This window comes from Arcobacter sp. AHV-9/2010 (assembly GCF_004116575.1).
In the GTDB taxonomy this organism is placed as follows: domain Bacteria; phylum Campylobacterota; class Campylobacteria; order Campylobacterales; family Arcobacteraceae; genus Aliarcobacter; species Aliarcobacter skirrowii.
In genome coordinates this window covers 461374-518145 of sequence record NZ_PDKH01000001.1, presented here as the reverse complement: position 1 = coordinate 518145, position 56772 = coordinate 461374, and the positions used below count along the sequence as shown (strand labels likewise).

Sequence of the window (56772 nt, the reverse complement as noted above, 5' to 3'; positions counted from 1 at the left end):
TTATACAGCTCCAAATACAGCTGTAAAATGTGGAGGTGCACCAAAAAAAGTTATGTATCTTATGAATTCAAGATTAAATGAAGCAAAAGCTAGAGCAAATGTTTCATTAGATTATTATGATGATAGTGGAAGATTATTTGGTGTTAAAGAGTACGCTGATGCTATTGAGAAACAGTTTATTGCAAGAGATATGAATTGGCATTTAAATCATAATTTAGTTGAAGTAAATGTAGCAAATAAAATAGCAATTTTTAATAAACATTGGGAAGAAAAAGGTGCTTATGACCCTGATTTAGAAGAGCATGAAGTTATTAAAAAGAGTGAAAAGATTGAAGTTTCTTATGATTTTTTACACATAACACCACCACAAAAAGCACCTGATGAGATAGGAAAATCGGCAATAGGATCTGCTAGAGGTTGGGTTCCAGTAGATAAAGAGACTTTGCAACATGTTAAGTATAAAAATATATTCTCATTAGGTGATATTGCTGCTGTTCCTATGGGGAAAACAGGTGGAACTGTAAGAAAACAGTATAAAGTTTTAGTAGATAACTTAATTTCAGCAATGGAAGGAAAAGAGTTAAGCTCTAAATTTGATGGATATACAGTTTGTCCATTAATTACAGATATTGGAAAAGTTATGCTAGCTGAGTTTAATTGGAGTGCAAAACCAGCACCATCGTTTCCATTGGATCCAACTCAAGAGAGATGGATATGGTGGTTACTAAAAGTTTATATGTTAAAACCAATGACAATGTATGGAATGTTAAGCGGAAGAGCTTAAAAAATAAAATTTAAAAAAGGAGTTAAAATGAGAAAATTATTGAGTGCTTTACTGTTTTTAAGTATGTTTGTATTTTTAAATGCAAATGAAGTTGGTGCTTTAAAGGAGCCTACAAGTGAAGTAAAAGAGTTGATACAAAAGTATAAACTTAAAGAGGTTGATTTTAATTATGTAAAAAAAGCTATTGGAGTTGGAAATAGAGGTTCTGTTGAAGCAGTTTTAATTGATGCAAGACCAGCTGCAAAATATCAAAGAGGAACAATTCCATCAAGTTTAAATATTCAAGATAGTAGTTTTGAAGAGGATTATAAACAGATATCAACTTTGGATAAAAGTAAAGAGTTAATTGTTTTTTGTGGTGGTTATAACTGTATAAAAAGTCCAGTTGTAGCAAATTTATTAAAAAATAAAGGGCATAAAAATGTTAAAGTTTATAGTGCTGGTGAGCCTGAGTGGTCTAAAAAGAGTTATTTAGAAGTTGGAACTATTGTTGCAAAAACATATTTTGAAAATAATAGTGCGCTTTTAGTAGATGCAAGACCATATACAATGTTTTTAAAAGAGACAATTCCTGGAAGCATCTCAATTCCTGATACATCTTTTGATAAGTTAGTTGGAAGATTTCCTATAGATAAGAGTGAAAAAATATTAGTATTTTGTTCAGGATTTATTTGTGAAAAATCTCATATTGTTGCATCAAAGCTTTATGATTTAGATTATAAAAATGTAGTTGTTTATGCAGGTGGAGTTCCACAATGGAAAAAAGAGTCTCTTCCAACAACTGCAAGTTCTTCTAAAAATATTGATAATAAACCTAAAAAAGAGAAAAAAGAGTTTAGTAAAAATGGAGCAAAACTTGGAAGCGATGAGGGTACTATTGATGGTGAGTGGTTAAAAGCACTTATTTTAGAGAATAAAGTTCCAAAAAATCTTCAAATAGTAAATGTTTTACCAGCTAAAGATTTTAAAAAGGGAAATATTAAAGGTTCAATAAATATTGAAGCTGAAAAACTGAGTGCAAAAGAGCTTTTAGCAAAATTACCAAAAGATAAAACTGTTGTATTTCATTGTACTGCGGGATCAAGATCTTTGGAAGCTTGGATGAAATTACAAAAAGCAGGTATTGATATGAGTGAAATCTTATATTTTGATGCAAATGTTATGTGTAGTGGAGATAGTTGTAAAATTGATGTAAATGAGCCTTTAGAATAAGGCTTGTTTATAAATCAGATATAAAAAAAGGGAGGGCTTTAAAACCCTCCCTTTTTTATTATTTATTGCAAATTTATTATTTAAGAGCTGCTTTAGCTTGAGAAACTAAAGTTGCAAATGCAGCAGAATCATTCATAGCAAGATTTGCTAAAATTTTTCTATCTAGTTCAATTCCAGCTAATCTAAGACCATTTATAAATCTTGAGTAGCTAATATCATTTAATCTACAAGCTGCATTGATTCTTATAATCCAAAGCTTTCTAATATCTCTTTTTTTCTGTCTTCTATCTCTATAAGCATAAACAAGGCTTCTTTCTAATTGCTCTTTAGCTTTTCTAAAGTGTTTACTTCTTCCGCTATAGAAACCTCTTGCTAATTTTAATACTTTTTTGTGTCTTCTTCTTCTTACAACACCAGTTTTTACTCTTGGCATATTTTTCCTTTCTTTACCATTATTTTTAATAAGGTGTCAGCATTTGCTGAACTTGTCCAATAAATTGGAGGGACAAAATTACTAAATAATTTTAGTAATTACGCTAAACATAAAGTTGAAAGAACACCATTTAAGTTTGTACTATGTACAGTTTGTGGTCCTCTCAAATTTCTTTTTCTTTTTTGAGTTTTTTTAGTTAAAATGTGGCTTCTAAAAGCAGAACCTCTTTTGATAGTTCCATTTTTCTTTACTTTGAATCTTTTAACAGCACCTTTAACGCTTTTCATCTTTGGCATAAAGAAATCCTTTCATATAAATTTGCATTTTCATAATGAAAAAGTTTTGCATTATACTTAAAAATATATTAATAAAAGTTTAAAAATAGGAGAGTATAAAAGAGATAGAATCTCTTTTATATTTAAATAGTTTAGTCTTTTTTAGGAGTCACTAGAAGATTTACATATCTTCCTTCTAGTTTTGGTTCTTTATCCATAACTGCAATATCTTCAACCATAGTCCAAATTTTATTTAAAACTTCAACTCCAGCATCAGGATTTGACATCTCTCTACCTTTTAGAAAAACTCTAAATTTAACATGATTTCCTTCTTCTAAAAACTCTCTAGCATGTTTTACTTTATAGCTAATATCATTTTCAGCGATTTTAACAGATAGTTTTATCTCTTTAACCACTATTACTTTTTGGTTTTTCTTAGCCTCTTTTTTCTTCTTCTCTTGTTGATATTTAAATTTGCTATAGTCCATAATTTTTGCAACAGGTGGAGTTGCATCTGGAGCTATTAAAACTAAATCTAGTCCAACTTCATCTGCAAGTGCAAGAGCTTGTGAAGTTGGAATAATTCCATAGTTTTCACCACTATCACTTGTACATCTAAGTTCTTTTGCTGTGATGTCCTCATTCATAATTACATCATCTTTTCTTCTATCTTTACTCAAATTTTACTTCCTTTTACTATTTTATTTAGATTGTTTATAAACTCATCTTTACTTATATTTGATTGTTCTCTTTTTCTTCTATCTCTTAAAGCTATCATACTGTTTGCAACTTCTTCATCTCCAAGTACCACAATCATAGGAACTCTTTGTTTTTCAGCCATTCTAATTCTTTTATTTAGACTCTCATTCATATCATATATGCTTGAATCAATACCATTTTCTAAAAGCTCTTTTTTTAACTCTTTTGCATAAGCCACATGAGGCTCTGCAATTGGTACAAAAATAACTTGCGTTGGAGCTATTGCAAATGGGAATTCACCAGCACAATGCTCTGTTAAAATTCCAATAAATCTTTCAAATGAACCCAAAATTGCTCTATGAATCATTACAGGTTGCTCTTTTTCACCTTTGTCGTTAATAAACTCAGCTTTAAATCTTGAAGGTAAATTCATATCAATTTGCACAGTACCACACTGCCATTTTCTACCAATTGCATCAAGAATTTTTATATCGATTTTTGGACCATAAAATGCTCCTCCACCTTCATCAATACCATAAGAGATATTTTTTTCATCCAAAGCATCCATAATAGCTTTAGTTGTTTTTTCCCAAAAAATATCATCACCGATTGCTTTTTCTGGTTTTGTAGATACTTCAATCTCATATTTAAAGTCAAATAGTTTTAAAAGTGAATCAACAAACTCTAAAACTTCAAATATTACATCTTTAACTTGATTTTGTGTACAAAAAATATGTGCATCATCTTGAGTAAACTCTCTTACTCTAAATAATCCGTGCATAGCTCCACTCATCTCATGTCTATGAACAACACCATATTCAAAAAATTTAAGAGGCAAATCTTTATATGAAACTAAATCATTTTTAAATATTTGAATATGACCAACGCAGTTCATAGGCTTAATTCCATACTCTTGCTCATCAATTGTTGTAAAGTACATATTCTCTTTATAGTTTGCATAGTGTCCTGATATTTTCCACATTTCAGATTTTAATATCTCAGGTCCACGAACAGGTTCATAACCTCTAACTCTGTGAGCTTTATATAAAAGGTGTTCTAATTTACTTCTAAGTCTTGCTCCATTTGGAAGCCAAAGTGGAAGTCCAGCTCCAACATCATCACTAAAAGTAAATAGTTCAAGCTCAGTTCCTAGTTTTCTATGATCTCTTTTTTTCGCCTCTTCAATCATAGTTACATAGTCATTTAGAGCTTTTTTATCAAAAAATGAGATACCATAAATTCTTGTAATCATCTCATTTTTTTCATCTCCACCAAGATATGCACCAGCAACTCGTGTTAGCTTAAAACTTCTAATCATTCTAGTATTTGGTAAGTGAGGACCTCTACATAAATCTTCAAAATCACCTTGCTTATAAATAGTTAGAGTTTCATCTTTTATATTTTTTAAAACAGCTTGTTTTAGTTCATCATGTTTGAATTTTTCATAAAATTCGTCTTTTGATGTCTCATATCTTGTAATAGGAAGTTTTCTATCAGCAAGCTCTTTCATCTTCTTTTCAATTCTTGGTAAATCTTCATCTGAAATTTTACTATCAACTTTAAAATCATAGTAAAAACCTTCATTTACAACGGGACCAACAAAGAACTTTGCTTCTGGATATAACTCTTTAATAGCTTGTGCCATAAGGTGAGCAGTTGAGTGTCTTAAAATCTCTAAAGACTCTTTTGAGTCATCTGCTTTAATAATATCTCCTTGGATATTTAAAGCTTCAGCAGTCTGAAGGTCATATATTTGACCATCTTTTAATAAACCAATTTGTTCCAATGATTTCCTTCTTTCTGTTTTTTATTAAAATGCAATTATTTTATCTTAAAAAAACTTAATCTTATAATATATAGAGATATTTAATAAAAATAAGTTACAATTTCTTATGATTATAAACATTTCAAAGATAAAAACAGAAGCACTTTTACTATTTTGTAGAGATTTAATTGATTCATATAAAGATATGAAATTTGATTTTGGTATCAATAAAGAGTTAGAAAAACAATTTTTAAATATAAATGAAAATATCTATAAAGAGTTGAATTCTGTTTTAAAGCCAAGTAGTTATTATATACAAAATCAGAATAATTTTAGAATCAAAGCTATATTAAAAGCGTATAACTATCTCAATAAGCAAGTTTCAAATAGATTAAAACCAAATGAGAAGTTTAATCCTTCAATGCTCTATTTTTCACTTTTAGCTCTTTGGTTTAATGAGTTAAATAAAGAGAGTCGAAGTAAAGAGTATATATTTTTTATTCTCTATCCATATTCAAATATTTATGATAAGTTTTTAATAAATATCGATAATCTTGAGTATAGGAATATTAATATAAAGATGATTGAGTTAGCTGAAGATACTATTTTAAAATTTGATAATTTTGTAGTATAAAGGAGTTAATCCTTTATACTTAATTGAAATTTAGCAAGAAGGAACATTTCCTGAATCACTTGCAAACTCTATAGAGAAATCCATAATATTATTTATAAGATTTGGTTTCAGAGTTCCCATCTCATAGCTTGGGCATATTTTTTTAATCTCTTCTTCTGCTTTTCCATCAGCTTTTATCTGTTTCCACTCATCTTGAGTATGTTTTAATGCAAATTTTGCACCATCCATTCCACAAGGCTCCTTTAAAAACTTAATAAAGGCTTTTTGACCTCTTGCTGAATCTGCGAAAGATGCAGTTGCTGTTAAACTTAAAGCTAAAATTGAAGCTATGAATATATTTAATAGTTTCATACTATTCTCCTAAATAAAATTTAGCTACAATTATATCTACTAGATATAAAAATCTTCTGAAAAATAGATAAAATAGAAAAATGAATGGATATATAAATGAGATATTTTTTACTAAAACTTTTTGTAGAGTATTTAAGGCTAAATGCCCAAAATATAAAGAACATAAGAAGAGTTGAGAACAATACTATTATAATTGAATTTAATAATAAAAACATTATATATTTTGATTTATCAAAAAATAATAGTTTAATTTATAAAACAAAAGAGCCAATATCATCAAAAAAAGATTTTAATGCCCCTTTTGATGTTGTTTTGCAAAAAAGATTTAATAACTCAAAAATTGAAAAAATTGAACTTTATAACGATGATAAAATTATAAATATAGTTGTAAATTCAAGTAGTTCATATAAAAAACAGATCTCTATATTGCAATTGGAATTTACTGGAAAATATACAAATATTATAATTTTAGATGAAAATAGAGTTGTTTTGGAAGCTTTAAGGCATATTGATGAAGAGTCATCTTTTAGAGTTGTAAAAGTTGGAGTGAAACTACAAGAGATTCCAAAAAAAGAGTTTGTGGCAAAAAGTGAGAATATAGATGATATTGAAGAGTATTTATATACTATTTATGAGCAAAAAGAGCAAAACAGTTTACAAGTAGTAAAAAAACAGAAAATTGATTTAGTATTAAAAAATATAAAAAAATTACAAAATCTTCTGAAATCTCTACCAAAAAAAGAGGAGTTGGAGCTTGAATCAACAAATTTATACAATAAAGCAAACTTACTTTTAGCAAACCTTCACAATATTTCGCCATATCAAAAAAGCGTTATTTTAAAAGATTTTGAAGAAAATAGTATAGAGATAGATTTAAGTAGCATAAATAATCCTTCAAAATATACAAATGAGTTATTTAAAAAAGCAAAAAGATTAAGACAAAAAAGCCAAAATATTGTTATTGAAGAGAAAAATATAAAAGAGAAACTAGAGTTTTTAAAAAGATTGCATCAAAACTTAAATCTTGCAAAGAGTATTGATGAGTGTGAATTTTTATATCCAAAAAAAGAGAAAAATCAGACAAAAACTAAAAAAGAGAAAAATTATGAGAGTTTCTTTTTTGAAGGTTTTAAAATAATGCTTGGAAGTAATGAAAGAGAGAATATCTATCTTCTTGAAAACTCAAAAGCTAGTGATTTTTGGTTTCATCTAAAAGATAGACCATCTTGTCATGTGATTGTGCAAAATAGTAAAAAAGAGTTGCCACAAGTTGTTATTGAAAAAGCTGCAACACTTTGTGCAAAATTTAGTTTAGATAGTGGTGGTGTATTTGAAGTAGATTTTACTCAAAGAAGAAATGTAAAAATACAACACGGTGCCAATGTACTTTATAATCCTTACAATACAGTTGTTGTAAAAATTTGATTAAGAAGTTAAAGCTTATTTTTAGTATCATATTAGCATTTTAAATATAAGGTTAGTCTGCTATGTTAGAAATTATTGGAAATTTATCAACTAGGGTTAAAACTGGAATAGTTTTAACAATTTTTGTACTATTTATAGGAATTATAGACTCATATTTTCTATTTTGGTTATTTTTTGGAACTTTACTAATGATTGCAGTAAGTGAGGCTAAAAACTTATATAAACTTGAAGATAAGAGTATCTATATTTATGTTTTACTTCTTTGGATAGCAATATATTTTTATCCATCACCAATTGATTTAATATTTATTGTTGCTATTGGATATGCTTCTCAAATTGCTTATAAAAGAAAGCTTGATAAAAAGATGATTCTACCACTTCTTTATCCAACAGCCTCTTTTGTATTTTTAATGACACTTTATAGTGAATTTGGTGTAATGGTTCTATTTTGGCTTTTAGTTATAGTTGCATCAACTGATATTGGAGCATATTTTGTAGGAAAAACTTTTGGAAAAACTCCATTTTCTGAAACAAGTCCAAATAAGACTTTAGAGGGTGTTTTTGGTGGTATGGCTTTTGCAATTGTTTTAGGGACATTAACTTCTATAAGTGATATCTCATTTTTTGGAGCCGTTTTAGTTTCAGCTGTTGTATCTCTATCTTCGATATTTGGAGATCTGTTTGAGAGTTACTTAAAAAGAGCTGCTGAGGTAAAAGATAGTGGAAATATTTTCCCAGGTCATGGTGGAGTTTTAGATAGAGTTGATGGATATCTGTTTGGAGCAGTTGTTATGCTTGTTATGTTAAGGATAATTATTTGATTATTCTTGGAAGTACAGGATCTATAGGAGTAAATACATTAAGGGTTGCTAAAAGATTCAATTTGGATGTTGAGGTTTTAGTTGCTGGAAAAAATATTGATTTACTAAATACTCAAATAAAAGAGTTTAATCCCAAAAGAGTAGTTATCTCTTCAAAAGATGATTTACATAGAGTAAATCATCATAATGTATATTTTGGAGAAGAAGCAATTTTAGAAGCAATAGAAGAGGGTAGTTCAAATATTGTTGTAAATGCTTTAGTTGGATTTTTAGGATTAAAACCTAGCTTAAAAACAATCGAGTGTGGCAAAAAGTTAGCTTTGGCAAATAAAGAGTCCTTGGTTGTGGCTGGAAAATTTATTGATCAAAAAAAATTAAGTGCAATTGATAGTGAGCACTTTGGACTTTGGTATCTGCTTCAAGATAAAAAAATTGATTCAATGACTATAACTGCAAGTGGAGGTTCATTTAGAGATTATCCACTTGAAAAGTTAAAAAATGTAACAGTAAAAGAGGCACTTAACCATCCAAATTGGAAAATGGGAAATAAAATAACTATAGATAGTGCAACTATGACAAATAAGATGTTTGAACTAATAGAAGCAGCTTGGCTATTTAATACAAAAAAAATAGATGCAATAATTGAGCCAAAATCTTTAGTTCATGCATTTATAAATTTTAAAGATGGAAGCACAACAGCACATCTTGCAAATGCTTCTATGGAGTTACCAATTGCTTATGCAGTGTTAGGAAAAATAGATAGTGAAATATTAGAACCTGTAAATCTTTTGGAGATATCTAATTTAGAGTTTAAAAAGATAGAAGAGAGCAGATATCCAATTTGGGAAATTAAAAATGATGTTTTAAATAATCTTGATTTAGGAGTTATTTTAAATGCATCAAATGAAGTTGCTGTATCAAAATTTTTAAGTGGTAAAATTGGATTTTTGGATATTTCTAAAATTAGTTTGGATGCAGTTAATAGATTTTCAAATTTAAAAGCTTCAAATATAGATGATGTTTTTTTAATTGATAAAGAGGTTAGAAATTATTATGAGTCTTGATTTACTATTGCCATTTGGATTTTTAATAGGTTTAACAATTTATTTAATCTATTCAAGAGATAGATTTGAAAAAAATATTATAACTATTTACGAGAATAAATTAAAAGAGTGGAAAAAACACTCTTCTAGTGATGAAAAAAAAGTAGAAAAGAGTAAAGAGTTTGTAGCTCTTGTTTTTAAAAAAGATTATAAATTTTATATAGAGTATTTTGATAAGAGTATTGAAGATAGTTTAAAAAGAGCAAAATTTGAAATAAAAGAGTATGGAAGTAAAGATGAGTAAAAGAGTTTTAATTTTACATGGACTTAGTGGAAGTAATTTTCCTCATTGGCAAGCACATTTAGCAAGTGATTTAATAAAAGAGAACTATATAGTATCTTTTCCTGAGCTACCAAATAAAAATAGTCCAAATTTACAAGAGTGGAAAGATTTTGTAAAAAAAGAGATAAAGCACTTTGAGCCAGAGATTGTAGTTTGTCACTCTTTGGCAAATATTTTGTGGTTTCATATTTGTGATGAACTTGATATTAGTTTGGATAAATTAATGCTCGTTGCTCCTGTTAGAAATGAAGAGTTAAAAGAAGCAAAGAGTTTTTTCCCTTATCCTATATCAAAAAATTTAAGAGCAAAAGAGATTATAATGGCAGCATCTACAAATGATCCGTATATGAGTTTAGAAGAGGCTATAGAGTTACAAATTAGATTAAATGTTGGGATGAAGATTATGGAAGATGCAGGGCATATAAATCCTGATTCTGGTTTTGGAAAGCTTGATTGCGCATTAGATTGGATAAAAAGAGTTGAGCAGTGTGAGGAGAATCTATGATTTTAGCTATTGAATCATCTTGTGATGACAGCTCAATATCAATTACAAAGATAGATACATTAGAGTTGCTTTTTCACAAAAAGATTTCTCAAGAGTTACAACATAGTGTTTATGGAGGAGTTGTTCCTGAATTAGCAGCTAGGCTTCATATTGAAGCTTTGCCAAAAATACTTGAAGAGTGTAAAGAGTATTTTAAAGATTTAAAAGCAGTTGCAGTTACAAATGCACCAGGATTGAGTGTAACTTTAACAGAGGGTGTTGCTATGGCAAAGGCCATTAGCATAGCTTTAAATATACCAATTATTGCAGTTAATCATCTAAAAGGTCATATATACTCACTTTTTATAGAAAAAGATGCTATTTTTCCAATAACTGTACTTTTAGTTTCAGGTGGACATACGCAAATAGTTGAAGCAGATAGTTTAACACAGATGAGCATATTAGCAAGAACACTTGATGATAGTTTTGGAGAGAGTTTTGATAAGGTTTCAAAGATGTTAAATCTTGGATATCCAGGAGGACCAATAGTTCAAGAGTACTCTTTAAAAGGAGATATGAATAGATTTGATTTTCCAATTCCACTCTCTCAAAGTCCTAAAATAGAGTTTAGTTACTCGGGACTTAAAAATGCAGTTAGAATAGAAATAGAGAATTTAGAACGCACCACTTTAACACAACAAGACAAATATGATATAAGTGCGAGTTTTCAAAAAGCTGCAGTTGAACATATTATGCAGAAATTAAGAAAACTATTTAAGCAAAAGAGTATAAAAAATTTTGCTATTGTTGGTGGGGCTAGTGCAAATTTATTTTTAAGAAGCCAAATAGAGAAGCTTTGTGAAAAATATGATACAAATTTATATTTAAGTCCTTTAAAATATTGCTCTGATAATGCAGCAATGATTGGAAGAGTTGCAGTTGAGCAATTTAAACAACAAGATTTTATAGCTATAGATAATCTTGATGTTCAAACAAGAGTTAAGGAGTATTAAAATGGGTATTGTTGAAAAATTAACTTTTGGTTTAGGTGCAAAACTAGAGGGAAATGTTTTAGATACAAAAAAAGAGGATAAAAAAGTTTCAAAAAAGAGTTCAAAAACTATTTTACCAAAGATACAACATCAATTAGTTTTTGGATTTGAAAAAAGAAATGGAAAACCTGTAACAACTGTTGGAAAATTTCAAATTGAAGATGAGAGAATAAAAGAGATCTTAAAACTTTTAAAAAGTAAACTTGCTTGTGGTGGATCTATAAAAGGTGAAACTATTGAGATTCAAGGTGATTTAAAAGATAAAATAAGAGTAATTTTAGTTGATAATGGATGGAAATTTAAAAACTAAAGGTTAGATATGAAAAAAATATTTGATGAGGTTCAAAGTTTAGATAGAAGAGCTATTGAAAAATATTTTCTAAGCGAAGATGTTTTGATGGAGAATGCAGCCTTATCAATATTTAATTTTATTAAAAAAAATTTTAAAAAAAACAGTTCTGTTTTAATTGTTTGTGGAAGCGGAAATAATGGTGCTGATGGTTTAGCGTTGGCAAGATTACTACAAAATAGCTACAAAGTAAAAGTTCTACAACATATAAAAGTAAAATCACCTATGGCAATAATTCAAGAAAAAAGAGCAAAAGCCTTAGGTGTTGAATTTGTTACAAAATTAGAGAAGTGTGATATCTTAGTTGATGCAATCTTTGGAACAGGATTATATAAAGATATATCTTTTGAGGCAAAAGCTTTATTAGAAGAGATGAATAAATTAGATGCTTACAAAATAGCTTGTGATATTCCAAGTGGAATTAATAAAGATGGATTAATTAAAGAAATATGCTTTAAAGCTAATACAACTATTACAATGGGAGCATATAAAACTTCACTATTTGGTGATTTAGTAAAAGATTTTGTTGGAAAAATAAAAGTTGGTAATTTAGGAATTCATAGTGATTTTTTTCAAACTTCTAGCAATAAGTTCCTTCTTCAAAAAAGTGATTTAAAACTTCCAAATAGGGAGTCTAAAAATTCAAATAAGGGTAGCTTTGGACATTTAAACATAATTTGTGGCGAAAAAGAGGGTGCTTCTATAATCTCTTCAGAGGCTGCTTTTGTTTTTGGAGTTGGGCTTGTAACTGTGATTAGTAAAAATAAGATTTTAAGACCAAGTTTTTTAATGCAAAGCGAAGATTTTAGCAAAAACTGTACGACAGTAGCATTTGGAATGGGTTTGGGATTTATAGAAGATAGTTTAATAGATAAAATAGTTGCTTTAAAATTACCAAAACTTTTAGATGCAGATATTTTTTATAACAAAAGAGTGCTTGAATTTTTGGAGCAAGATTGTGTATTAACTCCTCATCCAAAAGAGTTTATATCTTTGTTAAAACTTACAAATTTGGCAGATATAACCATAAAAGAGCTTCAAGTAAGAAGATTCTTTTATGTTGAAAAATTTACTCAAAAATATCCAAATGTTACAATTTTATTAAAAGGTGCAAATGTTATTATTGCACAAAATAGTCAAATTTTTGTAAACATATTTGGAAGTTCAAAATTAAGCAAGGGTGGAAGTGGTGATGTTTTAAGTGGACTTATTGCTTCACTTTTAGCACAAGGTTATAGTAGTTTAGATGCAGCAATTAGTGGAAGCTTAGCACATACACTATCAGCAAAGCATTATAAAAAAAGAAGTTACTCTATGACTCCTAAAGATATAATAGAAGGAGTTAAAACATTATGAATATAACAATTATTAAAACAACTTGTAAAAATAAAAAAGAGGCTAAAAAAATATCAAAAAGTTTAATAAAAGATAAACTAGCTGCTTGTGTACAGATGCAAAAGATTAAATCACTTTATTTTTGGAATGATAAACTTTGTGAAGATAAAGAGATTCTTCTAAGTATAAAAACAAAAAAAAGTTTATTTTCACAAGTAAAAGATAAAATCTTAGAACTACATAGCTATAAAGTTCCACAAATAATTGAGCTTGAGATAACAAATATTAGTGAAAATTACAAAAAATTTATCGAAAAAAACACAATTTAGGAAAAAAAACAAAAAATATTCAAAAAGTACTTGACAAAAAGATTTTTATATAATATAATTCCGTCCACTTTTTGAATTAAATGTGTTTATCGGGGCGTAGCGCAGTCTGGTTAGCGCACCTGGTTTGGGACCAGGGGGCCGGAGGTTCGAATCCTCTCGCCCCGACCATTAGGACTTAAAGTTTATGGTAGGTATAGCTCAGTTGGTTAGAGCATCGGGTTGTGGTTCCGAGGGTCGTGGGTTCGAGCCCCATTATCTACCCCATTTTTCAATTAGTATTAAATGCTTCCATAGCTCAGCTGGATAGAGCAACGCCCTTCTAAGGCGTAGGCCGTACGTTCGAATCGTACTGGGAGTACCATTTTAGCGGATGTGGTGAAATTGGTATACACGCCAGACTTAGGATCTGGTGCCTCACGGTGTGAGAGTTCGAGTCTCTCCATCCGCACCATCTAAAATTATATTTTAGATTATTTATTGTTGCGGGAGTAGCTCAGTTGGCTAGAGCTTCTGCCTTCCAAGCAGACTGTCGCGAGTTCGAGTCTCGTCTCCCGCTCCACTTTTAAAATCATTAAAAATCAATCGAAACAAAAAAACTAAACTCCAAATTGTCATTTATAAAATCAAGATTTTCATATATTGCATAAGATGGCTTTGTTGTAGTTTCATATTCACTTTTTGGTAACCATTCATGATAAACCCATTGAATAAAAGGTAGTAAATCTTCATTTTTACATTTTAAATCAAATCTTGCATAAACACCCTCTGCAATATTAAATTTTGGAATTCTGTCGCTTTTAACATCACAATCATCTTCAAGGATTATACAAGCAATATATTGACACTCTTCAAGTGGAGTGATTGTAGGATTATCATGAAATAAAGATGCTTTTTTATATTTTTTAATATTGTTTGTTAAAAGCCAAGTTTCTAGCTTTTGCCAAGTTAACTCAATATTTTTATCATACCCTCTATTTCTAATATAATAACTCTCAATAGCTGGATTTTTAACAATAGTAGGTACTATTGAGTCAAAGTTAGTTTTAGATTTCAATGAAAATTTTGATTGGTTTATAATATTATTTGAATACTCTTTATAACCACCATTTTTCCACTCTTTTGGACTCATCCCAAATCTCTCTTTAAATATTTTAATAAAAGAAGATTGTGATGAATAGCCACACGAGTTTACAATACTAGAAATTGTTGAATATTTATTTGTTAATAGTAAATTTGAAGCTTTTTGAAGTCTAATTGATTTAATACTTTCATAAATATTTCTTCCAAAAATCTCTTTAAAAACTCTATGCATATGAAATTTGCTAATTCCCAAATCAATACTTAACTCTTCAATATCAATATTTGTGTCAATATGTGTATAGATATAATACATAATATCGTTTGCAATATTTGTTCTTTTTTCTAAAGTCTCTTTTTTCATAATGAAATGATAGCAAAATATATATAAATTTAGCACTATACAACAATTTATAAAGCACTTAAAAAGAAGAAGATTTTATTTATTTTTCATAGAATATCAAATCAAAAAAGGAAAAAGGAGAAATTTGCAAACTTTATTAGCAAACTTTTTTATAGTTATGGGAGTAGTATCTACTATTTTATTAATTGTTGGATTTTTACTAAAAGCAAGAGGTGTGACTTTTGTTGAGTTTTTTCCAAAAAATGAGCAAATTGTTCCTCAAAATATTGTTTATAACAATGTTATATCACAAAATGCGCAAATTGATTCAAAAAAAGTGGCTGCAATAATGGCAGCTATAAAACATCACACAAATAAATAGATAAATATAGGAGAAAAAATGGCAAATGGAAATTATACAGTAGTTGTAGATGGTCAAAGATTTAATGTATCGGTTTTTGAAGGAGATGTTCAAAATATTCAAGTAGCAGCTCCAGTTCAACAAGTTGTTCAAGCACCAGTTCAACAAGCACCTGCTCAAACAGCAGCACCAAAAGTAAATTACTCTGGAACTGAAGCAACAGCTCCTGTAAATGGAAATGTTTGGAAGATTCTTGTTAAAGAGGGTGATAGAGTTGAAAAAGATCAACAAATTATGATTCTAGAAGCTATGAAAATGGAGATTGATGTTGTTGCACCAGTATCTGGAACAGTTTCAAAAATTTTAACAGAAGCAAATAAGGCTGTAGAAGAGGGATCAGTTTTAGCAATTATTTCATAAATTTTTGCTATAACTTCTCTTGAAAATCAAGGAGAAAATATGAAAAAAATATTATTAGTAACAACAGTTCTTATTGCTAGCTTTTTTACAGCTTGTAGTACAGTTAAAGTAAAAAATGAGGATACATCATCTTTAATGAAATATGATGGAACAAATACAGATTACTCAAAGCTTGACAGTTATAAAAAAGCTACTCTTTGTAAAGAGTTTGTTATTGGAAAAGGTTATGTTGGAAGTAACTCTGTTGCGGAGGCTGCAAAAAGTGGTGGAATATCAAAAGTAAAACATGTTGATATTCATAGTGAGTATACAGAACAAAGTGGACTTTTTTCACCAACTAGAGATAACTTTAAGCAGTGTGTTACTGTTTATGGTGAATAATTTATATTAAGCTACTAAGCCATCTTTTTAAAAACTCTTTACGAGTTAAAAGGGTGGCACCTAAATCAAACTTATATTTCATATATGGATGTCCTAAGTTCCAAAATAGAAATTTATTCTTTTCTAAATAGTTTGCTGTAAGAGTTAATTGAAGTTTTCCATAGTTGTTGTACTTTTTATCTTTTGAGCAAAATCCACTTAAAGATGTATATGTATCTTCTATTTTATATCCAATTTCTGCTGATATTAAATTCTCATTTTTATCATAAACTTCAAAAGTTAAAATCTTAAAATCACCATTTTTGTAATTATAAAAGATATCTTTGATTAATTTTTCATATTTATCTATAAGCCAATTATCTTTGTGATATAAATTTAATTGTTCAAAAAAGAGTTCAATATTATGATTTACTCTAAAAATAAAATCATCTTTTTTTAGAAGAGATTTTACTTTTTTGCTAATATGAAGATTTTTAAAATCTAAAATGGCATATTCAAATTGAATTTCACATAATAGATAAAATATATTGTTTAATTTGATTGAGGTAGATATAAATCCAGCCCTAGCTTGTAAAATATAAAACTCTTTTGAAAAATCTAAACTTACATAGTAGTTATCTTCTTCATTTTCATATATTTGATTTAATATATCAATATTTTTTAGATGGTTTGAATTTATTTCATAGAGTAAGTTTTGAGGCATTTGTTTATGTTATTTTATAACTAGAGAATTTTTCTCTAGCTATATTAGAAACTTTCCCATTCATCATCACTAGATTTAGAAGGTTTTATCTCTTTTAGTTTGATATCTGTTTTAGGAAGCTCTTTTTTCTCTTTTTTTTCATCTATTTTTTTAATAGATTCATTTTTATTTTCAGATTTTTTAATCTTTACATTAGATTTTTTATACTCATTTTCAATCTCTTGTTTTCCAATAAACTCTTTGCTTTTTGAGTCAGATACAATTTTTTTAGCAACCGTATCAGCACTTGTTGCAATTGATTTAGTATGAGCAGCAATACTTGCATTCTTTTGAGTTTGTTGATCAAGACCTGTTATAGCATCATTTATTTGAGTAATACCAGCTTCTTGCTCTTTACTTGCCAATGCAATCTCATTTATTGTTTGAGTCTGTTTGTCAATATTTTCAAGTAATTCTGTATATCCTTCAATCATTTCAAAACTAATATTTTTACCTTCATTTGCTTTTAAAGTTGCATTTTCAACTATTAGCTTAATCTCTCTTGCTGCTTCTGCACTTCTACTTGCTAGGTTTCGCACCTCTTGAGCAACAACTGCAAACCCTTTTCCAGCCTCTCCAGCAGTTGCTGCTTCAACAGCTGCATTTAAAGATAGAATATTTGTTTGGAATGCAATATTGTCAATTACTGAAATTGCTTCATTAATCTTATTTACTTGGCTATTTATCTCATCCATTGCATTTGTTGTTTGATTTGCTAAAGCTTGACCTTTTTTAGCTGAGTTACTAACTTCATTTGAAAATTTAGACATAAGTTCAACATTGTTTGCATTGCTAATTACAGTTGAAGTAATCTCTTCAAGTGCAGCAGCAGTCTCTTCTAAAGAAGCAGCAGCTGCATTTGAACTATGATTTAAAACTTCAACATTGTTAAGAAGTTCATCTGAAGCCAGCTCAAGATTTAAACCTGTAGAGTAAGATTGTTTTAGTAAAGCAGAAACTTCATCTCCAAGTTCATTTAAAGCAACAGCAACCTTTGCATAAGGATTTGGGAATCTAGCAGTAAAATCATATTTTTTAAAGCTATCTATAACTTTAAGAAGCATATTTATATCTCTTGCAATTGTATGCTCTAAATAATGTTGAAGTTCTATAAGAAGTGTTTTTAAAGCTTTTAGGTTTGATGTATCGGGATCTTTTTCAATTTTTGCAAGCATATTTCCACTTGAAAGCTCTTTTACAAAAATTTCTGTTGCCGTAATAAACTCATCATCTTTTTTGATAGAGTTTTCAGTTTTTATAATATTGTGATTAATTACTTTTGCTATCTCACCAAATTCATCACTATTTTTTAAATCAATTAGTGTAGCACTTTTGCTCTCCTCATTTAAGAATGCAAAGAAACCTAAAATTCCATCTCTAACACTACTTAAAGATTTTATAATAAAGTTTATAGTCACAAATGTAAATGCTAAACTAATAGCCATAACAATAATTGCAAGAGCAACGATAATTGTTAAAGCTTTGCTTGAAGATGATACTGAATTTTTAACCATATTTGTTGCATAATTTATAGTTCTTGTTTTTTGTTCATCTAAAAGTTTTCCAAAATTAGAAGAGATTGGAACCATATTATCTACACTATCTTCATAGCTTAACATCAAAGATTCTATTTTGCTCTCATCTTGATTGTTGATTAATTTTATTAAATTATCATTAATTGGTTCATGAGACTTTTTCCAATTATTATATGAAGCCTCTAATGTAGCAAATGCTTTTTTACCAGCCTCAGTCTGTCTTGGAGTGCTTGCAAAAAATTTCCAATTTTTATCAATTTGTTCCCAAGTTAAATCTCTATTTGCTTTAATATCTTGAAGATTTTTTTTGTAGTTTTCATCAACATTAACTGAAAACACCTCTTGAGTCATCGCTCTTATTTTGTATCTTAAAGTATCTAAATCAGTAATTGCTAAAAGAATAGGTATTCTTTCATCTGAAATATTTATTAAATCATCTGATGAGCTTTTTGAGTTAAAATATGAAACCGTAGAAATAGTCAATAGTGATAAAATAAACACTAATGATAAAGATATTAATCTGCTTTTTATAGACATAAATTTCCCTTAAAATAAAGTTTGATATTGTAACTAAATCAAGATAAATTTTTTAATAAACCTAGCTATCAATAGATATTGGTATAGTTATAGAAAATTCTGCACCAAAATATTCAACACCATTTTGCAAGAAACTACTATTTTTTACAAATATTTTTCCATTTAGATGTTTTGTAACAATTTGTAGTGACATATAAAGACCAATTCCAGTTCCTTGGCTCTTGTGTTTTGTTGTAAAATATGGTTCAAAAACCCTGTTTAAAATCTTTTTATCTATTCCACCACCGCTATCAAAAATTGTAATAATGAGATTATTGTCTACAATCTTAGTTTTAAAATATATATATCTTGAGTCTATATTTTTATCTTTTAAAATATCAATTGAATTTGAAATTATATTTAAAATTACTTGCATCAATTCACTTTCATAGCTTAGTAATTGACTATCTTCAATATCTTCTACTATAGTTATATTGTGTTTATCTATGCTACTTTTTAGAAGTAAAATTGATTTTTTTATGGTATTTGATATTAAAAACTTATTAATCTCTTTTTCAGATGAGAAAAAATTTCTAAAATCATCTATTGTATTTGAAAGGTGTTGAGAAGCATTGTTTATAATATCTAATGATTGAAAAAACTCTTTATCCTCTAAAATTTTCATCTCTTGCTTTAGTTTTAAAGATGTTGCCATTGTTGAGATTACAGATAGTGGTTGTCTCCATTGATGAGCAATGTTTTCAAGCATTTCACCCATCGCTGCCATTTTTGCTTGATGATTTAAAAGATTCTCTTTTTGAATCAAATCTCTACTCTTTTTTTCAACAAGAATTTCAAGATTTTTATTTATTTCATGAAGAGATTTTGTTTTTTCATTAACCAATTTTTTTAGTTTTTTATTTAATTTTTTTAAAATATAGTTTCTATATAAAAATGCAAAAGATATTAAAAATATAGCAGCTAAGAGAAACCAAATAGCTGTATAGTCAAAATTAGTTTGAAATTGTACATTATTCCATCTATTTACAATATCTAATACAGAAGATTCATCTATTGTATCAATTGCTTTATTTAAGATTGGAACTAAAATTTCATAATCATCTCTTATCATAAATTTAAGTTCATAATCTAAACCACTATTTCCAGTTATTTTTAAATCTTTAAAATCATATTTAGCTATATTGAAGTTTAATACAGGTTTTATATCAATAAATGCAAAAACTTTATCTTTTGAAACTAGTTCTAAACCCTCTTTTACGCTAGCTACTGGAATTAAACTAAGGTTTGGATATTTCTCTTTTAGAAGATTATGAGCTGTAAAACTCTCTCCTACAGCAATTTTTTTATCAAATATCTCATATATGTTTTCTATAAAATTTTCATCTTTTTTTGTAACAATAGAGATTGGAAGTGTTAAATATTTATTTGAAAAAAGAGCATAATCTTTTCTTTGTGAAGTCTCTCCAGCACTAAAAATAATATCACTCTCTTTTTGTTTAATACTAAATAGTTGTTTATTGAAATTTGTAAAAAATATATTTTGGGTTTTAAGATTTAATTTCTCAACAATTAGTTTCCAATACTCATAAGATATTCCCATGGGTTCATCTGATTTCTCTTTAAAACTAAAAGGTTCCCAATTTGTAGTAATAGATATTTTAAAAGTTTTATCTTTTATAAAATCTTCTTCTTCTTTAGTAAGATTAATACTATTTGAAAATAGTATTGTAGAAAGTAAAATTGTATAAATTAAAAATTTCATATAAACTCTCTTTTTTAACAAGAATTTTAGATTATATCAACATTCTTGCTTAAATTTACAAATTTTTAAAAAAAGTTAGAGAAAATATCTTAAACATAGTTTAGATATAATCATTTAAAATTTCAAAAAAACATTAGAATATAGGATAATTATGTCAAAACAACTACTACAAAAACAAGCAGATACTATTAGATTTTTAGCTGCTGATATGGTACAAAGAGCAAATTCAGGACATCCTGGAGCTCCTATGGGAATGGCAGATATTGCAACAGTTTTAAGTAAACATTTAAATATAAATCCAGCCGATGAAAAATGGATAAATAGAGATAGATTAGTGTTTAGTGGTGGCCATGCAACTGGACTTGTATATTCACTACTTCATCTTTGGGGATTTAATGTATCTATAAATGATTTAAAAAATTTTAGACAATTAAATTCAAAAACTCCAGGGCATCCTGAATATGGACATACTCATGGAATTGAAATCACAACAGGACCACTTGGTCAAGGTATTGCAAATGCTGTTGGATTTGCTATGGCAGGAAAATATGCACAAAATTTATTAGGAAAAGATGCAATAAATCATAAAGTTTATTGTCTTTGTGGAGATGGAGATTTGCAAGAGGGAATCTCTTATGAAGCAACTGCAACTGCAGGTCACCTAAAACTTGATAATCTTGTAATAATTTATGACTCAAATAGTATAACAATTGAGGGTGATACAAGTATTGCTTGGAGTGAAAATGTTAAAAAAAGATTTCAAGCGATTGATTTTGAAGTTATAGAGATTGATGGACACAATTTTGATCAAATTGATAAAGCTTTAATTTCTGCAAAATCTGCAACACAACCTGTTTTAATTATTGCTAAAACAGTTATTGCAAAAGGTTCTGTTACTCTTGAAGGAAGTGCAAATTCTCACGGAGCACCTCTTGGAGTTGATGAGATAAAACAAGCAAAAATTAAAGCTGGATTTAATCCAGATGAGGAGTTCTTTGTAGCTGCTGATGTAAAAGGTGCTTTTGATAAATTAATAGTTGGAAGTACAGCTCAAAATGAGTGGAGTGAATCTTTAAGTAAAGAGATTAAACAAAAAATTGAAGAGTTAAAGAATCCAGATTTTTCAAAAATTGTTTATCCTACTTTTGAAGCAGATTCAAGTGTTGCTACAAGAGATTCAAATCATAAGATTTTAAATGCAATTGCAAGTGCAATTCCAGGATTTTTAGGTGGAAGTGCTGATCTAGCACCATCAAATAAAACTGAGTTAAAAGGAATGGGTGATTTTCCAAATGGAAAAAACATTCACTTTGGAATAAAAGAGCACGCTATGGCAGCTATTACAAATGCTATGAACTTATATGGATTGTTTAGAGTTTATAGTGCAACATTTTTTGTATTTAGTGATTATTTAAAACCTAGTGCAAGAATAGCAGCATTAGCCTCTATTCCACAGCACTTTATTTGGACACATGATAGTATTGGAGTTGGAGAAGATGGACCAACTCATCAACCAATTGAGCATTTAGGGCAATTTAGAGCACTACCAAATTTCTATACATTCAGACCAGCTGATGCAACTGAAAATGTAGAGTCTTGGAAAGTAGCACTTAAAATGAAAGCTCCAACAGCCTTTGTATGTTCAAGACAAGGCTTAAAAGTGTTAAAAGATGAAAAAGCCTATGGAGATGTATCTAATGGTGGGTATTTATTAAAACAAAGAGAAAATGCAAATATTACAATAATGGCAAGTGGAAGTGAAGTTATGCTTGCTCTTCAAACAGCTTGTGCCTTAGAGAAAGAGGGAATTATTGCAAATATAGTTTCTGTTCCTTGTTTTGATTTACTTTTAGAGCAAAGTGAAGATTATATAAATAAAATTATTGATCCAAAAACAAGAGTTTATGCTGTTGAAGCCTCAAGAGCTTTAGAGTATTATAAATATGCAGATGTTGTATTTGGAATGGATACATTTGGAGCAAGTGGACCAGCTGATCAACTTTTTGAAGAGTTCGGATTTACAATCGATAAATTAAAAGCAAAAATAGTAGCTGACTTTAAAAAATAAGTAAAATATAAAGATGAGAAGATAGATATTTCTATTTTCTCTTTTTTAAATATAACATATCAATATATCTTGATATATAATATTTAATATGATAATATTCTTTTTTTTAAATAAAGGATAAAAAATGAGCAAAAAAGTTTTAATTTTATGTACAGGAAACTCTTGTAGAAGTATTATTGCTGAAGCCTTAATAAATGCAAAGTTAGATGGAATTAGTGCTGATTCTTCAGGTGTAAAAGCAAGTGGAAGAGTAAATTTAAATGCTAAAAAGCTTTTAGAAGATAAAGGAATTTGGCAAAGTAAGTACCACTCAAAAACAATAGATAAAGTAATAGAGAATGAGTATGATTTAGTTGTAACAGTTTGTGACCATGCAAACGAAACTTGTCCGATGTTTCCAAAAGCTGTAAAAGTTATTCATGTAGGGTTTGAAGATCCAGATGGAAAAGGTTTTGAAGCATTTGAAGCTACATATAAACAAATAGAAGAGATACTTTTACCCAAAGTAGTTGAAGCTTTAAAATAGAAGATAAAATATGGATAATTTTTTACAAATAATAGGTGCTATAAATGATGAAACTAGAGTTAAGATATTAAATTTTATAAATATTCATGGTGAAGTTTGTGTTTGTGATATTGAAAACTCTTTTTCAATGATACAATCAAGGGTATCAAGACATCTTAAAATTTTAAAAGATGCAGGGTTTTTAAAAGTAGATAGAAAAGGTCGATGGGCTTATTATAGCATTAGAGCACCTTTGGATATTTTTAGAGAATCTATTTTAAAAGAGATAAGTTATTTACAACTTGATATTCCAATTTTAAAAAAAGAGTGTGATATATGCTAATTGCTAGTTTAATATTTATTATAACTTTAACTTTTGTAATTGTTCAGCCAAAAAATATTCAAATTGGAACGAGTGCTATTTTTGGAGCTTTTATAGCACTTATATTTGGAGTTGTAACTTTTAGTGATGTTTTAGATGTTACAAATATAGTTTGGGATGCAACTTTAGCATTTATTGGAATTATTATTTTATCTTTAGTTTTAGATGAGATTGGTTTTTTTGAGTGGGCAGCTTTGAAAATGGCAAAGTTTTCAAATGGTAGTGGATTAAAAATGTTTATCTACTCTATTTTACTTGGAGCATTCGTTTCAGCACTTTTTGCAAATGATGGAGCAGCACTTATTTTAACTCCAATATTGCTCGCAAAAATGAGAATATTGCAACTGAATCTAAAGACAATTATTGCTTTTTTACTAGCAGGTGGATTTATAAGCGATAGTGCATCACTACCTTTTGTATTTTCAAATCTTACAAACATAGTAACTGCAAACTATTTTAGTATAGGATTTGCTCAATACTTTTTTGATATGATAATTCCATTTATTGTAAGTGTTATTGCCTCTATTATTTTTTTATGGCTAATTTTGAGAAAAGATATTCCAAAAACGGTTGATATAACTTTATTAAAAGAGCCAAAAAGTGTTATAAAAAATATGAAACTCTTCTATTTTTCATGGGTATTTTTAGCATTTCTTTTATGTGCCTATTTTTTAGGAGATATTTATGATTTACCTATTTCAATTTTTGCATTAGGTGGAGCAACTATATTTTTAATTATTGCAACTATTTCAAAATCTGTTGAACCTATAAAAATTATAAAAGAAGCGCCTTGGCAAGTTGTGTGGTTTAGTATAGGGCTTTATATAGTTGTTTATGGTCTAAAAAATGCAGGATTAACTGATTATTTAACTATTATTTTAAAAGATTTAAGCTTAAGAGGTGAGACAATTGCAGTTTTAGGAACAGGTTTTATAGCTGCATTTTTAAGTGCTATTATGAATAATATGCCAACAATTATGATTATGGATATAGCTTTAAATGATATACAAAATCAAGCTATGATTTATGCAAATATTGTTGGATGTAATCTTGGACCAAAAATGACACCATTTGGTAGCCTTGCTACGCTATTATGGTTGCATGTTTTAGCAAAAAAAGGTGTGAAAATATCATTTGCACAATACAGTAAATTTGGTTTGATTATCACACCACCTGTTTTATTTATAGTGCTTTTAGCAATTTAAAGGATAAATTATATGTTTGATTGGTTAGTTAATTTAAGTTTTATGTTTGTATTTGATACTTTAGGATTTGAAAAAGGAAGCCACCTAGGTGAAGCTTTACACTTTTTTATTTATGACACAATAAAAATATTTATACTCTTAATTACAATTATTTTTTTAGTTACATTTTTAAGAAGTTATTTTCCAGTTGAGAAGATAAGAGATTATTTAGTTGGAAAACATAAAATTTTTGGACATATTTTTGCAGCTTTTTTTGGAATGTTAACACCTTTTTGTTCTTGTAGTGCAATTCCACTATTTTTGGGTTTTTTACAAGCTAGAATTCCTTTGGGTGTTACTTTTTCATATCTAATTTCAGCACCACTTAGTGATGCTGTTGTAATTGCACTGTTGTTTTCACTTTTTGGTTGGAAAACTACTCTTTTTTATATAGGTTTTGCTCTGTTAATAGCAATTGTTGCAGGGTTAATAATAGGAGCTATGAATTTAGAAAAAGAGGTTTTAATAGAGGTAAAACCAATAAATAGTTGCTGTGGAAATTCAAATGAAGATAGAACTTTAATATCTTCAAGATTAAAAGAGTCGTGGGAATATACAAAAGATATATTTCTAAAAATATATCTGTATGTAATTGTTGGTATTGCAATTGGAGCATTTATTCATGGATATATTCCAACTGAATTTATAAGTAAATATGCAGGTGGAGATGTTTGGTATGCACCAATAGTTGCAGTTGTTATGGGAATTCCTATGTATTCAAATGCAGCTGGTATTTTACCACTTGTAGAGGTTTTAACACAAAAAGGGATGCTAATTGGAACGGCACTATCATTTATGATGGCAGTTGTGGCTTTAAGTCTTCCAGAAGCTTTGATTTTAAAAAGAGTTTTAAGCTTGAAGCTAATAGCAATCTTTTTTACAGTTGTTGGCTTTGCCATACTTTTAACAGGATTTTTCTTTAATGCAGTTTTATAATATTAAAAAAAAGGATAATAGATGAAAATAGAGATTTTAGGAACAGGTTGTACAAAATGTAAGGCTTTGGAAGTTGCAACAAAACAAGCAGTTTCAAAAATTGGTGGATTTCATGAAGTTAAAAAAGTAGAAGATATAGTTGAGATTATGAACTATGGTGTTATGAGTACTCCAGCACTTGTAGTTGATGGTGAAGTTAAATCAGTTGGAAAATTGCTAAGTGTTGATGAAATTGTAAAGATTTTATCAAAATAAATTATGTCAAATTTAATAGATATTTTTTACAGATTTCTAATATTAGGAGTTTTTAGTTTTGGTGGACCAATAGCTCATATAGCTTACTTTAAAAAAACTTTTGTAGATAAACTAAAATGGCTTGATGATGAGAGTTACACAAAAATTGTAGCTCTTAGCCAATTCTTACCAGGACCTAGCTCTTCACAAGTTGGATTTACAATAGGATTAAAAAGAGGTGGTATTTGGGGAGCAATTTTGGCTTTTATAGCTTTTACTCTTCCATCATTTATCTTTTTATATTTTATTTGGTATTTTGAAATATTTCAAAATGATAGTGCTTATATAAATTCTACTATTTATGGATTAAAACTTTTTGCAGTTGTAGTTGTACTTGATGCAACGATTAGTATGTTTAAAAGCTTTTGTAAAGATAAAATTACAATATCTATCTTCTTTTTTGCATCTATTTTACTTATCTTTTTTAGCTCATTTTTTAATCAAATCTTTGTTTTAGTTTTATGTGCAGTTTTTGGTTTTTTGTTTATTAAAAGTGAAGTTAAAACTAAGAAAAAAATTCTCTCTCCAAATCTTTTCATATTATTCATATTTTTAGCTCTTCTATTTTTAGCTTTTACATTTGAATTCAAAAATGAGCTAATAAATCTATTTTTTAATTTTTATAAAAGTGGTAGCTTAGTTTTTGGTGGTGGTCATGTTGTTTTACCACTATTGCAAGAGAGTTTAGGTGAAAAAGTTATAAATGATACATTTTTAATTGCATACTCTCTTGCTCAAACAGTAAGTGGTCCTATGTTTACAATAGCAACCTATTTAGGAGCTGATATTATAAAGCAAAGTCCACTTTTAGGAGCAATTATTGCAACTTTTGGAATATTTTTAGGTGGTTTTTTACTAATACTTACTTTTTATAAAAGTTATGAAAGCTTTTCACAAAATGAGAAGTTATCAAGAGTTATAAAAGCAATAAATTCTGGTGTTGTAGCTTTATTATTTGCAACATTAATAAACACAATTATTCCAAGTGCAATTTACTCTTTATTTGATATCTTAGTTGTAATTTGTGGATTTGTTTTGATTAGATATTTAAAAGTTAATATTTTTTATATTATCTTTGTTTTTGTAGCTATTTTTTTAATAAAAGATTTTTTACTTTAGAATCAATGAGTTTTAGTAACTCATTGAACCTGCATTTAACAAACCAATAGAGATTGATAAACCAGCCATTAATATTCCAACAGGAATAACACCTTGAGAGATTTTTTCTGTAAATGAGAATTTACCATCTACTCTTGTAACAATAAAGGCAAAAATAAGTTGAATAACAATAGCAACAACTCCCCAAATAGCAAAATCTATATATGATATAGAGTTTGATAAAGCACTATATAAAGGTATTGAAACACCAATAATTGCACCTGCAAAGCCTAAAGCCGCTGCAACATTTTTCTCTTCAAATATAAGTTTGTAATCATCATATGGAGTAACGATTGCATAAAGATAAAGAAATGCAACCATTAAAATAAGAGCTGTGAAGAAAAATCCTAGAAAACTTAGAAATAGACTTATTTCCATTAAAAATCCTTTTTTTATTTTATTTTATCGAAAATCTAATAAAGCTTAGCAAACTTTAATATAAGGATAGAGTATGTGCAAAAAATCTACTAGAAAAGAGAAAATAGTTTAATATTATCTATCTTTTTGATATATCTATATTAAATTCAACAATCATATTAGATGCTAATTTACTAAGTGCAACTTTCTCTTTTGTGTCTGTTATTTTAAAATTTATTGCAAGGATATTTTTATGAAATTTCTTTAAATATTCTAAAATTTTAATAGATTTGGGCGTATCATTTTCTATCTTTGCTCCAAGTGAAATTAGTTTTAAAGCTAAATCAATTTTACCCATAAATGCACAATAATTTAAAGCCGTAACTCCAAAGTTATCTCTTATATTTAAAATTTCACTATCTTTTTTATGTATTAAATCGATATATTTTTCTGCATCATTAAATATTGCTGTATGAATTAAAGTTTTACCACTTTTATCTAATACATTTACAGAAGCACCATTTTCAATAAGAAGTTTTACTAAATTATCTTTTTTATTTATCATACAAATTGACAAAGCTGTTAGACCATCACTATTTTTTTCATCAATATTTATACCAATTTTAATTAAAGTTATTATAATTTTTTCAACTGTATCTATACATTTTTGATTGTTTGAACAATTTTTCATAACTAATTTATGTAAAATTGTATTTTCTTGGCTATCTTTTTTATTAAAATCTATTTTTGATAATCTTAAAATTTTAAATAGAGGAAAATTAAAATTTAAAATTGAAGAGAAAAATAGCGGCTCATCTTTTGAGTCCAAATCATCTAAATTTAAATCATATTTTTCTATAAATATTTTTAAAAGAGTTTTATAATCATACTCTTCATCTAAATATTTTTTTATATTTTCATCTATATTTTTGTTATTTTCAAAATATAAAATAGAGTTGATTAAAATTTCAGCAACTCCTAGATTATATCTATTTTTATAGTTAATATTTGCACCATTTTCAATAAACAACTCTATTTGATTAATATTTTTATAAGCACCAAAAATTAGGAAAAATAGTGGAGTTAATCCTTTTTTATTCTGTTTATTTAGATTTTGCTTCTCTAAATTATTAAAAACAAAATTTATTAAATCTATATTTTCACTTCTTGCTATTTCAAAAATTAATGTCTCTGATTCACTATTTAAACTATCTTTATCTATATTTAGTTGAAACATTCTTTTTATTAAATTTACTTGAGATTCTATACTTTCATTATCTTTAATAGTTTGTAAAAACTCTATTGCATACATTAATATATTTTTACCGTCACTATTTTTTAAATTTAAGTCATACCCTTTTTCTTCTATTTTTTTTAAAATCTTATAGGCTTTTTCACCTTTTGTTGCAATATGAAAAATATAACTTATTCCATTACTATTTTGTCCAACAGGATTAGCACCATAATCTATTAATAAGCTTCCAATCTCTAAGTTTTCTAAAGCATTACAAAGATGTATTACACTATTTTGCTCTTTATTTTTATGATTTAAATCTATTTTTTCAAGTTTTAAAATCTCTTCAATTAATACTAAATTACCACTATTTACAGCATCAAATAAAACATTATTTCCATTTATATCACTATTTTTTAAAGATATTGTTTTTTTTAATAAAAATCTAGTTATTTTGCTATTAGCATTAAAAATAGACTCTTGAAGAGCAGTTCTTTTATTTTTATTAAGATGATCTATATTTGCATTTTTTTTCAAAAGTGATTCTATTATCTCTTTATCATCACTATAGATTGCATAAAATATTGCTGTTTCATCTAAACTATTTTTTAATTCAGTATTGATACCATTTTGAATTAACCATAAGGCGCTGTTTAAAAGATTTTTTTTAAGACAAACTATTAGTATTGGTTCATCATCAACAAATAGTTTGTTTAAGTTAATATCTGATTTTTTGTAAATCTTATCTAGATTCTCTTTATTTACATTTGGATTGAGTAGCTCTTTAATAAAATCTTCATCTGAATATCTATTAAAATTAGATAAAAATTCTAGCATATCATTCCTATTGTTTAAAATTAAGTCTAAATTATATAGTAATATAAGTAATTTTAAAGTTAATTTATATTTAAAAAAAGACAAACATATGGATTCTTTACCCTTCATTATTGACACACTTTAGGCATTTTTTGCAATGAGATTAATCATTTTTATGTTTGATAAACTAAGGGTTGATGATCCCAGCGACAGCTTGATGTTGAAGAGTGCGGAATGGAAGCATATCCAGAATTTAAACGAGCATTTTAATAATATTAGTTTAATAAAATTTCGTTAAAATAATTGAACTAAAAAAAGGATTAATATTGAAAAGAGTAGAAGCTATAATCAAACCATTTAAATTTGAGGATGTAAAAGAGGCCTTAGCAAAAGTTGGAGTTGCTGGTATGACTGTATCTGATGCAAAAGGCTATGGAAGACAGCAGGGTCACAGTGAGCTTTATAGAGGAGCTGAGTATGTTGTTGATTTTTTACCAAAAATCAAAATAGAGTTAATTGTTGCAGATGAAGATGTTGAGCGTATAACAACTGCTATAATTGATGCTGCAAAAACAGGTAAAATTGGAGATGGTAAAATATTTGTTTCACCAATTGAAAAAATTATAAGAGTTAGAACAGGTGAAGAAGATGAGGAAGCTATTTAATGAGTAAAGTATTTGTTTTAAATAAACCTTTGGATATGCATCTTCATCTAAGAGATAATGATATGTTGAAGTTAGTTGCCCCACTAACTTCAAATAGTTTTAGTGGTGCTTTAGTAATGCCAAATTTAGTTCCTCCAATTACTTCAAAAGAGGCTTTATTATCTTATAAAAATAGAATTTTAGAGTCTTGTAAAGATGATAATTTTACTCCATATATGACACTATTTTTTCAAAATAACTATAGTTTTGAATTTTTGGAAGATATTAAAGATGAGATAATTGGAATAAAACTATATCCAGCAGGAATTACTACAAACTCTGAAACAGGAGTTTCATCTATGGATATTGAAGTTTTAAGAGCTACTTTGGAAAATATGAGCCGCCTTGGCATTCCACTTTGTATTCATGGAGAGACAAATGGTTTTGTAATGGATAGAGAAAAAGAGTTTATGCCAATTTATGAGAGTTTGGCTATTGCTTTTCCAAATCTAAAAATAATAATGGAACATATTACAACAAAAGATGCAGTTGAGCTATTGGATAAATATCCAAATTTATATGCAACTGTAACTTTACATCATCTATTAATAACTTTAGATGATGTAGCAGGTGGAATGCTAGATCCGCATCTGTTTTGTAAACCAATAGCAAAAAGACCTGAAGATAGAACAGCACTTTTAAATGCAGCTTTAAAAGCACATCCAAAACTTATGTTTGGAAGTGATAGTGCTCCTCATCCAAAACATAAAAAAGAGTGTTGTGGCTGTGCAGCAGGTGTTTTCACATCGCCTATTGCTTTACAAGTTTTAGTTGAACTTTTTGAAAAACATAATGCTTTGGATAATTTAAATGATTTTGTATCAAATAATGCACAAAAAATTTATGGATTAGATTTAGAAGATAAAACTATAAAATTAGTTAAAAAAGATTTTATAGTTCCAGCTATTTATGAGTATAAACAGGAGAAAGTTGTTCCTATGTATGCTGGGAAAACTATATCTTGGAGTATTGAAGAGATTATAAAATAAGCTAAATTTTTTTAGCTTATTGTTGGATTCGAGCTTTTTCTTTCACTTAAAAGTTTTTTAATATTTTCAGCATTCTCTTTTGCTTTTTGTTCTCTCTCTTCCCTCATTAATCTTAATGTTTCAAGTGTCTCTTGTTTCTCTTTATCAAGATTTGATAATAGCTCTATTGCTTTTCTATTATTTGAAATACCACAACTTGCTAAAAATTTCTCTTTTTTATTTACATAAACTATACTCTCATTTGATTCGGCATTTTTATTAAATACTATAATATCGCCCTCTTTAAGATTTAAAATCTCTAAAGTGCTCATCTCTGTTTCTGCCATAATTGGCTCAATTTTCATCCTAGCACCTGAAATTAAAGTTTTAATATCCTGTTTTCTACTTAGTTTTGTATTTTTACCTTCACTAAATATCTTGTCAACAATTTTATTTAAAAGTGGTTCAATATAAGAGATTGGATAGCAAATAGATAAAAATCCTGAATCCTCATCAATAGTTATTTCAAAAACAACAAGTAAAACTATATCGTGATCTGAAACTATTTGAATTGCATTTGCATTTGTATCACTTGATTCAATTTTAAAATTTAAGCTAGAAACATCACTCCAAGTTTTATATAAAATTTTTATAAACATTCTATAAAAATGCTCTAAAATTTTTATCTCTATTTCTGTAAGTTCTCTATCAATACTATCCATAGTATTAACAGCACCACTTCCAAGCAAATCTGCAATTACTTTATGAGAAATTGTAGGGTTGCACTCAATTACAATTCTTCCATCAAGTGGTTTCATAGAAAGAGTACTTAAAGATGTAACTTGTGGAATAGATAAGATAAACTCTCCATAAGTCATCTGTTCAATTGACATTAGTTTAACATCAACCATTTTTCTAAGCATTGAGCTTAAATCATTTGTAAACTCTCTTAGCATTTTATCATGCATTGTTGTAAGAGCTTTTAACTGATCAAGAGTTACTCTATTTGGTTTTTTGAAATCATAAATAGTAAAACTTTTCTCTTTTGCTGCAAACTTATCAAGAGGATTTGTTCCATCAATATCATCACCTTGCTCAGCAATATCTAAAAGAGCATCTATCTCATCTTGACTTAAAAATTCTGCCATTATTTAACCTCTTAATTCAATATCAACATCAATAGCACCCATTTGCTTAAGCATTTGAAGAGTATCAATTATTTCACTCATTGGAAGTTTCATAACTTTCATCGAACGAACCAAATCGGAAACTGTAGGATCTTTTTTTGTATTTATCATAGAGTTATTTATATCAACCACAGGTTTATCTGCTATTTTTATACCATCTCCTACATCAACACCTTTGTTAATTGTAGGATTATTCCAATCTACATCATCTAAATTTGTTTTATCGATTCTAAGAGTAAAACTATCTCTTGATATAGTAATTGGAGTAATTGGAATATCACCTCCAGCAATAACAGCTTCTCTATTTATATCAATAATAAGTTTTTTCTTCACATTTGTCTCTAGCTCTATATTTTCAACTAAAGCTATAAACTCTACAATAGACATATCAGAAGGTTTTATAACATCTATTGTTCTTGTATCTATAGCTTTTGCTATATTGTTTTCAAATTTTTCATTTATTTTTTGCTCTATTAAGTGTGCAGTTTTTGCTGAATTTTTATAAAGACTTAGTTGAATTGATTTTTCATCTTGTAAATTAAAATCAATCTCTCCTTCAACTGTTGCACCCTCATAAATAAATCCAGTTGTTTTATTATTTGCATTTGCTACAACAGTTCCTTGAGCAACTGCATAAACATTTCCATCAACCCCTTTTAATTGAGTCATTAAAAGCTCACCATAATCAATAGATTTTGAATCACCAATAGTTGAAATTGTAACTTTTATTTTATCACCTTGTCTTGCAAATGGTGGTAAATCTGCTGTTACCATAACAGCAGCTATATTTTTTGAATTAATAGAGCCTTGTGGAATTTTTATATAAGAGTTTGTAAGTAGATTTTGAAGACTTTGCATTGTAAATTTAGATTTATCTCCAGTTCCTGGAAGTCCAACGATAAGACCATATCCTATTAGTTGGTTCTCTCTTATTCCTATAATATTTGAAACATCTTTTATTTTTTGACAAAAAAGTGATGAAATAAGTAAAATTGAAAAAAATAAAATTCTCAAATAAATCCTTTATAAAATTTAAGTTTACATTTTATCAAAAATTTAATAAAAAAAGGTATAATCAAAGCAAAATTTTAAATTATTAGGGCATAAGTTTGAATATTTTTATATATGGAAAAGATGATTTCAGAAAAGATATAAACAGAATTTTAGGTGAATCTAAAATAGATGAAAAACTACAAAATATATCTATTGCCGAAATTTTAAATTTAGAAGATTTGAAAGAGCAGATTGCCTCAAATCCAGATGATGTTTTTTTAATTGATGATGAAAAAATATTCAAAAAGTCTAAATTTGGATTTTTAAAAGCAAAAGATGCAATAGAAGAGGAGTTTTTACTTCAATGTGGAGTTAGTGAGTTATCTATTGACTCTTTTGAAGAGATTCCAAACTATATTGCAAGAAAATATGAGAGATTAAATCTTAAAAAAGAGCCTAGTGATAGTGAAATTATAAATGAAGATGATCTTGATAATTTAGTTTTAGAAAAAGATTTAAATGTAGATTCAAACCAAGCTTTTTTAGAAAATGATATTGTAGGTATTGAAAAAAAAGAAGATAATATAAAAAATGAACACACAGATAATTTTGAAGAAGATTTTGGTTTGAATAATGTAGAGCTAGATTATGATGACAAGGACTCTTTAACTGATAAAAGTGATGCTATTGAGAGTATAAAAAATGAAGAAGATGTTTTAAATTTAGATAGTTTTATCTCTGAAGATTTTGATATGAATGATTTTAAAATAGATGAAGATTTTGATTTAAATTCAATTGATGAGATGCTTTTAGATAGTGATGATAAAAAGAGTATTGATAGTGAAGATATAGATAAAAATGAAGAGTTGCCTGATGACAACAAAGAGGAGATTTATATAAGTACACCTGAAAACTCTTTAGATAATAGTTTTAATATTGAAGAAGATTCAAATTTTGATATTAAAGATTTAGATGAAGATAATAATCAAGAAGAGATATTTTTAGGAGATATTGAAAAACAATTAGAAGAGAGTTTAGAGTCGAATGAAGTTGATTTAAAAGAAGAGACTCAAGAAGATAATCAAATCAAAAAAGAGTATAATGTTGCACAAAATGATATTGCAAAAGAAGAAGATTTTAATCAAAGTATCCAAAAGGAAGATAAAAGTATGAATAATTTTTTAGATATAGATAGTATTAGTGAAGCTGATATGCTAGATGCTTTAGGACTTGATAATTCAAAAGTTGAGACTGATTCATCTTTGGATGTTGGAAGTAATGCAAATGATTCAAATCATAATTTTCAAGCAAGTAGTATAGATTTAAATGCTTCAAATATTGATGATGTGACTGCTTTGCTTTCAAAACTTTTGAAAAATAAGAGTGTAGAGTTATCAATTAAAATAAAAGAGTAGTATGGATTTATTAGCAATTTCACAAAATACTGTAAAAATTATATTACTAATAGGTCTTCCATCATTAATTGTAAGTATGATTATAGGGCTTATAATTTCTATATTTTCAGCCGTAACACAAGTAAATGATGCGTCACTCTCGTTTGTTCCTAAGATGATTATTGTATCAGCTTTTATTCTTTTTACTCTCCCTTGGATTGGTGAACAAATAGGTGGATTTGCATCTGATTTATGGAATCTAATTTTGGTTTTTGGGCAATAATTTGATAGAAAAACTTTATAATTTGAAAAAGAGCCAAATAGAGCAAAAACTTATAGAAAAAGCTAGTTTACAGCAAGAGATATATCAAATAGATGAGAGCGTTGAAAAATTTACACAAGATATAAATACAGCAACTGTTCAAAAGCTTGGATCAATATCAGACTTTATGATTTTATCTATGCATAAAAATTCTATTAGATATGAAATAACAAAACTTATAAAAAGAAAAAATGAACTTTTAAAAAAAGTAGAAGCACTCTTTTTGGAGATAATTGAACTTCAAAAAGAGAGTGAGCAGTATAAGTATATTTTAGAAGAAGAGAAAGAAGAGAGAAGAAAAGCTAAGATGCACGATGAGATGCTACAGAATGAAGAGTTTATACAAAGCTCATATATAAGGGGTTAATTTTGGTTTTGAGATTTTTAATATTAATAATATTTCCAATATTTTTATCTTCAAATGAAGATAGTAGTGCTTTAACAAAACAAAAATTAGAGATACTTCAATTAAAAGAGGATTTAACACAATTTTATAAAAAAAGAGAAGAAGAGGATTTAGCAAGAAAAAAAGAGATTGAAGATACTCTTAAAAAAATTAAAGATGAGAAAAATAGTATAAATTTAATAAAAGAGCAAAATGAAGAGTTATTAAAAGAGATTAGAGGTCAAATTGTTAGCAAAACAACAAAAATTTATGAACAGATGAAGCCAAAAGTAGCTGCTTTAGTATTTGATCAGATGATATTAGAAGGTAAAATTGAAGAAGTTTTTGATATAATCATTAGATTAAAAGAGTCAAATGTTTCTGTAATTATGAAGTCTTTGAGTGTAGAGAGTGCTTCAATTTTGACTTTTATGCTAGAAAATTTTAAAACAAATGAAATAAAAGGGGAGTAGTATGGCAGAAGAAAATGGTGAGATTAAAAAATCTTCAGATGGCAAAGGTTTAATAATAATTCTTATTGCGTTTGTAATTTTATTAATTGTAGCAGTGGCTGTAGCAACATTTTTTTTATTTAGTAATATTGGAACAAATTCAACTGTAAGCAGTCCTGAAAATCAAGAAAAAGTAGAAAATGTGAAGTCTTCTATTGGTTCTGATGCAAAATTCAAAGCAGATGTTACTGAATTAGTATTAAATTTAACAGACACTAGAGGAAGAGAGAAAATTTTAAAACTATCTTTTTCAATAAGAAGTTCAGAACCAACTATTCAACAAATAGTTGAGAATCATCTTCCTGAAATCACTGATATTGTTATCACACAAGTAAGCTCAAGAAGTAGTGATGAGTTACTAACTGTTGCTGGAAAAAACATATTAAAAGATGAGTTAGTTAGTGAATTAAATGGTGTTATGAATTATGCAAGAACTAGTAATGGTAATATTGTAAACAATATATTTTTTACAGAGTTTATAATAAGATAAAATATGATTTTAGCAATTAAAAAAAAGAGAAAAATTGAGCTACTTATTAAAAAAATAGTATTAATTTCTCTTTTATTTATTTTATTTGCTGTTGGTTTTGGTCTTTATAATAAATTACTTTTAAAAAATGAAGAGTTAAAAGCTCAAGAAGAGCAAGAGATTTTACTTCAATTAGAGAAAGAGAGATTAGAAAAGCAAAAAGCAGAAATTGAATTTATTATATTAGAAGAGAGTTCTAGAATAGTTGATTTAATAGGGCAAAAATATATTAATGATATTAAAGTTTATAAAAATAAAATAGTTTATATTTTAAAACCAAATACAAATATAGATGCCATAACAATAAGATATGGAAGTTTTGCTTTAGTAAAAAGAAGTTTTAAAGAGATTGTTGTTGTTATTGATTTAGAAAATATATTGAAAGGGAAAGTTAAATGATTAAATACTTTTTATATGCATTTATTCCTTTTATATTTATATCATGTAGTGCTGTTTCAAAACCAGAAATAGAGTTCACAAAACCAGAACTTCAAGTAGCAAGAGAGAATCCAAAACCTAAAAGAAATAAAGGTTCTCTTTATTCGGTTCAAGGAAGTTCACTATTTGCTGATAAAAAAGATTTACAAATTGGAGATATTATTCAAGTAAAGATAAGTGAAGGTCTTCAACAAAAAAGTGATAACAAAAGAGAGCTAACAAGTAATAGACAAAATGATTTTGGTGGAGGAATGTTTACAGCAGTGGGTGGTAATGCTCTTGGTGGAACTGTGGGAAGCGCAACTGATAAATTTAATGCAAATTTAGGTGTAAACTTTGGTACTCAAAGTAATGATAGCGATAAAGGAAAAGTTAAAACTGAAGTAAAAGAGAATTTTGATACAGATATTTCAGCAATCATAGAAGAGGTTTATCAAAATGGAAATTATTTTATAAGAGGGACAAAAGAGATTCTGCTTGATGGTCAAAAACAAGAGATAATAATAACAGGAGTTATAAGACCTTATGATATAACTCCTGAAAACTCTATAAGTTCTGCTCAGGTTGCAAATCTAAAACTTTTATACAAAAAAGATGGTGTAGAAGCAGATATGTTAACTACTCCTTGGGGAACAAGAATAATAAGAGCAATTTGGCCATTTTAATCTAATTTTAAGAAATGTAATGCGATAATGAGCTAATTTAAAGGAGTAAAAATGTTTTCAACATTATATGTTTCTCAATCTGGACTTAATGCTTCAAAATATGGTATTGAGAATGTTGGTAATAACCAAGCCAATGCAAATACTCCTGGTTATAAAAAAAGAGTTGCTGATTTAAGTGAAGTTAGAATTAATGGAGTTCACTTAACAGGACAGGGTGTTAGTTTTGATGGAATTAGTAGAACAACATCTCAATATATGTATGATAAATTTTTAAATGAAAATACAAAAGTAAGCTACTATGATAAATTATCAAATATGCTTGGTGGCGTAGAAAAAATCTTTACTGAAACAGATAATAGTGGATTTTCAATAAGTTTGAATAAATATTTTCAATCAGTTGAAAACTTAAGAACAAATCCTAATTCTGAGGTTTATAAAAACCATATGCAGACTCAAGGAGTTGCAATTGTTGAGGATTTAAAAAATTTATATTCAAGTGTTGAAAAACAAGCTGTAATTGAGAAGCAAGAGTTAAAAACAGATGTTAAAGAGGTAAATGCTATTTTAAAAGAGATAGCTGATATAAATAATAAAATATCAAAATATTCAGGCTCTGTAAATGATTTGTTAGATAAAAGAGATCATCTTGAATCAAAATTAGTAAAATTTGTTGATGCAGATATAAGTAGAGATTCTGGATTTTATGAGATAAAAATAGGTGGAGTTGTAGCACTTAGCAATGATGTATTTGAAAAAGAGATTAATGTAAGTGATATTCATGAAAAACAAATAGATAGATTTAATTATATAAAACAAAATAGTGATGGTTCGACTACTGTTTATGACTCTTTAAAATATAATTCTGATTTTACTCCTAAAGCACCTTATGGGACAGATGATGTTATAACTTATAAGTTAAATAATGAATTTTCAGTTAGTGTTAGAATTGGTGAAACTATTTTAGGAAATTGGGATGGTGATCCAAACGGTGTTCCAACAGCTGTGGTTGTTACAAATGATAATATAACTAGAGCATTTATGGTAAAGATAAATCAAGATGAAAATATGAATAAACTAGTAACAGCATACAATGGTGAATATGTAAAAGATGAAAATGGAAAAAGTGTTTCAATTTATCCAAATAGTGATAATTATCTAAGAATTGAATCAAATATTGATGGACTTGCAGGAGAGTTTGAAGGAAGATTTAGTGTAGAGAGAAAAGCAGGTGCTGACATAACTGCTAGAGAAGTAATTTACAATAATGATAAAACAAGTCAAAATGCTGTTAGCGATACAATTTTAACTATTTATGAAGATAAACTAGAGTTAAAAAGTGGAAGTATGAAAGCCCAAGTTGAGAATTTGGCAAGTTCAAATCCAAATAATAAATTCCAAAGTTACTTAGATAGACTTGATTCAATAGCACAAACCTTATCTGATACTTATTCAGCATATATAAGAGTTGGAAGTGAAGATTATATTTATGGTAAAGATGCTTCTGATGCTTATAATAATCCACCATTTCCACAAAATGGTGGAGATATTATAAACTTAAATCTATTTAGTGGAAGTAGTGTAAAAGATTTAAAATTTAACACTAATCAAGTTAATTATCTAAATCAACAAAATGTTGATTATCTTGCAACTTTACAGTGGAAAAGCGATATATCTTTTGGTGGAGGAGCTCAAGATCCAAATGATGATAACTCTACATCATTTGTTGAATTTTATAGAACATTAAAAGTTGGTTTATCAACAAGCAAAGAAGAAGCCGCTTACTCTTTTGAAGTTCAAGATTCAATAGCTCAAAATTTAGGAGAGGCTTACAATAAAGTTGTAAAGGTTGATAGTGATGAACAGATGCTTGATTTGATGAGATTTCAAGCCTCTTTTAGTGCAAATGCACAAGTAATTACTGCAGTTGATAGTATGATACAAACTCTTCTTGGTATGAAGAGATAACCCAATAAAAGGAGTTTAAAATGGCTGAAGGAATTTTAGGATTAGGACAAGGACAAGCAGGAGCATTAAATAGTGATATGCTTGAAAAATTAAAAGCTGTTGATAGAAAAGCAACAGTTGAGCCAATTGAAAAGAAATTAGAGAAATTTGATTTAGAGCGAGAAGCTATAACAAATATATCTACAAAAGTTGAAGAACTTCTATCTGCTATTAAATTGTTCTCTTTAAATCAAACAACTTCTGTTAATGCTTTTAATCAAAAAAGTGCAAGTGTAATGGGAGATGGTGTTATATTTGATGCTCCAGATTTAAATTTATTGAAAAATGGTTCTATGAGAGTTCAAGTTGATAAATTAGCACAAAAAGATGTTTGGCAATCAGGTTTGTTTGATGGAACAACAGTAACAAAAGATACTTTAGTTGACCAAGGAAATTTAACTATAAATGGGACAACTATTGATACAAATGGTAAATCTTATAAGGATATAGTAAAAGAGATTAATAAAATAGATGGAGTTCAAGCCTCTTTGGTTGAAAATTCAGCTGGAGAATTTAGAGTATCTATTAAAAGTAGTGAAACAGGTCTTGCAAACAAAATAGATTTTACAGGTTCAGATGCAAATGCTTTAAGCCATTTTGCTTATGATGATGTTGCAAACAATGTTTTAAAAGCTCAAGATATGGAACTTAGAGCAGATGGAGTTAATTATTCATCTAGTTCAAATACTATTACAATTGATGGACTTAAGATAACTGTAACTAAAGAGAGTGCTGATTCAACAATAAACATTGATAATGACACTTCATCTTTGGCTGCACAGATGAAAGATTTTGCAGATAAATACAATGATTTAAGAGCTGCAATTGAAAATGAGATTTATAGTAGTGAATCTAGTATTGATAATAAAGGTGCTTTAAGAGATATATTAGCAAATATTAAAAATGAACTATTTGGTTCAGGAGCTGGTTCAAGCTCAATTTTTAATTTTGGATTCTCACTTGATGAAAAAAATGGAAATCTACTTTTTAATCAAAAAGATTTCGAAAATTCAACAAAAAATGGAACAGCTGATTTAGAAGCACTTTTTGCAGGAACTCCTGATAAAAAAGGTATAGCAACATCTATTGATGAGGTAATTAGTATTAGTGGTGTTAAAAAGAGTTTGATTGATTATGAAATAAATATGATTTCAAGAGAAGAGAGTTTGAAAAAAGATAAAGAGAGTGCTGAAAAAACTCTTGATAGCAGATATGCAACAATGGCACAACAGTTTGCATCTTATGGAGTTATTATAAATCAAATGGAAGCATCGTTTTCAGGTTTAAAAATGATGATACAACAATCAGTTGCTTCAAAATAGAGGATAATTTAACATCCTCTATTTAAGCAAATATATAATATACTCAAAAAAAATTGTTAGCTGGAGTTAAAATTTATGGGGATTGAATTATATAATCAACAAAATGCTGTAACAGATGACCCTTATGCATTGGTTTTAAAGTTATATGAAGGAATAATAAAGTATTTATCATTTGCAAAAAGTGCTATAAATGATGGAGATATTGAGAAAAAATTTACATATATAAATAAATCTATTGCAATTTTTGATGAACTTAGAAATGTACTTGACTTTGATGGTGGAGAAGTTGCTTACTACTTAGATGGATTATATTTATACCAAATAGAGACGCTATTTAGTGCTGGAGTTGATGATAATATAAATAAAATCAATCAAGTTATAAAAGTTGTTCAAGGAATGATTGACGCATGGAAAGAAGAGACTGGTCTTTAAAACTTTTGAGTGAATTAAACTATATTAATTCACTTGATTCTTATGAAAAAGCTGATGCTATAGTATCTTGGTATCAAGATAATTTCAAAAATAATAAAATAGAAGATTTAGATTTAAAACTTGATGATTTAAAAAGATTTGAAGAGCTTTTTTTTGTAAATCTGAACTTTTTAAAAGAGCAAAAAGAGATAGCTAGGCAAGATTTAAATAATCTTAAAAAAATGAAGAGTTTTTTAAAAAATTAAATCATTTAAATCTATATTTTTAATAAAAATATACTCTCTAATATTTTTTGGTAACTTTTTAACTCTACATCTTTCTTTAAAATCTTTTGACATATCTGTTTTTATTTTTGGAGCTATAAAAATATAATTTTCTGTAATAGCAATATTTATTTTATGAGCTACTGTAAGTTCTTTTTGTTTTATAATCTCATCTCTTTGTGAAGATGATATTAAAACACCTCTTTTCTTTAAAGATTTATCAATAACTCTTAGATTTAAATTATTATCATTTTGGTTTTTGAAAATTTCTAATTCATAAATTTTTTTAATTGGATTAAAATCTATATTTAGTGATTTTAAATCATTGTGTAAAAATTCAAAACTATTTTTTACACCATCTTTAAACTCTTTTAAAAAAGAGTTTGAGAAACTGTTTCTAAAGTAGTTTCTTCTATATTTTTCATCTATATTTGATTCATCTACAAAATATTTTATATTCTCACTATGAAGATAAGATATAAGTTCATCTTTTGAAATATTAAGTAAAGGTCGATAGATTTTATAAAATTCTTTATCTTCAAATTTGCTCATTCCTAAAAGTTCAATTAATCCAGCACCACGACTTAATTGCATTAAAAACCACTCAAATTTATCATTTAATTGATGAGCTGTGATTAGAAATTCATAAGAGTTATCCCTTATAATATCTTCAAAAAAAGTGTATCTTACATCTCTTGCTTGTTTTTCAAAATTTGATAAATTTTTTAAAGATATGCTTTTTATATATATTTTTTTATTGAATTTTTTTGCTAATTCTTGAGCATAAGCTACTTCTTCTTTTGATTGCTCTCTTATATTGTAATCAACAATAGCAATATCAAAAGGTATATTTGAATTTAAAAGTAGAAAAAAAAGTGCAGTAGAATCAATTCCAGCTGAAAATGCTAAAAGATTTTTACTATTTTTAATTTCTAAAAAATCTAAATTCATACTTTTTTAATTATTTTAGCTAGTAATTTATCACCAGCTATATCAGTTATTAAAACTTCATAAATATCACCAAATACAATTTTTTCATCATTTTCATTATCATTGATATATATTTCACCATCAATTTCAGGAGCCCAAATAGTTTTTCTAGCACTTAGTAGATACTCATGCTCATCACTTTCGCCACTAATATATACCTCAAAAGTTTTACCAATATCATTTTCTAAAGATTTTAGAGTTGTATTAGAGATAATTTCTCCTAAAATAGAAGCTCTTTCATCTATTAACTCTTGCTCTATCTTATCAACTCTTGTTTGTGCAGATGTTCCCTCTTCATCTGAATAAGAGAATACATTTGATCTATCAAATCCAAAGTTTTCAACAAACTCACAAAGCTCTTCAAAATCTTCTTCACTCTCACCTGGATGCCCTGCAATAAATGTAGTTCTTACAAATGAGTTTGGTTTTGATTTCATATAGTTCATTAGTTCAATTAACTTTTCAGAACCTTTTCCTCTTTTCATAATCTTTAACATATTTTGTGATATATGTTGAAGAGGCATATCAAAATAGTTTACAAATACTTTAGAGTCTGCAATTTTATCTATTAAATTAAAAGTAGTTGTACTTGGATATAGATATAAGATTCTAGCTGTTTTAACACCATCTATTTTTTCAACTGCATCAATTAACTGCTCTAATCCATCATTAAATCCTAAATCTCTTAAGTATGAAGATGAGTCTTGTGATACAAAAGAGAAATCTTTAAAGCCTTTCTTAACTAGGTTTGTAAGCTCTTTTACAAGTGATTCTAAAGTTCTTGAGTGAAGTTTTCCTTTAAATGATGGAATTGCACAAAAAGAACATGCTTGGTTGCAACCTTCGCTTAGTTTTACATAGGCATGAAAATTAGAACCAGTAATAACCCTCTCATTTTCATCATTTGCAAGAAAAACTTCATTTGAAAAGCTACTTCTTTTTTCATGAACCAATTTATCAATTTTGTCATAATCTCCAACACCTGTGAAAATATCAATTTCAGGCAACTCTTTTTGAAGTTCTCCTTGATATCTTTGGCTTAAACATCCAGCCATAACCAAAACAGACTCTTTTTTTCTATCTTCGTGTAGGTTTAAAATTGTATTTAAGCTCTCCTCTTTTGCACTATCTATAAATCCACATGTATTTACTATAATTAAATCAGCATTTTGTGCATCATCTGTTATTTCATAATCTTTAAGCCTACCTAGCATTACTTCACTATCTACAAGATTTTTTGTACATCCAAGGCTTACCATATGAAGCTTTTTTGTAGGTTTTTTTTTACTAAATTTCATATATATTTATCCAATATTTTATAATTTTTTTGGATTTTAACATATAAGAGCATAAATTAATAAGTTGAAAATTTATAAAAGAGTAGAACTACTACTCTTTTTAGTTTATTATTGAATCTCACATCCAAATATTGTCAAGAAGTCTTATATTTTCAAATCTTACAACTACTAAAATAATTGTATTTGATTGTTCTATTGTCTCTATTTCATTAAATTTTCTATCAACAACTTTTACATACTCAACATCAAGACCATTTAAAACTTCATAAATTTTATCTTTTACTACTTTAGAATCTCGCTCCCCTTTTGCAATTAAATTTCCAGCCATATAGATTGATTTTGAAATTTTAAGAGCTTCTTCTTTTTGATTTAGAGTTAAATATACATTTCTAGAACTAAGAGCCAAACCACTATTTTCTCTAACAATATCGCAAGGAACTATATTTATAGGTAAAAATAGATTTTTTACCATCTGTTGAATTAGTGTTAATTGTTGAGCATCTTTTTTACCAAAATATGCATTTGTAGGAAGTGTAAGATTAAACAATTTTAAAACAACTTGTAAAACGCCATCAAAATGCCCAGGTCTTGTAAATCCTTCTAAGACATAACTATTAATAGGAGCTTTAATTAAAACTTCATCATCTTCATACATAGTATTTATATTTGGCATAAACAGATAATCAACTTTACACATTTGACAGATTTTGATATCAGCTTCCTCTTTTCTTGGATACTTATCTAAATCTTCACCTTTTAAAAATTGTGTAGGATTTACAAAAATAGATACTATAACTATATCGTTATTATCTCTTGCATTTTTTATTAAAGAGATATGTCCATCGTGTAAAGCACCCATTGTTGGTACAAATCCAATTTTTCCACTTAAATTTTTTCTAATATTTTTTAACTCTTCAACAGTTTTAACTATTTGCAATACTTTTTCCTTTTTATGATTTTTATTTTTCGTTGTAGTTTGGATTTAATTTTAATAAAACTAAATCAGCAAGCATATTTCCAATAAGTGTTAAAAATGCTCCAATTATAAGTATTCCCATTATTACAGGGTAATCGTGGCTTAAAGCACTTTGATAAAATAGCAATCCCATTCCATCTATTGAAAATATTGTCTCTAAAATTACACTTCCACCAATAACTCCTGGAAGTGAAAGTCCTAAAAGTGTAATAACAGGTGGATATAAGTTTGGTAAAATATAGTATCTTAATATTTTTTTATTATCTAAGCCTCTAGCGCGTGCAAAAAATATATAATCACTTTTTAAAATCTCAATTGTTAAAGCTCTAATATATAAAATCAGACTTCCAATTCCACCAAAAACTATTATAAAAATAGGTAGAACTAAATGCCAAGCAAAATCTAAATAGTAGTTAAAGCTTCCATCATTTCCTACACTATGAAGTCCAGCTATTGGAAAAAGTTCAAATTGTATAGAGAAAATTAAAACTAAAATAAGTGCTAAATAGAAAGAGGGCATAGAGAAGCTTAAGAGCGATAGCTGTTTTGTAAACCTATCAAAAATTGACTCTTTTTTCATAGCAGCTTTTATTCCAAGATATAAACTTATTATAAATACTAAAATCATAGAGATTATATTTATTGTTAAAGTAATTGGAATTCTGCTTAAAATCTCATCTTTTACAGTAGATCCACTTGAAAAAGATATTCCAAAATCTAGTTGTAAAATTGAGTAAACCCACGAAAAAAATTGAATATATAGTGGTTTATCAAGTCCATAAATTTTTTTCAACTCCTCAATTGCTTCAGGTGTTATATTTGGATTTAGCTCACCACTTGCAAAAAATGAGTTAGGAGCTAAATTTATTGCAATAAATGATATTAGGCTAATAATAAATAGCATAATAATAATGTATAATAATTTTTTTAAAAATAGATTCATAACATAGATTATACAAAAGATAGGATTAAATGATAGGTATTGATATAGTTAGTATTGATAGAATAAAAAAGATGTACGAAAAGTTTGGAGATAAGTTTTATGATAGATTTTTATGTGAAGATGAAAAAAAACTTGTAAAATCTCCTCAAACTGCAGCTGGATTTTGGGCTGCAAAAGAGGCTGCTAGTAAAGCTATTGGTACTGGAATTGGAGAGATTTGTTCATTTGATGATATTAAAATAAAAAAAGATGAAAATGGTGCTCCAAAGATAAAGTATAGTAAAGATTTAAGAAAAAAGTTTAAGATAAAAAAATCATCTTTAAGTATTACTCACGATGGTGGTTTTGCAATAGCAGTTGTAGTAAATAGTAAAAAATAATTGACTTAAATCAAAATATTATTTTATCAAAGATGATAAAATAATCTACTCTAAAAAAGAGTTTGTGTTGTGGAGTTCCCCGAAATCTCTCCTGATTAATCCACAACACAGTAAAAAACTATCTAATTAATTTATCCAAAAAATTTTAAAATTGTTTGTATAACTGTAGCATTTATTAAATCTACAAAAAATGCTCCACAAAGTGGAACTATTAAAAATGCTTTATGAGAAGAGCCATACATATTTGTAATTGCTTGCATATTTGCAACTGCTGTTGGAGTTGCTCCTAAACCAAAACCACAATGACCAGCTGCTAAAACACTTGCATCATAATTTTTACCCATAGTTCTAAATGTTACAAAATATGCATATAAAATCATAATCAAAACTTGTGAAACTAAAATCACAGTTAAAGCACCAGCTAGATTTGATAGTTGCCAAAGTTTAAGTGAAAGTAGAGCCATTGCTAAATATAAAGATAATGAAGCATTTCCAAAAACATCAATTGCCCTATCAAAAATCTCAATTTTTAAAATATTTTCTAAAACATTTCTTAAAATTACACCACCTGCAAGTGCCCAAACAAAAGTAGGTAGTTCAAATGCGCTTCCTTTTGCAAAGTTTGTCATAAAATCAGAAAATGCTAAACAAGCTGCAAATAGAGCTAAAGTTGATATTGCACTATTTGTAGTGATTAATCTTACTTCTTGAGGATACTCAAAAGGAACAAATTCATCAATTACTTTCTCATTCTTTGAGTCATCTTGTTTTCTAGATTTTTCATTAGCAAGTTTATATCTATTTATTAAAAATTTTGCCAATGGTCCACCAATTATTCCACCCATTACAAGACCAAAAGTAGCAGCTGCCATTCCTAAAGCCATGGCTCCTTCAATTGCATATTCTGTCTCTAAAATTTCGCCCCAAGCACCAGCAGTTCCATGCCCACCAGTTAGTGAAATAGAACCAGCAATAAGACCAATAAGTGGATCAATTCCTAATAGTGTAGCAAGAGATATTCCAACAAAGTTTTGAATAATAATAAAACCAGAAACTACAAAAAGAAAAACTAAAAGAGATTTTCCACCCTCTTTTAGTTTTACAAAATTTGCACTAAGTCCAATTGATATAAAAAATATAAGCATAAAACTTGTTTGAAGTTCACTACTAGTTGTTATACTATGACCCCAAAAATTATATATAAAAGTAGAAATTGTAGCTGCTACAAGTCCTCCAGCAACTGGTTCAGGGATATTATATCTTCTTAAAAATTCAATTTTATTTACCAAAAATTTACCAATAAGCAAAATTATAACAGCAGCAATTAGTGTATAGTAAGCATTAAATGTAAAATTCATAAGCTCTCCTTTTTTAATTATTTTATTTTACTTAAATTTATATATCTTTCTAAAATTATTTTTGCAGCAATTGAGTCGATTCTTCCATCTCTTACTTGTTTTACTTCACCCTTCATAAGCTCTTTTGCCTCTATTGAGCTAAGATTTTCTTCTTGGAATTCAAAAGGAATTTTAAGTTCTAGTAAATTTGTGAAGTGTTTTATTCTGTTTTGAGTATCTATATTTGAGCTTGGAAGTCCAATAATTAGTTTTTCAATTTGCCACTCTTTTAAAAAATTATTTACTTCAAGAGCAGCTTGATTTCTATTTTTTCTAATAATGGCATTTTGTGGAGTTACAATATCACTCATAAGTGAAATTGCAACACCAACTCTTTTTAGACCAACATCAATTGAAGCTAATCTCAATCTAAAATCTCACTTGCTACTTCAAATTTATTGTTTGCAGTCATTAGATGAATTTTTGGATGAATTTTATTAATCTCTTTAAATAGATTTTTACTCAAGCGCATTCCAACTTTATACTCCTCTTCTTCGCTAATACTGTGAGCTCGTTCTAGCTCATCAATCCAAAATTGAGGAACATGAATCCCTGGAACTTGTGCAGATAAAAATAGCGCAGTTCTTAGTTTTGTAATAGGAAAGAGTCCAAGTATTAGTTGTGATTTTTTCTTATCACCTTCTACATTCTCTTTTGCAATTTCAAAGCTTTCAAGTAGTTTTTTTACATTTTCAATATCAAAAACAGGTTGAGTTATAACTCCAACAGCACCGTTTTGAATCTTTAAATTCATCTTTTTTTCCAAACTCCCAAAGTTTTTAGCATAAGAGTTTACAACTGCAAATGGAAATATCTGTTTTGGTTCTATTTTAAAAGGCCTACCAGCAAAATCCATACCATAGTTAAAAGATTTAATCATCTTTAAAAGCATTAAAGAGTTTGCTTCAAAAACACCTTTACTATTTGGCTGATCACTCATTTTTGCAGGATCTCCTGTAAGAGCTAAAATTGCTCTAATATCAAAATCATTTGCTCCTAGCAAATCTGATTGTAAAGCTATTTTATTTCTATCTCTCATTGTCATTGTTGCAATTACTGGTTTTTTAAACTCTGTTTGAAGTTTTAATGCTGCAAAAAGTGAGTTATATTTTAATTTAGCTAGTGGATTATCTGTACAAGTAAATCCATCTACTTTTGAATCTATTTTAAATTTTTTGATTTTTTCTACAATATTGTGCATTGATGGTTCGTGTTGAGGTGTTGTTTCAAGTGTTAAGTATTTACCATCTTGAAGTTTAGAAATTAGTGTTTCAAACATAAAAAAGCTTTCCTTTTTAAACTATTTAGTTAAATTTGGCTAATATTATACCCTTTAATATTTAAAGTTTTAGGATATTTATGAAATTAGCAGTTTTTGATTTTGATTCAACACTTATGGATGGAGAAACTATAGATTTTCTAGCAGATGAGTTTGGAATTGGAAGTGAAGTAAAAAAGATAACTGAAGAGGCTATGAGTGGAAGATTGGATTTTTTTGAATCTTTAATTCAAAGAGTAGCACTTTTAAAGGGAATGGATTATAAAAAAGTAGTTGATATTTGTGCAAATCTTCCTTTAATGCCAGGTTCAAAAGAGATTGTAAAAGAGTTACAAAAAATGAATTATAAAGTTGTTTGCTTTAGTGGTGGATTTAGATTAGGAACATCACCTGCTAAAGATAAATTAGGACTTGATGCAGATTTTTCAAACATTTTACACCAAAAAGATGGAGTTTTAACAGGGCTTGTTGGTGGTGATATGATGTTTGGTTACTCAAAAGGAGATATGATACAAAGACTTCAAGGTCTTTTAAAAATATCAAAAGAGGATACATTGGTTTGTGGAGATGGTGCAAATGATTTAAGTATGTTTAAAGAGGCTGATAAAAAAGTTGCTTTTTGTGCAAAAGATATACTTAAAAAAGAGGCAAATATAATTGTTGATACAAAAGATTTAACAAAAATTTTAGATTATATAAAGGCTTAAGAGATGAAAGAGTTTGAAGAGATAAATTACTCAATTTGGTGTGATTTTATTGAGAGAGATTTTTTAGAAAATAGATTTCAAGAGATTATAAATGATGGAACAATAAAAGGTGCAACATCAAATCCAGCTATTTTTGAATCATCAATTAAAAGTTCAGGTGCATATAAACAACAACTTTTAATGCTTCAAGCAAATGAGAATAAAGCAATATATGAAGAGCTTGCTTTTACAGATATAAGAAGAGCTGCTGAACTTTTAGAGCCACTTTATAAAAAAAACAATAACAATGGATTTATATCAATAGAGGTTGATCCACTTTTGTGTGATGATGCTTCTGGAACTATTGAAGAGGGATTAAGAATTCACAAAGCTTTACACTCTGATAATGTTATGATAAAAATCCCAGCAACACAAGCTGGTTATATTGCAATGAGAGAGCTTACAAGTAGAGGAATTCATGTAAATGCTACTTTGGTTTTTTCACAAGAACAAGCAAAAATGTGTGCAATGGCACTTGATGAGGGAATAAAAGCTTCAAATAAAGATATAAAAGCTGTTATTTCTGTATTTGTTTCAAGATTTGATAGAGAAATTGATAGTGATTTAATCATAAAAGGTCTGCCACACTCTAAACTTGGAATTATAAATGCAACAAAGTGTTACCATATAGTTGAAAAGTTTGAAAATAAAAATATAAGAACTCTTTTTGCAAGTACTGGTGTAAAAGGTAATGAACTAAGCCCTAGCTATTATGTTGATAATTTAATATATCCAAATAGTGTAAATACAGCACCTCTTGCTACTATTGAAGCGTGGCTTGAAATTGGTAAAAAAGAGCCTTCGGTTTTAATCTCTGAAGCCGAGTGTGATGCATTTTTAGAATTGTTAGATAAAAATGGTTTCAATGCAGATAAAATATCTAACAAACTTTTAAATGATGGGCTTGAAGCTTTTAAAGTATCATTTAAAGAGCTTTTAGAAAAAGTTAAAAATTAATTTAATATTAAGATATATTGGATAAAATTTTTCCATTAATAATAAATAAAAAGGTAATAGATATGAAAAATTGGAGCCCAAGTAGCTGGAGAGAGTTTCCTATAAAGCAACAACCAACATATAATGATATAAAAACTTTAAAAGAGGTTGAACAAGAGATAGCTAGTTATCCTCCTTTGATTTTTGCTGGTGAAGCATTAAGTTTAAAAAAACAACTTGCAAAAGTTGTAAATGGTGAGGCATTTTTACTTCAAGGTGGAGATTGTGCTGAGAGTTTTAGCTCTTTTAATGCACAAAACATAAAAGATCTATTTAAAGTAATTATGCAAATGGCAGTTGTATTAACATTTTCAGGTGGTTGTCCTGTTGTAAAAGTTGGAAGAGTCGCTGGACAATTTGCAAAACCAAGAAGTGCTGATTTTGAAGAGATAAATGGTCTTAGTCTTCCATCATATAGAGGAGATATCATAAATGATATGGATTTTACTCTTGATGCAAGAGAGCCAAAAGCAAAAAAACTATTAAAAGCATATAATCAAAGTGCAGCTACAATGAACCTTTTACGAGCATTTTCAAGAGGTGGAATGGCTGATTTAAATCAGGTTCATTTATGGAATTTAGATTTTGTTAAAGATAACACTTTAGGTGCAAAATATGAAGAGATAGCAAATAAAATTAGTGAGAGTTTAGCATTTATGAAAGCTTGTGGAATTACAAGTGAAAACACTCCTCAGCTAAACCAAACAACACTGTTTACTTCTCATGAAGCACTTTTACTAAACTATGAAGAGGCACTTACAAGAAGAGATTCAATCACTGGTGATTGGTTTAACTGCTCTGCTCATATGCTTTGGATTGGAGATAGAACAAGAGAGCTTGATGGTGCACATATTGAGTATTTTAGAGGAATTAAAAATCCAATTGGTTGTAAAGTTGGTCCATCTATGAAAGAGGATGAGCTAATTAAACTAATTGATGCTTTAAATCCACAAAATGAAGCTGGAAGATTAAATTTAATTGTAAGAATGGGTAATGAAAAAATAGCTGAATATTTCCCAAAACTTTTAGCAAGAGTTGAAAAAGAGGGTAGAAAAGTTTTATGGTCAAGTGATCCAATGCATGGAAATACAATAAAAGCTGAAAATGGATATAAAACAAGAGATTTTGAAGCAATTTTGGGTGAAGTAAAACAGTTCTTCCAAATTCATAAAGCTCAAGGTTCATATGCAGGTGGAATTCATCTTGAAATGACAGGACAAAATGTAACAGAGTGTACAGGAAGTAGATCTTCAGCTATTAAAGAGAGTGATTTAGCAAGTAGATACCACACTCAATGTGATCCAAGACTAAATGCTGACCAAGCTTTAGAGTTATCATTTATGATAGCTGAAACTCTAAAAGAGGCTAGAAAATAAGAGCTAAGAAGATTTATAAAAAAATCTTCTTATACTCCTCTTCATTCCAAGCAACTATAAGTTTATCACCATACTCTATAACTGGTCTTTTAAAAAGCATAGGTTCATTTGCAAGATACTCTTTTTTACCTTGCTCATCAAGATTTAACTCTTTTAAATTCATAGTTTTGTATTTAGTACCTTTTGAGTTAAAAAGTATATTTATATCAACTTTTTGTGACCATTTTTTAACAGTTTCTAAATCTATTTTTGTAGTTTTAAAATCTACAAAATCAACTTCTATATTGTTGTCTTTGAAAAATTTCAAAGCATTTCGCACACTACCGCAAGTTTTTATTCCATAAACTTTTATCATTTTTTACTCTATAATTTTTGGAACTACAAAGTAGTTATCTTCACTTTTTGGTGCATTTTTTAAAATAGTATTAGATATCTCTTTACTTGAAACTGCAACATCTTCTCTAAAAGGTGTTCCGCCCTCAATTACACTTGAAATTGCCTCAACATTTGAAACATCAACTTCATTTAAGTTGTTTACAAACTCAAGCATTTGAGAGATATCACTTTTTAACTGCTCTTTTTTATCATCTTCTATCTTTACACTAGAGAGTTTTTCTAATCTTGTTATTAAATTATCATCTACAATAATATTTGACATATTTTTCCTTTATCTTAAAGTAAGTATTTTATCAAAAAAAAGTTTATTAGCCTCTTTTAGCATAAAAATCTTTTTTAAATTCCACCCAATTATCTTTTAAAATAGCCTCTCTTGCTTGTTTCATTAAATCTAAATAGTAATAGATATTGTGTATAGAAGCCAATCTAAAATAAGTTATTTCACCAGCTCTTAAAAGATGATTTAAATAAGCTCGTGTAAAATTCTTACAAGTATAACAAGAGCAACTCTCATCTATTGGTTTAATATCTTCTTTAAACTCTGCTTTTTTGATATTTAATCTTCCAAAACTTGTAAATAGTGTTCCATTTCTTGCATTTCTTGTAGGCATTACACAATCAAACATATCAACACCACGCTCGATATTTTCTATTAAATCCTCAGGTGTTCCAACTCCCATAAGATATCTGGGTTTTTCTTTTGGCATAAATTGAGTTGTCCACTCTACAGTTTCATACATAAGTTCATTTGGTTCACCAACGCTTAATCCACCAATTGCAAAACCATCATAATCACTTAGGGCACAAAGTTGTTGGGCACTTTGTTTTCTAAACTCTTTATCTGTTCCACCTTGAATAATTGCAAAAATATTCTGATGTGTTCCAATACCACGAGATTTTTGCTCCATGTGATATTCAATAGCTTCTTTTGCCCATTTTGTAGTTCTTTCAATTGATTTAGCAATTCTCTCTTTTGTATTTGGAAGTGCTACTAAATCATCTAAAATCATCATAATATCGCTATTTAAATCATATTGTGTATCTAAAACACTTTTTGGTGTAAAGTAGTGACGGCTACCATCTATGTGAGATTTAAACATAATTCCATTTTCATCTGGTTTTGAGTTTGAACTTAGTGAAAATGCTTGAAAACCTCCGCTATCTGTTAAAAAAGAGTTTGGAAATTTTGAAAAACCATGAAGTCCTCCAAATTTTTTGATTAGTTTGCTTCCAGGTCTTAAATATAAGTGATAAGTATTTCCTAAGATTATTTTTGCTCCAAGCTCTAGCATATCGTTTGCATCAAGAGCTTTTACAGTTCCTTGAGTACCAACTGGCATAAAAACAGGAGTTAAGATAGTGCTATGAGCTGTTTTAATTGTACAAGCTCTTGCACCTTTTGAAGTTGCATCTATTTTAAATTCCATAAATATTATAAACCTTTTTTGTAAATTAGGATTTTGTTTTAAATTAATAAAAAATAGATTCTATCCAAAATCTACTATTAAACTTTTTAAGATATAATTTTGCCCATGAAAAAAATATTAATTATACTTGATGGTATTGTTGCAAAGAAGCTTTTACAAAGAATTGTAGAGTCAAATACGGGCGATAATAGCTACGATGTCGTATATATGAATGATGTAATTTTACCAATTCATAAGCCTGCAAATTTTACATTTTATAAGTTTGACCCCACTTCTAGCTCTAAATTATCAATGGTTTTAGATAAAGATATTCATAGTGAAGTTTTGATGGCATTAAACTCAAAAGATGAGATGCTAAGTACTATAAAAATAATTAGAGAGTATAAAAAGAATCTTCAAATCACAATATTGGATTATTGGGGAATTAGTTTAAAAGATCCAATGGTTCATATATATAAAGGTATAGATGTACTTGCTAATGGAATGGTTGAAAGATTACCAAATATTCCTGTTCTTGCTCAAAATATTGGACTAAAGCAGGGTGAAATTATGGAGATTAAAATTCCATTTGGAAGCTCTTATGCTTATAAATCAATTGCTACTTTAGAGCAAAAAGATTGGAGAATTTTTGGTCTTTATAGAAATCAAAAATTGGTGGAATTAAAAAGAAGTTTAGTTTTAAAACCAAACGATATAATCCTTGTAATTGGAAAACCATCTGTATTGATGAATATTTACAATGTAATTGGAAAAACTCAAGGTCAATTTCCAATGCCTTTTGGAAATAATATATATTTATATCTTGATCTATATTTAGAAGATGAACTTAGTGTAAAACATATTTTAAGAGATACTAAATTTTTAAATGAGAAATTAAAAAACTCTTTATTAATTGTAAGAGTTACAAGACCAACTACACCAAAAATAATGACACTTATAAAAAATGAATTAAGAAATTTTCCTACAATAGTTTTGCATATAGATTATGCAAATAAAGGTTTTGAAGATTTATTTAAAGAGGATAGTAGAAAGTATAATATTGGACTTATTGCACCAAGCCCTTCTATGTTTAAAGACAAAAAAATGCTTAAAAAATTAGATTGTATAAAACTTCCAATGTACAAAAAAGGTGAAGAGAATTTAAGATCATCAAAAAATATTGGAGTTGTTTTAAATGATTATCTATCTTATGAACAGATTGCTCCAATTGTTTTTGATTTAGCTAGTCAATTAAAACTTAAAGCAAAAGTATTTAATCACGATCCAATTGGACAAAAAGATAATCAAGAGAATTTATTAAACCATTTTGAGAATATTGCAAAAGTATTTAATGAAAAGATTGAAATAGAAAGTGGCGATAAAAATCCAATTAGAGAGTTAAGAAAACAGAAAAATATTTTACAAGTACTTCCTTTAAAAGATATTATGTTTAAAAAGAGAAATTTCTTTAAAATTATCTATACAAATAGTGATTTAGTAGCATTTGATATGTATAAATTTAATCAAATTTTAATACCTATTTCAGAAGATTAAGAGGGGAAAATATGAGAGTTCATTTTATTGGAATTGGGGGAATTGGTCTTTCTGCCTTAGCTAGATTTTTAAATTTTGATGGGCATAGTGTTAGTGGAAGTGATGTTAAAAGTTCACCAATTATAAAAGAGCTAATAAATGAGGGTATTAAAATATCTTGTCCACAAGATGCTAAAAATATAACAAAAGATTTGGATTTGGTAATTTATTCAGCAGCTGTAACAGATGAGAACCCTGAACTTATAGAGGCAAGACTTAAGCAAATAAGAACTTTAAGTAGAAAAGAGGCACTACCAATTATTTTAGGGGATAAGAAAAACTATTGTGTTGCAGGAGCTCATGGAAAATCAACTACAACTGCAATTTTAGCAACAATACTTCAAAGTAGCACTTTAATTGGAGCAATTTCAAAAGAGTTTGGAAGTAACTTTAGATATGTAGATAAAACAGTTGTATTTGAAGCAGATGAGAGTGATGCATCTTTTTTACTTTCAAATCCATATTGTGCAATTGTTACAAATGCTGAGCCTGAGCATATGGAGTATTATTCTTATGATTATGATAAATTTTATGAATCATATGAAAAATTTATCTCTTTGGCAAAAAAAAGAGTTGTAAATGGTGAAGATAAAGATATTGCTAAATTAAAAATTGAGGATGCAACATATCTTTATCCATCAAAAGATATAAAAAATCTTTGCTACACTTTAAAAGATGGAGAACCTTGTACAAAATTTACTCTAAAAGATTATGGAGAATTTGAGGTTTGGGGATTTGGATTTCATATAGCTTCAAATGCCTCTTTGGCAATTTTGGCTGCTTTAAATGAGCTTGATATTGAGACAATTAGAAAAAATCTTTTAAACTATAAAGGTATTAAAAAGAGATTTGATATTGTTCAATCAAATGATAAATTTGTAGTTATTGATGATTATGCTCATCATCCAACAGAGATTGAAGCAACTATGAAATCAGTTGAGTTATATGACAACTTAACAAATTTTAACAATAGAATAGTTCTTTGGCAACCACATAAATATAGTAGAACTGCTGATAATCTAGAAGGTTTTAAAAAGTGTTTTAGAAGATGTGATGAGTTGATAATTTTACCTATTTGGAAAGTTGCTGGTGAGAAAAAACTTGATTTGAATTTAGAAAAAGAGTTTGCCTCTTATAATCCAATTTTTGCAGATAGAGTAGTATCTTACAAAGGAAAAATTGAGCTTATAAAAGATGATAAAATCATCAAAACTTATGAAGAGGGGATATTTTTAGGAGTTGGAGCTGGAGATATAACTTATCAATTACGATATTAATTTTAAAAGCTAGAACTCTAGCTTTTAAGGTTTTACTTTTAATAAATAATCAACAACATTTTCTATAAATGCATCACTTTTTCTATCTTTTCTGTATGCAATATATAGTTTTCTA

The 56772-nt window shown here is 28.0% G+C and carries 65 protein-coding genes and 5 tRNA genes (2 of these 70 cut by a window edge); 46 read left to right on the top strand and 24 right to left on the bottom strand.

Annotated features, from left to right (window positions below):
• Both CRU94_RS02775 and CRU94_RS02770 read left to right on the top strand, forming a co-directional pair.
• Nucleotides 1-784: the 3' portion of an NAD(P)/FAD-dependent oxidoreductase gene (locus CRU94_RS02775; protein ID WP_129105290.1), read on the top strand. The gene continues 686 nt to the left of window position 1, outside the view; 784 of the gene's 1470 nt are visible here — the last part of the coding sequence; its start codon lies beyond the left edge, outside the window; the stop codon is at nt 782-784.
• A gap of 27 nt (nt 785-811) precedes the next feature.
• Nucleotides 812-1996, top strand: coding sequence for a rhodanese-like domain-containing protein (locus tag CRU94_RS02770; RefSeq protein ID WP_129105289.1), 1185 nt, complete (start codon nt 812-814; stop codon nt 1994-1996).
• 76 nt (nt 1997-2072) lie between these two features.
• On the opposite strand, the gene rplT is transcribed toward CRU94_RS02770, so the two are convergent.
• The 4 genes from rplT to thrS form a co-directional block, all read right to left on the bottom strand.
• The gene (gene rplT, locus CRU94_RS02765; protein ID WP_129105288.1) at nt 2073-2429 is read right to left on the bottom strand and encodes a 50S ribosomal protein L20; all 357 of its coding nucleotides are present in this window, start codon (nt 2427-2429) and stop codon (nt 2073-2075) included.
• A 98-nt stretch (nt 2430-2527) separates the two neighbouring features.
• Nucleotides 2528-2725, bottom strand: a complete 198-nt coding sequence (gene rpmI, locus CRU94_RS02760; RefSeq protein WP_066157004.1) for a 50S ribosomal protein L35 — start codon at nt 2723-2725, stop codon at nt 2528-2530.
• A 131-nt stretch (nt 2726-2856) separates the two neighbouring features.
• Nucleotides 2857-3351: a translation initiation factor IF-3 gene (gene infC / locus CRU94_RS02755; protein WP_375153672.1), complete on the bottom strand. Its 495-nt coding sequence runs from the start codon at nt 3349-3351 to the stop codon at nt 2857-2859.
• Between the two features lie 29 nt (nt 3352-3380).
• Entirely contained in the window at nt 3381-5189 is a 1809-nt protein-coding gene (thrS, locus tag CRU94_RS02750) for a threonine--tRNA ligase (RefSeq protein WP_129105286.1), read from the bottom strand.
• 106 nt (nt 5190-5295) lie between these two features.
• Between thrS and CRU94_RS02745 the strand changes: the two genes are divergently transcribed.
• Entirely contained in the window at nt 5296-5802 is a 507-nt protein-coding gene (locus CRU94_RS02745) for a hypothetical protein (protein WP_129105285.1), read from the top strand.
• 30 nt (nt 5803-5832) lie between these two features.
• Here CRU94_RS02745 and CRU94_RS02740 read toward each other — a convergent pair whose 3' ends face one another.
• Nucleotides 5833-6153, bottom strand: coding sequence for a cytochrome C (locus CRU94_RS02740; RefSeq protein ID WP_129105284.1), 321 nt, complete (start codon nt 6151-6153; stop codon nt 5833-5835).
• Nucleotides 6154-6249: 96 nt separating this feature from the next.
• On the opposite strand from CRU94_RS02740, the gene CRU94_RS02735 reads away from it, so the two are divergent.
• The 14 genes from CRU94_RS02735 (at nt 6250) to CRU94_RS02670 (ending at nt 13893) form a co-directional block, all read left to right on the top strand.
• A complete protein-coding gene (locus tag CRU94_RS02735) occupies nt 6250-7578 on the top strand; it encodes an NFACT RNA binding domain-containing protein (protein ID WP_129105283.1) in 1329 nt (442 codons plus the stop codon).
• A 62-nt stretch (nt 7579-7640) separates the two neighbouring features.
• Nucleotides 7641-8399 carry a phosphatidate cytidylyltransferase gene (locus tag CRU94_RS02730; RefSeq protein WP_129105282.1) on the top strand — a complete coding sequence of 253 codons (759 nt, stop codon included), beginning with the start codon at nt 7641-7643 and terminating at the stop codon, nt 8397-8399.
• Complete coding sequence (dxr, locus tag CRU94_RS02725; RefSeq protein ID WP_129105281.1) at nt 8396-9463, top strand: 1-deoxy-D-xylulose-5-phosphate reductoisomerase; 1068 nt, start codon at nt 8396-8398, stop codon at nt 9461-9463. Before CRU94_RS02730 ends, dxr begins: the two co-directional genes overlap by 4 nt.
• A complete protein-coding gene (locus tag CRU94_RS02720; RefSeq protein WP_129105280.1) occupies nt 9453-9746 on the top strand; it encodes a hypothetical protein in 294 nt (97 codons plus the stop codon). The genes dxr and CRU94_RS02720 overlap by 11 nt, the downstream gene beginning before the upstream one ends.
• Nucleotides 9739-10290 (top strand): RBBP9/YdeN family alpha/beta hydrolase, encoded by a 552-nt coding sequence (locus tag CRU94_RS02715; protein WP_129105279.1) that lies wholly within the window; start codon nt 9739-9741, stop codon nt 10288-10290. Before CRU94_RS02720 ends, CRU94_RS02715 begins: the two co-directional genes overlap by 8 nt.
• Complete coding sequence (gene tsaD / locus CRU94_RS02710; RefSeq protein ID WP_129105278.1) at nt 10287-11282, top strand: tRNA (adenosine(37)-N6)-threonylcarbamoyltransferase complex transferase subunit TsaD; 996 nt, start codon at nt 10287-10289, stop codon at nt 11280-11282. The genes CRU94_RS02715 and tsaD overlap by 4 nt, the downstream gene beginning before the upstream one ends.
• Before the next feature lies 1 nt (nt 11283).
• Nucleotides 11284-11631 (top strand): translation initiation factor, encoded by a 348-nt coding sequence (locus CRU94_RS02705; protein ID WP_129105277.1) that lies wholly within the window; start codon nt 11284-11286, stop codon nt 11629-11631.
• Nucleotides 11632-11640: 9 nt separating this feature from the next.
• A complete protein-coding gene (locus CRU94_RS02700) occupies nt 11641-13026 on the top strand; it encodes an NAD(P)H-hydrate dehydratase (RefSeq protein WP_129105276.1) in 1386 nt (461 codons plus the stop codon).
• Nucleotides 13023-13334 (top strand): divalent-cation tolerance protein CutA, encoded by a 312-nt coding sequence (gene cutA, locus CRU94_RS02695; RefSeq protein ID WP_129105275.1) that lies wholly within the window; start codon nt 13023-13025, stop codon nt 13332-13334. The genes CRU94_RS02700 and cutA overlap by 4 nt, the downstream gene beginning before the upstream one ends.
• 90 nt (nt 13335-13424) lie before the next feature.
• A tRNA-Pro gene (locus tag CRU94_RS02690) sits at nt 13425-13502 on the top strand.
• Between the two features lie 19 nt (nt 13503-13521).
• A tRNA-His gene (locus tag CRU94_RS02685) sits at nt 13522-13598 on the top strand.
• A gap of 20 nt (nt 13599-13618) precedes the next feature.
• Nucleotides 13619-13695, top strand: a tRNA-Arg gene (locus tag CRU94_RS02680).
• Nucleotides 13696-13700: 5 nt separating this feature from the next.
• Nucleotides 13701-13785, top strand: a tRNA-Leu gene (locus CRU94_RS02675).
• A 31-nt stretch (nt 13786-13816) separates the two neighbouring features.
• Nucleotides 13817-13893, top strand: a tRNA-Gly gene (locus tag CRU94_RS02670).
• 12 nt (nt 13894-13905) lie between these two features.
• Here CRU94_RS02670 and CRU94_RS02665 read toward each other — a convergent pair.
• Complete coding sequence (locus tag CRU94_RS02665) at nt 13906-14775, bottom strand: AraC family transcriptional regulator (RefSeq protein WP_129105274.1); 870 nt, start codon at nt 14773-14775, stop codon at nt 13906-13908.
• Between the two features lie 124 nt (nt 14776-14899).
• Here CRU94_RS02665 and CRU94_RS02660 point away from each other — a divergent pair, with 124 nt between their 5' ends.
• From CRU94_RS02660 to CRU94_RS02650, 3 genes are read left to right on the top strand one after another with little or no spacing between them, the layout of a single operon-like run.
• A complete protein-coding gene (locus tag CRU94_RS02660) occupies nt 14900-15136 on the top strand; it encodes an OadG family protein (protein WP_258237366.1) in 237 nt (78 codons plus the stop codon).
• Between the two features lie 18 nt (nt 15137-15154).
• Nucleotides 15155-15535 (top strand): acetyl-CoA carboxylase biotin carboxyl carrier protein subunit, encoded by a 381-nt coding sequence (locus CRU94_RS02655; protein ID WP_129105273.1) that lies wholly within the window; start codon nt 15155-15157, stop codon nt 15533-15535.
• Nucleotides 15536-15574: 39 nt separating this feature from the next.
• A complete protein-coding gene (locus tag CRU94_RS02650; RefSeq protein WP_129105272.1) occupies nt 15575-15916 on the top strand; it encodes a TRL domain-containing protein in 342 nt (113 codons plus the stop codon).
• Nucleotide 15917: 1 nt separating this feature from the next.
• Here CRU94_RS02650 and CRU94_RS02645 read toward each other — a convergent pair whose 3' ends face one another.
• The 3 genes from CRU94_RS02645 to CRU94_RS02635 form a co-directional block, all read right to left on the bottom strand.
• Nucleotides 15918-16619 (bottom strand): hypothetical protein, encoded by a 702-nt coding sequence (locus CRU94_RS02645; RefSeq protein ID WP_129105271.1) that lies wholly within the window; start codon nt 16617-16619, stop codon nt 15918-15920.
• A gap of 44 nt (nt 16620-16663) precedes the next feature.
• Nucleotides 16664-18730, bottom strand: coding sequence for a HAMP domain-containing methyl-accepting chemotaxis protein (locus CRU94_RS02640; RefSeq protein ID WP_129105270.1), 2067 nt, complete (start codon nt 18728-18730; stop codon nt 16664-16666).
• 61 nt (nt 18731-18791) lie between these two features.
• Nucleotides 18792-20492 carry a transporter substrate-binding domain-containing protein gene (locus CRU94_RS02635; protein ID WP_129105269.1) on the bottom strand — a complete coding sequence of 567 codons (1701 nt, stop codon included), beginning with the start codon at nt 20490-20492 and terminating at the stop codon, nt 18792-18794.
• A gap of 151 nt (nt 20493-20643) precedes the next feature.
• Between CRU94_RS02635 and tkt the strand changes: the two genes are divergently transcribed.
• From tkt to chrA, 7 genes are all read left to right on the top strand, one after another.
• Nucleotides 20644-22560 (top strand): transketolase, encoded by a 1917-nt coding sequence (tkt, locus tag CRU94_RS02630; protein WP_129105268.1) that lies wholly within the window; start codon nt 20644-20646, stop codon nt 22558-22560.
• A 124-nt stretch (nt 22561-22684) separates the two neighbouring features.
• Nucleotides 22685-23086, top strand: a complete 402-nt coding sequence (locus CRU94_RS02625) for an arsenate reductase ArsC (RefSeq protein ID WP_129105267.1) — start codon at nt 22685-22687, stop codon at nt 23084-23086.
• A 10-nt stretch (nt 23087-23096) separates the two neighbouring features.
• Entirely contained in the window at nt 23097-23408 is a 312-nt protein-coding gene (locus CRU94_RS02620; RefSeq protein ID WP_129105266.1) for an ArsR/SmtB family transcription factor, read from the top strand.
• Nucleotides 23402-24652: an arsenic transporter gene (locus CRU94_RS02615; RefSeq protein ID WP_129105265.1), complete on the top strand. Its 1251-nt coding sequence runs from the start codon at nt 23402-23404 to the stop codon at nt 24650-24652. The genes CRU94_RS02620 and CRU94_RS02615 overlap by 7 nt, the downstream gene beginning before the upstream one ends.
• A 12-nt stretch (nt 24653-24664) precedes the next feature.
• The gene (locus CRU94_RS02610) at nt 24665-25627 is read left to right on the top strand and encodes a permease (protein ID WP_129105264.1); all 963 of its coding nucleotides are present in this window, start codon (nt 24665-24667) and stop codon (nt 25625-25627) included.
• A gap of 21 nt (nt 25628-25648) precedes the next feature.
• Entirely contained in the window at nt 25649-25882 is a 234-nt protein-coding gene (locus CRU94_RS02605) for a thioredoxin family protein (RefSeq protein WP_129105263.1), read from the top strand.
• 3 nt (nt 25883-25885) lie between these two features.
• Nucleotides 25886-27040 carry a chromate efflux transporter gene (chrA, locus tag CRU94_RS02600; RefSeq protein ID WP_129105262.1) on the top strand — a complete coding sequence of 385 codons (1155 nt, stop codon included), beginning with the start codon at nt 25886-25888 and terminating at the stop codon, nt 27038-27040.
• Nucleotides 27041-27052: 12 nt separating this feature from the next.
• Here chrA and CRU94_RS02595 read toward each other — a convergent pair whose 3' ends face one another.
• Together CRU94_RS02595 and CRU94_RS02590 are read right to left on the bottom strand one after the other, a co-directional pair.
• A complete protein-coding gene (locus CRU94_RS02595; RefSeq protein WP_129105261.1) occupies nt 27053-27457 on the bottom strand; it encodes a DUF350 domain-containing protein in 405 nt (134 codons plus the stop codon).
• Nucleotides 27458-27575: 118 nt separating this feature from the next.
• The gene (locus CRU94_RS02590) at nt 27576-29507 is read right to left on the bottom strand and encodes an ankyrin repeat domain-containing protein (protein ID WP_164966552.1); all 1932 of its coding nucleotides are present in this window, start codon (nt 29505-29507) and stop codon (nt 27576-27578) included.
• Nucleotides 29508-29812: 305 nt separating this feature from the next.
• Here CRU94_RS02590 and CRU94_RS02585 point away from each other — a divergent pair, with 305 nt between their 5' ends.
• Together CRU94_RS02585 and pyrC are read left to right on the top strand one after the other, a co-directional pair.
• Entirely contained in the window at nt 29813-30151 is a 339-nt protein-coding gene (locus CRU94_RS02585) for a P-II family nitrogen regulator (protein ID WP_129105259.1), read from the top strand.
• Entirely contained in the window at nt 30151-31179 is a 1029-nt protein-coding gene (pyrC, locus tag CRU94_RS02580) for a dihydroorotase (protein ID WP_129105258.1), read from the top strand. The genes CRU94_RS02585 and pyrC overlap by 1 nt, the downstream gene beginning before the upstream one ends.
• An 11-nt stretch (nt 31180-31190) precedes the next feature.
• Here pyrC and fliM read toward each other — a convergent pair whose 3' ends face one another.
• The gene (gene fliM / locus CRU94_RS02575) at nt 31191-32306 is read right to left on the bottom strand and encodes a flagellar motor switch protein FliM (RefSeq protein WP_066352873.1); all 1116 of its coding nucleotides are present in this window, start codon (nt 32304-32306) and stop codon (nt 31191-31193) included.
• A 3-nt stretch (nt 32307-32309) separates the two neighbouring features.
• Nucleotides 32310-33359, bottom strand: coding sequence for a flagellar basal body P-ring protein FlgI (locus CRU94_RS02570; protein ID WP_129105257.1), 1050 nt, complete (start codon nt 33357-33359; stop codon nt 32310-32312).
• Between the two features lie 95 nt (nt 33360-33454).
• On the opposite strand from CRU94_RS02570, the gene CRU94_RS02565 reads away from it, so the two are divergent.
• The 11 genes from CRU94_RS02565 to CRU94_RS02515 all read left to right on the top strand — a co-directional run bounded on the left by CRU94_RS02565 (nt 33455) and on the right by CRU94_RS02515 (nt 41586).
• The gene (locus tag CRU94_RS02565; RefSeq protein WP_129105256.1) at nt 33455-34753 is read left to right on the top strand and encodes a hypothetical protein; all 1299 of its coding nucleotides are present in this window, start codon (nt 33455-33457) and stop codon (nt 34751-34753) included.
• A 1-nt stretch (nt 34754) separates the two neighbouring features.
• Nucleotides 34755-35015 (top strand): flagellar biosynthetic protein FliQ, encoded by a 261-nt coding sequence (locus CRU94_RS02560; RefSeq protein ID WP_129105255.1) that lies wholly within the window; start codon nt 34755-34757, stop codon nt 35013-35015.
• 1 nt (nt 35016) lies between these two features.
• A complete protein-coding gene (locus CRU94_RS02555) occupies nt 35017-35421 on the top strand; it encodes a hypothetical protein (protein WP_129105254.1) in 405 nt (134 codons plus the stop codon).
• 8 nt (nt 35422-35429) lie between these two features.
• Nucleotides 35430-35912 (top strand): hypothetical protein, encoded by a 483-nt coding sequence (locus tag CRU94_RS02550; RefSeq protein WP_258237365.1) that lies wholly within the window; start codon nt 35430-35432, stop codon nt 35910-35912.
• 1 nt (nt 35913) lies between these two features.
• Nucleotides 35914-36441, top strand: coding sequence for a flagellar basal body-associated FliL family protein (locus CRU94_RS02545; protein WP_129105252.1), 528 nt, complete (start codon nt 35914-35916; stop codon nt 36439-36441).
• A gap of 3 nt (nt 36442-36444) precedes the next feature.
• Nucleotides 36445-36879 carry a hypothetical protein gene (locus tag CRU94_RS02540; protein WP_129105251.1) on the top strand — a complete coding sequence of 145 codons (435 nt, stop codon included), beginning with the start codon at nt 36445-36447 and terminating at the stop codon, nt 36877-36879.
• Nucleotides 36876-37583 (top strand): flagellar basal body L-ring protein FlgH, encoded by a 708-nt coding sequence (locus CRU94_RS02535; protein WP_129105250.1) that lies wholly within the window; start codon nt 36876-36878, stop codon nt 37581-37583. The genes CRU94_RS02540 and CRU94_RS02535 overlap by 4 nt, the downstream gene beginning before the upstream one ends.
• 51 nt (nt 37584-37634) lie before the next feature.
• The gene (locus tag CRU94_RS02530) at nt 37635-39548 is read left to right on the top strand and encodes a FlgK family flagellar hook-associated protein (protein WP_129105249.1); all 1914 of its coding nucleotides are present in this window, start codon (nt 37635-37637) and stop codon (nt 39546-39548) included.
• A gap of 20 nt (nt 39549-39568) precedes the next feature.
• Nucleotides 39569-40909, top strand: a complete 1341-nt coding sequence (gene fliD / locus CRU94_RS02525) for a flagellar filament capping protein FliD (RefSeq protein ID WP_129105248.1) — start codon at nt 39569-39571, stop codon at nt 40907-40909.
• 75 nt (nt 40910-40984) lie between these two features.
• Nucleotides 40985-41341: a flagellar export chaperone FliS gene (fliS, locus tag CRU94_RS02520; protein WP_066162934.1), complete on the top strand. Its 357-nt coding sequence runs from the start codon at nt 40985-40987 to the stop codon at nt 41339-41341.
• On the top strand, nt 41317-41586 hold the full coding sequence (locus tag CRU94_RS02515) for a hypothetical protein (protein ID WP_129105247.1): 270 nt from the start codon (nt 41317-41319) through the stop codon (nt 41584-41586). The genes fliS and CRU94_RS02515 overlap by 25 nt, the downstream gene beginning before the upstream one ends.
• Here the strand turns inward: CRU94_RS02515 and tilS are convergent.
• The 4 genes from tilS to CRU94_RS02495 all read right to left on the bottom strand — a co-directional run bounded on the left by tilS (nt 41575) and on the right by CRU94_RS02495 (nt 45811).
• On the bottom strand, nt 41575-42555 hold the full coding sequence (gene tilS / locus CRU94_RS02510) for a tRNA lysidine(34) synthetase TilS (RefSeq protein ID WP_129105246.1): 981 nt from the start codon (nt 42553-42555) through the stop codon (nt 41575-41577). The genes CRU94_RS02515 and tilS overlap by 12 nt on opposite strands.
• Complete coding sequence (gene rimO / locus CRU94_RS02505; protein WP_129105245.1) at nt 42552-43892, bottom strand: 30S ribosomal protein S12 methylthiotransferase RimO; 1341 nt, start codon at nt 43890-43892, stop codon at nt 42552-42554. The genes tilS and rimO overlap by 4 nt, the downstream gene beginning before the upstream one ends.
• A gap of 118 nt (nt 43893-44010) precedes the next feature.
• The gene (panC, locus tag CRU94_RS02500) at nt 44011-44829 is read right to left on the bottom strand and encodes a pantoate--beta-alanine ligase (protein WP_129105244.1); all 819 of its coding nucleotides are present in this window, start codon (nt 44827-44829) and stop codon (nt 44011-44013) included.
• Between the two features lie 22 nt (nt 44830-44851).
• Nucleotides 44852-45811 carry an ABC transporter permease gene (locus CRU94_RS02495; RefSeq protein WP_129105243.1) on the bottom strand — a complete coding sequence of 320 codons (960 nt, stop codon included), beginning with the start codon at nt 45809-45811 and terminating at the stop codon, nt 44852-44854.
• Between the two features lie 29 nt (nt 45812-45840).
• Here CRU94_RS02495 and acpS point away from each other — a divergent pair, with 29 nt between their 5' ends.
• Nucleotides 45841-46191 carry a holo-ACP synthase gene (gene acpS / locus CRU94_RS02490; RefSeq protein ID WP_129105242.1) on the top strand — a complete coding sequence of 117 codons (351 nt, stop codon included), beginning with the start codon at nt 45841-45843 and terminating at the stop codon, nt 46189-46191.
• Nucleotides 46192-46322: 131 nt separating this feature from the next.
• Here the strand turns inward: acpS and gltS are convergent, their stop codons facing one another.
• Genes gltS through CRU94_RS02475 form a run of 3 tightly spaced genes read right to left on the bottom strand, consistent with a single transcriptional unit; the run spans nt 46323 to nt 48867 of the window.
• A complete protein-coding gene (gltS, locus tag CRU94_RS02485) occupies nt 46323-47549 on the bottom strand; it encodes a sodium/glutamate symporter (RefSeq protein ID WP_129105241.1) in 1227 nt (408 codons plus the stop codon).
• 17 nt (nt 47550-47566) lie between these two features.
• A complete protein-coding gene (ruvX, locus tag CRU94_RS02480) occupies nt 47567-47956 on the bottom strand; it encodes a Holliday junction resolvase RuvX (RefSeq protein ID WP_129105240.1) in 390 nt (129 codons plus the stop codon).
• Entirely contained in the window at nt 47953-48867 is a 915-nt protein-coding gene (locus CRU94_RS02475) for a methylenetetrahydrofolate reductase (RefSeq protein WP_129105239.1), read from the bottom strand. Before CRU94_RS02475 ends, ruvX begins: the two co-directional genes overlap by 4 nt.
• Before the next feature lie 80 nt (nt 48868-48947).
• On the opposite strand from CRU94_RS02475, the gene serB reads away from it, so the two are divergent.
• The 3 genes from serB to CRU94_RS02460 all read left to right on the top strand — a co-directional run bounded on the left by serB (nt 48948) and on the right by CRU94_RS02460 (nt 51985).
• Nucleotides 48948-49574, top strand: coding sequence for a phosphoserine phosphatase SerB (gene serB / locus CRU94_RS02470; protein ID WP_129105238.1), 627 nt, complete (start codon nt 48948-48950; stop codon nt 49572-49574).
• Nucleotides 49575-49577: 3 nt separating this feature from the next.
• Nucleotides 49578-50570, top strand: coding sequence for a transaldolase (locus CRU94_RS02465; RefSeq protein ID WP_129105237.1), 993 nt, complete (start codon nt 49578-49580; stop codon nt 50568-50570).
• A 62-nt stretch (nt 50571-50632) separates the two neighbouring features.
• On the top strand, nt 50633-51985 hold the full coding sequence (locus CRU94_RS02460; protein WP_129105236.1) for a class II 3-deoxy-7-phosphoheptulonate synthase: 1353 nt from the start codon (nt 50633-50635) through the stop codon (nt 51983-51985).
• Between the two features lie 13 nt (nt 51986-51998).
• On the opposite strand, the gene CRU94_RS02455 is transcribed toward CRU94_RS02460, so the two are convergent.
• From CRU94_RS02455 to tgt, 3 genes are read right to left on the bottom strand one after another with little or no spacing between them, the layout of a single operon-like run.
• Nucleotides 51999-52340, bottom strand: a complete 342-nt coding sequence (locus tag CRU94_RS02455; RefSeq protein ID WP_129105235.1) for an arsenate reductase family protein — start codon at nt 52338-52340, stop codon at nt 51999-52001.
• A 3-nt stretch (nt 52341-52343) separates the two neighbouring features.
• On the bottom strand, nt 52344-52634 hold the full coding sequence (gatC, locus tag CRU94_RS02450; protein ID WP_129105469.1) for an Asp-tRNA(Asn)/Glu-tRNA(Gln) amidotransferase subunit GatC: 291 nt from the start codon (nt 52632-52634) through the stop codon (nt 52344-52346).
• 55 nt (nt 52635-52689) lie between these two features.
• Nucleotides 52690-53808 (bottom strand): tRNA guanosine(34) transglycosylase Tgt, encoded by a 1119-nt coding sequence (gene tgt / locus CRU94_RS02445; RefSeq protein ID WP_129105234.1) that lies wholly within the window; start codon nt 53806-53808, stop codon nt 52690-52692.
• 105 nt (nt 53809-53913) lie between these two features.
• On the opposite strand from tgt, the gene CRU94_RS02440 reads away from it, so the two are divergent.
• Nucleotides 53914-55341, top strand: coding sequence for a COG3400 family protein (locus CRU94_RS02440; protein WP_258237360.1), 1428 nt, complete (start codon nt 53914-53916; stop codon nt 55339-55341).
• An 11-nt stretch (nt 55342-55352) separates the two neighbouring features.
• Complete coding sequence (gene murC / locus CRU94_RS02435; protein WP_129105232.1) at nt 55353-56657, top strand: UDP-N-acetylmuramate--L-alanine ligase; 1305 nt, start codon at nt 55353-55355, stop codon at nt 56655-56657.
• Between the two features lie 24 nt (nt 56658-56681).
• Here murC and CRU94_RS02430 read toward each other — a convergent pair whose 3' ends face one another.
• On the bottom strand, nt 56682-56772 hold the end of the coding sequence (locus CRU94_RS02430; protein ID WP_066409570.1) for a LysR family transcriptional regulator. Its footprint extends 809 nt past the window's final position; 91 of the gene's 900 nt are visible here — the last part of the coding sequence; the start codon falls outside the window, past its right edge; it ends in the stop codon at nt 56682-56684.

Coding starts and splice junctions, on each gene's coding strand:
- CRU94_RS02770 (WP_129105289.1), top strand. CDS start 812: ATGAGAAAATTATTGAGTGCTTTACTGTTTTTAAGTATGTTTGTATTT.
- rplT (WP_129105288.1), bottom strand. CDS start 2,429: ATGCCAAGAGTAAAAACTGGTGTTGTAAGAAGAAGAAGACACAAAAAA.
- rpmI (WP_066157004.1), bottom strand. CDS start 2,725: ATGCCAAAGATGAAAAGCGTTAAAGGTGCTGTTAAAAGATTCAAAGTA.
- infC (WP_375153672.1), bottom strand. CDS start 3,351: ATGAATGAGGACATCACAGCAAAAGAACTTAGATGTACAAGTGATAGT.
- CRU94_RS02745 (WP_129105285.1), top strand. CDS start 5,296: ATGATTATAAACATTTCAAAGATAAAAACAGAAGCACTTTTACTATTT.
- CRU94_RS02740 (WP_129105284.1), bottom strand. CDS start 6,153: ATGAAACTATTAAATATATTCATAGCTTCAATTTTAGCTTTAAGTTTA.
- CRU94_RS02735 (WP_129105283.1), top strand. CDS start 6,250: ATGAGATATTTTTTACTAAAACTTTTTGTAGAGTATTTAAGGCTAAAT.
- CRU94_RS02730 (WP_129105282.1), top strand. CDS start 7,641: ATGTTAGAAATTATTGGAAATTTATCAACTAGGGTTAAAACTGGAATA.
- CRU94_RS02720 (WP_129105280.1), top strand. CDS start 9,453: ATGAGTCTTGATTTACTATTGCCATTTGGATTTTTAATAGGTTTAACA.
- CRU94_RS02715 (WP_129105279.1), top strand. CDS start 9,739: ATGAGTAAAAGAGTTTTAATTTTACATGGACTTAGTGGAAGTAATTTT.
- tsaD (WP_129105278.1), top strand. CDS start 10,287: ATGATTTTAGCTATTGAATCATCTTGTGATGACAGCTCAATATCAATT.
- CRU94_RS02705 (WP_129105277.1), top strand. CDS start 11,284: ATGGGTATTGTTGAAAAATTAACTTTTGGTTTAGGTGCAAAACTAGAG.
- CRU94_RS02700 (WP_129105276.1), top strand. CDS start 11,641: ATGAAAAAAATATTTGATGAGGTTCAAAGTTTAGATAGAAGAGCTATT.
- cutA (WP_129105275.1), top strand. CDS start 13,023: ATGAATATAACAATTATTAAAACAACTTGTAAAAATAAAAAAGAGGCT.
- CRU94_RS02665 (WP_129105274.1), bottom strand. CDS start 14,775: ATGAAAAAAGAGACTTTAGAAAAAAGAACAAATATTGCAAACGATATT.
- CRU94_RS02655 (WP_129105273.1), top strand. CDS start 15,155: ATGGCAAATGGAAATTATACAGTAGTTGTAGATGGTCAAAGATTTAAT.
- CRU94_RS02650 (WP_129105272.1), top strand. CDS start 15,575: ATGAAAAAAATATTATTAGTAACAACAGTTCTTATTGCTAGCTTTTTT.
- CRU94_RS02645 (WP_129105271.1), bottom strand. CDS start 16,619: ATGCCTCAAAACTTACTCTATGAAATAAATTCAAACCATCTAAAAAAT.
- CRU94_RS02640 (WP_129105270.1), bottom strand. CDS start 18,730: ATGTCTATAAAAAGCAGATTAATATCTTTATCATTAGTGTTTATTTTA.
- CRU94_RS02635 (WP_129105269.1), bottom strand. CDS start 20,492: ATGAAATTTTTAATTTATACAATTTTACTTTCTACAATACTATTTTCA.
- tkt (WP_129105268.1), top strand. CDS start 20,644: ATGTCAAAACAACTACTACAAAAACAAGCAGATACTATTAGATTTTTA.
- CRU94_RS02625 (WP_129105267.1), top strand. CDS start 22,685: ATGAGCAAAAAAGTTTTAATTTTATGTACAGGAAACTCTTGTAGAAGT.
- CRU94_RS02620 (WP_129105266.1), top strand. CDS start 23,097: ATGGATAATTTTTTACAAATAATAGGTGCTATAAATGATGAAACTAGA.
- CRU94_RS02615 (WP_129105265.1), top strand. CDS start 23,402: ATGCTAATTGCTAGTTTAATATTTATTATAACTTTAACTTTTGTAATT.
- CRU94_RS02610 (WP_129105264.1), top strand. CDS start 24,665: ATGTTTGATTGGTTAGTTAATTTAAGTTTTATGTTTGTATTTGATACT.
- CRU94_RS02605 (WP_129105263.1), top strand. CDS start 25,649: ATGAAAATAGAGATTTTAGGAACAGGTTGTACAAAATGTAAGGCTTTG.
- chrA (WP_129105262.1), top strand. CDS start 25,886: ATGTCAAATTTAATAGATATTTTTTACAGATTTCTAATATTAGGAGTT.
- CRU94_RS02595 (WP_129105261.1), bottom strand. CDS start 27,457: ATGGAAATAAGTCTATTTCTAAGTTTTCTAGGATTTTTCTTCACAGCT.
- CRU94_RS02590 (WP_164966552.1), bottom strand. CDS start 29,507: ATGCTAGAATTTTTATCTAATTTTAATAGATATTCAGATGAAGATTTT.
- pyrC (WP_129105258.1), top strand. CDS start 30,151: ATGAGTAAAGTATTTGTTTTAAATAAACCTTTGGATATGCATCTTCAT.
- fliM (WP_066352873.1), bottom strand. CDS start 32,306: ATGGCAGAATTTTTAAGTCAAGATGAGATAGATGCTCTTTTAGATATT.
- CRU94_RS02560 (WP_129105255.1), top strand. CDS start 34,755: ATGGATTTATTAGCAATTTCACAAAATACTGTAAAAATTATATTACTA.
- CRU94_RS02545 (WP_129105252.1), top strand. CDS start 35,914: ATGGCAGAAGAAAATGGTGAGATTAAAAAATCTTCAGATGGCAAAGGT.
- CRU94_RS02540 (WP_129105251.1), top strand. CDS start 36,445: ATGATTTTAGCAATTAAAAAAAAGAGAAAAATTGAGCTACTTATTAAA.
- CRU94_RS02535 (WP_129105250.1), top strand. CDS start 36,876: ATGATTAAATACTTTTTATATGCATTTATTCCTTTTATATTTATATCA.
- CRU94_RS02530 (WP_129105249.1), top strand. CDS start 37,635: ATGTTTTCAACATTATATGTTTCTCAATCTGGACTTAATGCTTCAAAA.
- fliD (WP_129105248.1), top strand. CDS start 39,569: ATGGCTGAAGGAATTTTAGGATTAGGACAAGGACAAGCAGGAGCATTA.
- fliS (WP_066162934.1), top strand. CDS start 40,985: ATGGGGATTGAATTATATAATCAACAAAATGCTGTAACAGATGACCCT.
- CRU94_RS02515 (WP_129105247.1), top strand. CDS start 41,317: ATGGAAAGAAGAGACTGGTCTTTAAAACTTTTGAGTGAATTAAACTAT.
- tilS (WP_129105246.1), bottom strand. CDS start 42,555: ATGAATTTAGATTTTTTAGAAATTAAAAATAGTAAAAATCTTTTAGCA.
- rimO (WP_129105245.1), bottom strand. CDS start 43,892: ATGAAATTTAGTAAAAAAAAACCTACAAAAAAGCTTCATATGGTAAGC.
- CRU94_RS02495 (WP_129105243.1), bottom strand. CDS start 45,811: ATGAATCTATTTTTAAAAAAATTATTATACATTATTATTATGCTATTT.
- acpS (WP_129105242.1), top strand. CDS start 45,841: ATGATAGGTATTGATATAGTTAGTATTGATAGAATAAAAAAGATGTAC.
- gltS (WP_129105241.1), bottom strand. CDS start 47,549: ATGAATTTTACATTTAATGCTTACTATACACTAATTGCTGCTGTTATA.
- CRU94_RS02475 (WP_129105239.1), bottom strand. CDS start 48,867: ATGTTTGAAACACTAATTTCTAAACTTCAAGATGGTAAATACTTAACA.
- serB (WP_129105238.1), top strand. CDS start 48,948: ATGAAATTAGCAGTTTTTGATTTTGATTCAACACTTATGGATGGAGAA.
- CRU94_RS02465 (WP_129105237.1), top strand. CDS start 49,578: ATGAAAGAGTTTGAAGAGATAAATTACTCAATTTGGTGTGATTTTATT.
- CRU94_RS02460 (WP_129105236.1), top strand. CDS start 50,633: ATGAAAAATTGGAGCCCAAGTAGCTGGAGAGAGTTTCCTATAAAGCAA.
- CRU94_RS02455 (WP_129105235.1), bottom strand. CDS start 52,340: ATGATAAAAGTTTATGGAATAAAAACTTGCGGTAGTGTGCGAAATGCT.
- tgt (WP_129105234.1), bottom strand. CDS start 53,808: ATGGAATTTAAAATAGATGCAACTTCAAAAGGTGCAAGAGCTTGTACA.
- CRU94_RS02440 (WP_258237360.1), top strand. CDS start 53,914: ATGAAAAAAATATTAATTATACTTGATGGTATTGTTGCAAAGAAGCTT.
- murC (WP_129105232.1), top strand. CDS start 55,353: ATGAGAGTTCATTTTATTGGAATTGGGGGAATTGGTCTTTCTGCCTTA.